Source organism: Geodermatophilus sp. SYSU D00867 (assembly GCF_054050315.1).
The window spans coordinates 1-57,164 of record NZ_JBJGZC010000009.1 but is presented as its reverse complement, the minus strand read 5'-3'; the positions used below and the strand labels follow the sequence as shown (position 1 = coordinate 57,164).

The 57,164-nt window shown below is 77.1% G+C and carries 53 protein-coding genes and 1 pseudogene (1 of these 54 running past the window's edge); 20 read left to right on the top strand and 34 right to left on the bottom strand.

What is annotated here, in order from left to right; all coding sequences use genetic code 11:
• Window positions 1-1,765: the 3' portion of an isoleucine--tRNA ligase gene (ileS, locus tag ACI8AK_RS10255; RefSeq protein WP_387986570.1), read on the top strand. Its footprint begins 1,406 nt before the window's first position; only the last 1,765 of its 3,171 coding nucleotides appear in the window; its start codon lies beyond the left edge, outside the window; the stop codon is at window positions 1,763-1,765.
• 34 nt (window positions 1,766-1,799) lie between these two features.
• Here the strand turns inward: ileS and ACI8AK_RS10250 are convergent, their stop codons facing one another.
• Entirely contained in the window at window positions 1,800-2,567 is a 768-nt protein-coding gene (locus ACI8AK_RS10250) for a hypothetical protein (protein WP_456956143.1), read from the bottom strand.
• 27 nt (window positions 2,568-2,594) lie between these two features.
• Window positions 2,595-3,716 carry an ABC transporter ATP-binding protein gene (locus tag ACI8AK_RS10245; protein WP_456956141.1) on the bottom strand — a complete coding sequence of 374 codons (1,122 nt, stop codon included), beginning with the start codon at window positions 3,714-3,716 and terminating at the stop codon, window positions 2,595-2,597.
• A 323-nt stretch (window positions 3,717-4,039) separates the two neighbouring features.
• Here ACI8AK_RS10245 and ACI8AK_RS10240 point away from each other — a divergent pair, with 323 nt between their 5' ends.
• From ACI8AK_RS10240 to ACI8AK_RS10230, 3 genes are all read left to right on the top strand, one after another.
• The gene (locus ACI8AK_RS10240; protein WP_456956139.1) at window positions 4,040-5,416 is read left to right on the top strand and encodes an ABC transporter substrate-binding protein; all 1,377 of its coding nucleotides are present in this window, start codon (window positions 4,040-4,042) and stop codon (window positions 5,414-5,416) included.
• 122 nt (window positions 5,417-5,538) lie between these two features.
• A complete protein-coding gene (locus ACI8AK_RS10235) occupies window positions 5,539-6,528 on the top strand; it encodes a carbohydrate ABC transporter permease (RefSeq protein WP_387994366.1) in 990 nt (329 codons plus the stop codon).
• The gene (locus ACI8AK_RS10230; RefSeq protein ID WP_387994369.1) at window positions 6,525-7,448 is read left to right on the top strand and encodes a carbohydrate ABC transporter permease; all 924 of its coding nucleotides are present in this window, start codon (window positions 6,525-6,527) and stop codon (window positions 7,446-7,448) included. The genes ACI8AK_RS10235 and ACI8AK_RS10230 overlap by 4 nt, the downstream gene beginning before the upstream one ends.
• Before the next feature lie 159 nt (window positions 7,449-7,607).
• Here the strand turns inward: ACI8AK_RS10230 and ACI8AK_RS10225 are convergent, their stop codons facing one another.
• The 17 genes from ACI8AK_RS10225 to mraZ form a co-directional block, all read right to left on the bottom strand.
• Window positions 7,608-8,333 carry a DivIVA domain-containing protein gene (locus tag ACI8AK_RS10225; RefSeq protein ID WP_456903225.1) on the bottom strand — a complete coding sequence of 242 codons (726 nt, stop codon included), beginning with the start codon at window positions 8,331-8,333 and terminating at the stop codon, window positions 7,608-7,610.
• Window positions 8,334-8,393: 60 nt separating this feature from the next.
• Window positions 8,394-8,690, bottom strand: a complete 297-nt coding sequence (locus ACI8AK_RS10220) for a YggT family protein (RefSeq protein WP_073422422.1) — start codon at window positions 8,688-8,690, stop codon at window positions 8,394-8,396.
• Window positions 8,691-8,757: 67 nt separating this feature from the next.
• Window positions 8,758-9,696, bottom strand: coding sequence for a cell division protein SepF (locus ACI8AK_RS10215; protein ID WP_456956137.1), 939 nt, complete (start codon window positions 9,694-9,696; stop codon window positions 8,758-8,760).
• On the bottom strand, window positions 9,696-10,445 hold the full coding sequence (locus tag ACI8AK_RS10210; protein WP_387994375.1) for a YggS family pyridoxal phosphate-dependent enzyme: 750 nt from the start codon (window positions 10,443-10,445) through the stop codon (window positions 9,696-9,698). The genes ACI8AK_RS10215 and ACI8AK_RS10210 overlap by 1 nt, the downstream gene beginning before the upstream one ends.
• Window positions 10,446-10,474: 29 nt before the next feature.
• Window positions 10,475-11,176: a peptidoglycan editing factor PgeF gene (pgeF, locus tag ACI8AK_RS10205; RefSeq protein ID WP_456956135.1), complete on the bottom strand. Its 702-nt coding sequence runs from the start codon at window positions 11,174-11,176 to the stop codon at window positions 10,475-10,477.
• An 89-nt stretch (window positions 11,177-11,265) separates the two neighbouring features.
• Window positions 11,266-12,546 carry a cell division protein FtsZ gene (gene ftsZ / locus ACI8AK_RS10200; protein WP_456956133.1) on the bottom strand — a complete coding sequence of 427 codons (1,281 nt, stop codon included), beginning with the start codon at window positions 12,544-12,546 and terminating at the stop codon, window positions 11,266-11,268.
• Window positions 12,547-12,911: 365 nt separating this feature from the next.
• Entirely contained in the window at window positions 12,912-13,700 is a 789-nt protein-coding gene (locus ACI8AK_RS10195; protein ID WP_456956131.1) for a cell division protein FtsQ/DivIB, read from the bottom strand.
• Window positions 13,697-15,142 (bottom strand): UDP-N-acetylmuramate--L-alanine ligase, encoded by a 1,446-nt coding sequence (gene murC, locus ACI8AK_RS10190; RefSeq protein ID WP_387994386.1) that lies wholly within the window; start codon window positions 15,140-15,142, stop codon window positions 13,697-13,699. The genes ACI8AK_RS10195 and murC overlap by 4 nt, the downstream gene beginning before the upstream one ends.
• A complete protein-coding gene (murG, locus tag ACI8AK_RS10185; protein ID WP_387994388.1) occupies window positions 15,132-16,232 on the bottom strand; it encodes an undecaprenyldiphospho-muramoylpentapeptide beta-N-acetylglucosaminyltransferase in 1,101 nt (366 codons plus the stop codon). The genes murC and murG overlap by 11 nt, the downstream gene beginning before the upstream one ends.
• A complete protein-coding gene (gene ftsW / locus ACI8AK_RS10180) occupies window positions 16,229-17,731 on the bottom strand; it encodes a peptidoglycan glycosyltransferase FtsW (RefSeq protein WP_456956129.1) in 1,503 nt (500 codons plus the stop codon). Before ftsW ends, murG begins: the two co-directional genes overlap by 4 nt.
• Before the next feature lie 158 nt (window positions 17,732-17,889).
• Complete coding sequence (mraY, locus tag ACI8AK_RS10175) at window positions 17,890-18,969, bottom strand: phospho-N-acetylmuramoyl-pentapeptide-transferase (RefSeq protein WP_387994433.1); 1,080 nt, start codon at window positions 18,967-18,969, stop codon at window positions 17,890-17,892.
• Window positions 18,966-20,375 (bottom strand): UDP-N-acetylmuramoyl-tripeptide--D-alanyl-D-alanine ligase, encoded by a 1,410-nt coding sequence (locus ACI8AK_RS10170; protein WP_387994436.1) that lies wholly within the window; start codon window positions 20,373-20,375, stop codon window positions 18,966-18,968. The genes mraY and ACI8AK_RS10170 overlap by 4 nt, the downstream gene beginning before the upstream one ends.
• Window positions 20,372-21,916 carry a UDP-N-acetylmuramoyl-L-alanyl-D-glutamate--2,6-diaminopimelate ligase gene (locus tag ACI8AK_RS10165; protein ID WP_456956127.1) on the bottom strand — a complete coding sequence of 515 codons (1,545 nt, stop codon included), beginning with the start codon at window positions 21,914-21,916 and terminating at the stop codon, window positions 20,372-20,374. The genes ACI8AK_RS10170 and ACI8AK_RS10165 overlap by 4 nt, the downstream gene beginning before the upstream one ends.
• A 65-nt stretch (window positions 21,917-21,981) precedes the next feature.
• A complete protein-coding gene (locus tag ACI8AK_RS10160; RefSeq protein ID WP_456903214.1) occupies window positions 21,982-23,928 on the bottom strand; it encodes a peptidoglycan D,D-transpeptidase FtsI family protein in 1,947 nt (648 codons plus the stop codon).
• 2 nt (window positions 23,929-23,930) lie between these two features.
• Window positions 23,931-24,515: a hypothetical protein gene (locus tag ACI8AK_RS10155; protein WP_456956125.1), complete on the bottom strand. Its 585-nt coding sequence runs from the start codon at window positions 24,513-24,515 to the stop codon at window positions 23,931-23,933.
• Entirely contained in the window at window positions 24,512-25,474 is a 963-nt protein-coding gene (gene rsmH / locus ACI8AK_RS10150) for a 16S rRNA (cytosine(1402)-N(4))-methyltransferase RsmH (protein ID WP_456956124.1), read from the bottom strand. The genes ACI8AK_RS10155 and rsmH overlap by 4 nt, the downstream gene beginning before the upstream one ends.
• A gap of 389 nt (window positions 25,475-25,863) precedes the next feature.
• Complete coding sequence (gene mraZ / locus ACI8AK_RS10145; protein WP_387994466.1) at window positions 25,864-26,298, bottom strand: division/cell wall cluster transcriptional repressor MraZ; 435 nt, start codon at window positions 26,296-26,298, stop codon at window positions 25,864-25,866.
• Window positions 26,299-26,614: 316 nt separating this feature from the next.
• On the opposite strand from mraZ, the gene ACI8AK_RS10140 reads away from it, so the two are divergent.
• The 3 genes from ACI8AK_RS10140 to ACI8AK_RS10130 are packed head-to-tail and all read left to right on the top strand — an operon-like array spanning window position 26,615 to window position 31,448.
• A complete protein-coding gene (locus ACI8AK_RS10140; RefSeq protein WP_456950358.1) occupies window positions 26,615-27,598 on the top strand; it encodes an AAA family ATPase in 984 nt (327 codons plus the stop codon).
• Window positions 27,599-27,615: 17 nt separating this feature from the next.
• Entirely contained in the window at window positions 27,616-29,019 is a 1,404-nt protein-coding gene (locus ACI8AK_RS10135; protein ID WP_456956122.1) for a DUF58 domain-containing protein, read from the top strand.
• Window positions 29,016-31,448 carry a transglutaminaseTgpA domain-containing protein gene (locus ACI8AK_RS10130; protein WP_456956120.1) on the top strand — a complete coding sequence of 811 codons (2,433 nt, stop codon included), beginning with the start codon at window positions 29,016-29,018 and terminating at the stop codon, window positions 31,446-31,448. Before ACI8AK_RS10135 ends, ACI8AK_RS10130 begins: the two co-directional genes overlap by 4 nt.
• A gap of 30 nt (window positions 31,449-31,478) precedes the next feature.
• Here ACI8AK_RS10130 and ACI8AK_RS10125 read toward each other — a convergent pair whose 3' ends face one another.
• The 3 genes from ACI8AK_RS10125 to dinB form a co-directional block, all read right to left on the bottom strand.
• The gene (locus ACI8AK_RS10125; protein ID WP_387994026.1) at window positions 31,479-31,850 is read right to left on the bottom strand and encodes a cupin domain-containing protein; all 372 of its coding nucleotides are present in this window, start codon (window positions 31,848-31,850) and stop codon (window positions 31,479-31,481) included.
• A 139-nt stretch (window positions 31,851-31,989) separates the two neighbouring features.
• Window positions 31,990-32,418: a DUF3040 domain-containing protein gene (locus ACI8AK_RS10120; protein WP_387994028.1), complete on the bottom strand. Its 429-nt coding sequence runs from the start codon at window positions 32,416-32,418 to the stop codon at window positions 31,990-31,992.
• Between the two features lie 136 nt (window positions 32,419-32,554).
• Entirely contained in the window at window positions 32,555-33,727 is a 1,173-nt protein-coding gene (gene dinB / locus ACI8AK_RS10115; protein ID WP_387994030.1) for a DNA polymerase IV, read from the bottom strand.
• Between the two features lie 230 nt (window positions 33,728-33,957).
• Here dinB and ACI8AK_RS10110 point away from each other — a divergent pair, with 230 nt between their 5' ends.
• From ACI8AK_RS10110 to ACI8AK_RS10100, 3 genes are all read left to right on the top strand, one after another.
• Window positions 33,958-34,263 carry a BatC protein gene (locus tag ACI8AK_RS10110; protein WP_456956119.1) on the top strand — a complete coding sequence of 102 codons (306 nt, stop codon included), beginning with the start codon at window positions 33,958-33,960 and terminating at the stop codon, window positions 34,261-34,263.
• A 287-nt stretch (window positions 34,264-34,550) separates the two neighbouring features.
• Window positions 34,551-35,675: a cupin domain-containing protein gene (locus ACI8AK_RS10105; protein ID WP_387994035.1), complete on the top strand. Its 1,125-nt coding sequence runs from the start codon at window positions 34,551-34,553 to the stop codon at window positions 35,673-35,675.
• A gap of 19 nt (window positions 35,676-35,694) precedes the next feature.
• Window positions 35,695-36,627, top strand: coding sequence for a sucrase ferredoxin (locus ACI8AK_RS10100; RefSeq protein WP_456956117.1), 933 nt, complete (start codon window positions 35,695-35,697; stop codon window positions 36,625-36,627).
• 9 nt (window positions 36,628-36,636) lie between these two features.
• Here the strand turns inward: ACI8AK_RS10100 and ACI8AK_RS10095 are convergent, their stop codons facing one another.
• From ACI8AK_RS10095 to ACI8AK_RS10070, 6 genes are all read right to left on the bottom strand, one after another.
• Window positions 36,637-37,809 carry an alkaline phosphatase family protein gene (locus ACI8AK_RS10095; protein ID WP_387994039.1) on the bottom strand — a complete coding sequence of 391 codons (1,173 nt, stop codon included), beginning with the start codon at window positions 37,807-37,809 and terminating at the stop codon, window positions 36,637-36,639.
• Window positions 37,806-38,558, bottom strand: coding sequence for a class I SAM-dependent methyltransferase (locus tag ACI8AK_RS10090; RefSeq protein WP_456903201.1), 753 nt, complete (start codon window positions 38,556-38,558; stop codon window positions 37,806-37,808). Before ACI8AK_RS10090 ends, ACI8AK_RS10095 begins: the two co-directional genes overlap by 4 nt.
• A gap of 49 nt (window positions 38,559-38,607) precedes the next feature.
• The gene (locus ACI8AK_RS10085) at window positions 38,608-39,090 is read right to left on the bottom strand and encodes a VOC family protein (RefSeq protein WP_387994045.1); all 483 of its coding nucleotides are present in this window, start codon (window positions 39,088-39,090) and stop codon (window positions 38,608-38,610) included.
• A gap of 107 nt (window positions 39,091-39,197) precedes the next feature.
• Window positions 39,198-43,046, bottom strand: coding sequence for a DNA polymerase III subunit alpha (locus tag ACI8AK_RS10080; RefSeq protein WP_456956116.1), 3,849 nt, complete (start codon window positions 43,044-43,046; stop codon window positions 39,198-39,200).
• Window positions 43,043-43,522: an SAV_6107 family HEPN domain-containing protein gene (locus tag ACI8AK_RS10075; protein WP_387994051.1), complete on the bottom strand. Its 480-nt coding sequence runs from the start codon at window positions 43,520-43,522 to the stop codon at window positions 43,043-43,045. Before ACI8AK_RS10075 ends, ACI8AK_RS10080 begins: the two co-directional genes overlap by 4 nt.
• Window positions 43,522-43,848, bottom strand: a complete 327-nt coding sequence (locus ACI8AK_RS10070; RefSeq protein WP_387994054.1) for a DUF6504 family protein — start codon at window positions 43,846-43,848, stop codon at window positions 43,522-43,524. The genes ACI8AK_RS10075 and ACI8AK_RS10070 overlap by 1 nt, the downstream gene beginning before the upstream one ends.
• 229 nt (window positions 43,849-44,077) lie before the next feature.
• Here ACI8AK_RS10070 and ACI8AK_RS10065 point away from each other — a divergent pair, with 229 nt between their 5' ends.
• From ACI8AK_RS10065 to ACI8AK_RS10040, 6 genes are read left to right on the top strand one after another with little or no spacing between them, the layout of a single operon-like run.
• The gene (locus ACI8AK_RS10065) at window positions 44,078-44,611 is read left to right on the top strand and encodes a YbaK/EbsC family protein (protein WP_456903197.1); all 534 of its coding nucleotides are present in this window, start codon (window positions 44,078-44,080) and stop codon (window positions 44,609-44,611) included.
• Between the two features lie 14 nt (window positions 44,612-44,625).
• Entirely contained in the window at window positions 44,626-45,201 is a 576-nt protein-coding gene (locus tag ACI8AK_RS10060) for a GNAT family N-acetyltransferase (protein ID WP_387994060.1), read from the top strand.
• Between the two features lie 2 nt (window positions 45,202-45,203).
• Window positions 45,204-46,838 (top strand): phytoene desaturase family protein, encoded by a 1,635-nt coding sequence (locus ACI8AK_RS10055; protein ID WP_456903195.1) that lies wholly within the window; start codon window positions 45,204-45,206, stop codon window positions 46,836-46,838.
• 20 nt (window positions 46,839-46,858) lie between these two features.
• Window positions 46,859-47,638, top strand: a complete 780-nt coding sequence (locus ACI8AK_RS10050; protein WP_456956114.1) for a carotenoid biosynthesis protein — start codon at window positions 46,859-46,861, stop codon at window positions 47,636-47,638.
• Window positions 47,635-48,735, top strand: a complete 1,101-nt coding sequence (locus ACI8AK_RS10045; RefSeq protein ID WP_456956112.1) for a glycosyltransferase — start codon at window positions 47,635-47,637, stop codon at window positions 48,733-48,735. The genes ACI8AK_RS10050 and ACI8AK_RS10045 overlap by 4 nt, the downstream gene beginning before the upstream one ends.
• An 18-nt stretch (window positions 48,736-48,753) precedes the next feature.
• Window positions 48,754-49,413: a flavin reductase family protein gene (locus ACI8AK_RS10040; protein ID WP_456956111.1), complete on the top strand. Its 660-nt coding sequence runs from the start codon at window positions 48,754-48,756 to the stop codon at window positions 49,411-49,413.
• 24 nt (window positions 49,414-49,437) lie between these two features.
• Here ACI8AK_RS10040 and ACI8AK_RS10035 read toward each other — a convergent pair whose 3' ends face one another.
• A complete protein-coding gene (locus ACI8AK_RS10035; protein WP_456956109.1) occupies window positions 49,438-50,415 on the bottom strand; it encodes a carbohydrate kinase family protein in 978 nt (325 codons plus the stop codon).
• 110 nt (window positions 50,416-50,525) lie between these two features.
• Between ACI8AK_RS10035 and ACI8AK_RS10030 the strand changes: the two genes are divergently transcribed.
• On the top strand, window positions 50,526-50,696 hold the full coding sequence (locus ACI8AK_RS10030) for a hypothetical protein (protein ID WP_387994076.1): 171 nt from the start codon (window positions 50,526-50,528) through the stop codon (window positions 50,694-50,696).
• 135 nt (window positions 50,697-50,831) lie between these two features.
• On the opposite strand, the gene ACI8AK_RS10025 is transcribed toward ACI8AK_RS10030, so the two are convergent.
• On the bottom strand, window positions 50,832-51,242 hold the full coding sequence (locus ACI8AK_RS10025) for a nuclear transport factor 2 family protein (RefSeq protein ID WP_387994079.1): 411 nt from the start codon (window positions 51,240-51,242) through the stop codon (window positions 50,832-50,834).
• Window positions 51,243-51,430: 188 nt separating this feature from the next.
• Window positions 51,431-52,120: a CDP-alcohol phosphatidyltransferase family protein gene (locus tag ACI8AK_RS10020; protein ID WP_456956107.1), complete on the bottom strand. Its 690-nt coding sequence runs from the start codon at window positions 52,118-52,120 to the stop codon at window positions 51,431-51,433.
• 64 nt (window positions 52,121-52,184) lie between these two features.
• On the opposite strand from ACI8AK_RS10020, the gene ACI8AK_RS10015 reads away from it, so the two are divergent.
• Window positions 52,185-52,991, top strand: coding sequence for a lipase family alpha/beta hydrolase (locus tag ACI8AK_RS10015; RefSeq protein WP_456956105.1), 807 nt, complete (start codon window positions 52,185-52,187; stop codon window positions 52,989-52,991).
• Here ACI8AK_RS10015 and ACI8AK_RS10010 read toward each other — a convergent pair.
• From ACI8AK_RS10010 to ACI8AK_RS10000, 3 genes are read right to left on the bottom strand one after another with little or no spacing between them, the layout of a single operon-like run.
• Window positions 52,988-53,800 (bottom strand): ABC transporter permease, encoded by an 813-nt coding sequence (locus ACI8AK_RS10010; RefSeq protein WP_387994087.1) that lies wholly within the window; start codon window positions 53,798-53,800, stop codon window positions 52,988-52,990. The two genes, ACI8AK_RS10015 and ACI8AK_RS10010, sit on opposite strands and share 4 nt — an antisense overlap.
• Before the next feature lie 16 nt (window positions 53,801-53,816).
• Window positions 53,817-54,734, bottom strand: a complete 918-nt coding sequence (locus tag ACI8AK_RS10005) for an ABC transporter ATP-binding protein (protein ID WP_387994090.1) — start codon at window positions 54,732-54,734, stop codon at window positions 53,817-53,819.
• Window positions 54,735-54,744: 10 nt separating this feature from the next.
• A complete protein-coding gene (locus ACI8AK_RS10000) occupies window positions 54,745-55,851 on the bottom strand; it encodes a transcriptional regulator (RefSeq protein WP_456956103.1) in 1,107 nt (368 codons plus the stop codon).
• A gap of 43 nt (window positions 55,852-55,894) precedes the next feature.
• Between ACI8AK_RS10000 and ACI8AK_RS09995 the strand changes: the two genes are divergently transcribed.
• Window positions 55,895-56,539, top strand: coding sequence for a hypothetical protein (locus tag ACI8AK_RS09995; protein ID WP_387994096.1), 645 nt, complete (start codon window positions 55,895-55,897; stop codon window positions 56,537-56,539).
• A 66-nt stretch (window positions 56,540-56,605) separates the two neighbouring features.
• Window positions 56,606-57,164: pseudogene (locus ACI8AK_RS09990) on the top strand (HNH endonuclease); the annotation flags it as partial.

Below are 57,164 nucleotides of genomic sequence, written 5' to 3'. Positions count from 1 at the left end.
GTACTGGGGCACCCCGCTGCCGATCTGGCGCAACGACGCCGACCCGTCCCGCACGGTCGTCGTCGGCTCGCTGGCGGAGCTGTCGGAGCTGGCCGGCCGCGACCTGTCCGACCTGGACCCGCACCGCCCCTTCATCGACGAGGTGACCTTCACCCGCCCCGGCGAGGAGGGGACCTACCGGCGCGTGCCGCAGGTCATCGACGCCTGGTACGACTCCGGCTCCATGCCCTTCGCGCAGTGGGGCGCGCCGCACCGGAACCGGGAGGAGTTCGAGGCGGCCTACCCGGCGCAGTTCATCTGCGAGGCGATCGACCAGACCCGCGGCTGGTTCTACTCGCTGATGGCCGTCGGCACGCTGGTGTTCGGCAGGAACTCCTACGAGAACGTGCTGTGCCTGGGCCACATCCTCGCCGAGGACGGCCGCAAGATGAGCAAGCACCTGGGCAACATCCTCGAGCCGATCCCGCTCATGGACCGGCACGGCGCCGACGCCGTCCGCTGGTTCATGCTGGCCGGCGGCTCGCCGTGGTCGGCGCGGCGGGTCGGGCACGAGACGCTGTCCGAGGTGGTCCGCAAGGTCCTGCTGACCTACTGGAACACCGCCAGCTTCCTCACCCTGTACGCCGAGACCAACGGCTGGGACCCGGCCGCCTCCCCCGCTCCCCCGCGGGCCGAGCGGCCGCTGCTGGACCGCTGGGCGCTCGCCCAGCTGGCCGCGGTCACCGAGGGCGTCACCGACGCGCTGGAGGCCTTCGACACCCAGGGCGCCGGGCGGCTGCTCGCGCAGTTCGTCGACGACCTGTCCAACTGGTACGTCCGCCGCTCGCGGCGCCGGTTCTGGGACGGCGACCCCTCGGCGCTGGGCACCCTGCACGAGGTGCTCGACGGGCTGACCCGGCTGATGGCGCCGTTCACCCCGTTCGTCACCGAGGAGGTCTGGACGCGCGTCGTGCGGCCGGGCCTCGGCGACGACGCCCCGGACTCGGTGCACCTGGCGTCCTGGCCGGCCGTCGACGAGGACGCCCGCGACCCGCAGCTGGTGGCGCAGGTGGACCTGGTGCGCCGGCTGGTGGAGCTGGGCCGGGCGGCGCGGACCTCGGCGAGGGTGCGCACCCGCCAGCCGCTGGCGCGGGCCCTGGTCGCCGCGCCCGGCTGGTCCGCGATGGGCCGCGACCTGGTGGCCGAGGTCGCCGACGAGCTCAACGTGGCCGAGCTCGACGAGCTGGCGGCGGTGGGCGGCGACCTGGTCGACGTCAGCGTCAAGGTCGACTTCCGCGCCGTCGGGCGGCGGCTGGGCAAGCAGGTGCAGGCGGTGGCGAAGGCCGTCGCCGCGGCCGACCCCGCCGCCCTGGTCGCGGCCTACCGGGCCGGGACCGCGTCGGTCGACGTCGACGGCGAGGCGGTGCCGCTGGCCGAGGGCGACCTGGTGGTCACCGAGACCCCGCGCGAGGGCTGGACGGTGGCCAGCGCCGCCGGGCTGACCGTGGCGCTGGACCTCACGCTCACCCCGGAGCTGGAGCGGGCCGGGCTGGTCCGCGAGGCGGTGCGGCTGGTGCAGGAGGCCCGCAAGAACGCGGGCCTGGCGGTCAGCGACCGGATCGAGCTGTGGTGGACCGCCGACGGGCCGATGGCCGAGGCGCTCACCGCGTCCGGCGAGCAGCTGGCCGGCGAGGTGCTCGCCACCGCCGTCCACGCGGGTACCGCGGGCGAGGGTGCCGGCGTCGAGGGGCCGAACGGCTCCCGCTTCTGGCTCGCCCGGGCCTGACCTCGTGGCCGCCTGACGCGGCCGCCCGCCGCGGTCAGCCGCGGCGGGCGGCCCTGCGGGCGCGCTCGACGGTGGCCAGGTGCGCGTCCGGTCCGCAGACCGCGCACGGGGTGAACCCGTCGGTGCGCGCCTCGTTCACCGGCAGCGGGATCGGCTCCCGGCCGGCCAGCCAGGGGCAGTCGGCCAGGTGGTAGCGCGGGTGCTCGTCGACGACGAGCACCTCGTCGGTCAGGTCCACGACCAGGAGCAGGTCGGTGACCTCGACGTCCTCCTCCGGGGTGTCGCCCCCGTTCAGGGACGCGCCCGTGGCGGCGCCGCGGGCGGGCTGCGCGGGGGCCCGGGCGGGCGCCTCGGCGGCGGCGGGCCCGGCGGGTGGCCCGTCCGTCTCGGGGGCCTCGTGCCGCCCGGCGCGGGCCGGCCGCTCCGCCGGGGCGGGCTCCCCGGCCGCGGCCTCCTCGGCGCGGACCGGCGCGGCGGGCGCCTCGCCCGGCCGCGGCGCCTCCGCGGGCCGGTCCGCGGTCCGCCCGGCTGAGCGGGGCGGCTCCGTGCTGGTCCGCTCCGTGCGGGTCCGCTCCGTGCTGGTCCGCTCCGTGCGTGGAGGGGCGTCCGTGCGGCCCGGGGTGCGGCCGGCGTCCGGGACGCGGGTGCCGGCGGGGGCGCGCAGCCGGGCGACCACCAGCAGGACCGCGGCAAGGGCGCAGGCGCCGACGCAGGCCCAGTACCAGGCGGTGACGGCGGTGACGACGCCGAGCACGAACAGCGCGAGGCCCGCGAGGACCAGCAGCGCCGCGGCGACGATCACCGGCGGCTCCCGGGCGCCGGGCGCCGGTCAGTCCCCGGCATGGCCGATCCGCCGTCCGGTCAGGGCGGAGAAGACGTGCGCCTCGCCGGGGCGGATCGCCACGTGCACGACCTCGCCCTTGGCCGGGGGCCGGCGCGCGTCGGCCCGCAGCACCAGGGGTCGCTCGGTGCCCTCCGCGCCCTCGATGCCGCCCGCGGCCCCGAGCCGTCCGTAGGCGAAGGCGTCCGAGCCGAGCTCCTCCACCACCTGGACCTCGACCGGGAACCCCTCCCCGGTCCCGACGAACTGGACGGCCTCGGGCCGGAAGCCGAGCGTGGCGGTCCCCTCGCCGTCCTGGGCGAGGACGTCGAGCACCGAGCGGGAGAGCGGCACCGGGTGGCCGCCGAGGACGGCGCCCCCCTCGCGCAGCGGCACGGTGACGAGGTTCATCGCCGGGGAGCCGATGAAACCGGCGACGAACTCGTTGACCGGCCGGTCGTAGAGCGCGCGCGGGGTGTCCACCTGCTGGAGGACGCCCTCCTTGAGGACCACGACCCGGTCGCCCATGGTCATGGCCTCGACCTGGTCGTGGGTGACGTAGACCGTCGTCGTCCCGAGCCGGCGCTGCAGGGCGGCGATCTCGGTGCGGGTCTGCACGCGGAGCTTGGCGTCGAGGTTGGACAGCGGCTCGTCCATGAGGAAGACCTGCGGGTTGCGCACGATCGCCCGGCCCATGGCCACCCGCTGCCGCTGGCCGCCCGAGAGCGCCTTGGGCTTGCGGTCGAGGTACTGCTCCAGGTCGAGCAGCCGGGCCGCCTCGCGCACCCGGGTCAGCCGGTCCTCCTTGGACATGCCGGCGATCTTGAGCGCGAAGGCCATGTTGTCGGCCACCGTCATGTGCGGGTACAGCGCGTAGTTCTGGAAGACCATCGCGATGTCCCGCTCCTTGGGCGGGAGGTGGGTGACGTCCCGGTCGCCGATGCGGATCGACCCGTCGGTGACGTCCTCGAGGCCGGCCAGCATCCGCAGCGACGTGGACTTGCCGCAGCCCGACGGGCCGACCAGGACGAGGAACTCGCCGTCGGCGATGGACAGGTCGAGCGCGTCGACCGACGGGCGGGTCGCCCCCGGGTACACGAGCGTGGCCCGGTCGTAGGTGATGGCGGCCATGGCGTTCGTTCAGCATCCCTTCTGCGCCGGTGCAGAGCGCGCCCACTGTGACACGCAGCGTTCGCCGGGGACCAGCGCCCCGCCCGGGCGGCACCCGTCCGGGCCGCCGACCGTGACCGGCCCGTGACCTGCGCGGAGCGTGACCGGGGTCTCCTCCCCCGGACGGGGCACGCGTTGCATAACGGTTTCGGCAACGTGACCGGACGGCGTCGGCCGCGAGGTTATGGTCCCCCGGCGTACCAGACGGGCCGGCAGCTGACCGGCCCGTTCGCACGTGACCACACGCCGCGGTCGACGACCGCGGGGACCCTGAAGGGACGTACATGACGATGCGCGCGACAGGCCGGCGCAAGGGTGCGCTGGCCGGCGGCCTGGGCGTGGCACTGGTGCTCGCCGGCTGCGGCGCAAGTGAGACCAGCGGGGGCGGCGGCGGGACGGCGGCGGCCTCCGACCTGACGATCGACTGCGCTCCGTACGAGGAGTTCGGCGACGTCGAGGGCGAGACGGTGAGCGTCTACACGTCGATCGTCGACCCCGAGGACCAGCCCCACATCGACTCCTACGTGCCGTTCGAGGAGTGCACGGGGATCGACGTGCAGTACGAGGGCTCGCGCGAGTTCGAGGCGCAGCTCGTCGTCCGCGTCCAGAGCGGCAACGCCCCCGACATCGCCTTCATCCCGCAGCCGGGTCTGCTGGCGACGCTCGTCGGCACCGGCGCCGTCGTCCCGGCCCCGCAGCAGGTCGAGGCGAACGTCGACGAGTACTGGGACGAGAGCTGGAAGGCCTACGGCACCGTCGACGGCACCTTCTACGCGGCTCCGCTGGGCGCCAACGCCAAGTCCTTCGTCTGGTACTCCCCGTCGGCGTTCGAGGACGCCGGCTACGAGGTCCCGACGACCTGGGACGAGATGGTCGCGCTCTCCGACGAGATCGCCGCCTCCGGCGCCAAGCCCTGGTGCGCCGGCATCGGCTCCGGTGACGCGACCGGCTGGCCGGCCACCGACTGGCTGGAGGACGTCGTCCTGCGCACCGCGGGTCCCGACGTCTACGACCAGTGGGTCGCCCACGAGATCCCGTTCGACGACCCGCAGATCGTCGAGGCGCTGGACACCGTCGGCGGCATCCTGAAGAACCCCGCCTACGTCAACGGCGGCCTCGGCGAGGTGCAGTCCATCGCCTCCACCGAGTTCGGCGACGCGGGCCTGCCCATCCTCGACGGCAGCTGCTGGATGCACCGCCAGGCGTCCTTCTACCAGGCCAACTGGCCCGAGGGCACCGAGGTCGCCGAGGACGGCGACGTCTTCGCCTTCCCGCTGCCGGCCATCGAGGGCGACGGTGCGGCCCCCGTGCTCGGCGGTGGCGAGTTCACCGCGGCGTTCAACGACGACCCGGCGACCCAGGCGTTCCAGACCTACCTGTCCTCGGCGGACTGGGCCAACGTCAAGGCCCAGGTCTCCGGCCCCGGCTGGGTCAGCGCCAACACCGGCCTCGACGTCGAGAACCTCGTCTCGCCGATCGACCAGCTGGCCGCCGAGCAGTTCCAGAACCCGGACGCCGTCTTCCGCTTCGACGGGTCGGACCTGATGCCCGGTGAGATCGGTGCCGGTGCGCTGTGGACCGAGCTGACCAACTGGATCGCGTCCGACAAGCCGACCCAGCAGGTCCTCACCGACGTCGAGAACGCCTGGCCGACGGCCTGATCCCCGCGGTCCCGGCAGCCGCCGGCTGACGGGACCGCCGTACCCATCCCTGGAGACCGGGGGGACCGCAGCCACGGCTGCGGTCCCCCCGGCCTTCCGTTGCCGGAGAGAGGTCGTCAGCCGTGCAGTGGTTCCTCGACGCGAGCACCACGGGGCACAAGATCGCCCTGATGGTGGTCGCCATCCTCCTGTTCGCCGCCGTGATGGCGGCGATCCTGTTCGCCGTCGACCGGCCCCGGCGGGTGCCGAACTGGGTCGTCGCGGCCGGCTTCGTCGGCCCGACGCTCCTGCTGCTCGCGGTGGGCCTGGTCTACCCCGCCCTCGACACCATCCGCGGGTCGTTCTACGACCGGGACGGCTCGGAGTTCGTCGGGCTGGACAACTACGTCACGGTCTTCACCGAGGACAACTTCCAGACCGTGCTGCTCAACACGCTCCTGTGGGTCGTCCTCGTCCCGCTGGTGACCACCGGCCTCGGGCTGGTCTACGCCTACCTGGTCGACCGCACGCGGTTCGAGGGCCTGGCCAAGGCGCTGGTGTTCCTCCCGATGGCGATCTCGATGGTGGGCGCCGGCGTCATCTGGAAGTTCGTCTACGAGTACCGCCCCGACCAGCCCGGCGTGAACCAGATCGGCCTGCTCAACCAGCTGCTGGTCATGGTCGGCATCGAGCCGCGGCAGTTCCTGCTCGACGCGCCGTCGAACACCTTCTACCTGATCGTCGTGATGATCTGGATCCAGGCCGGCTTCGCCATGACCGTGCTGTCGGCGGCCATCAAGGCCATCCCCGACGACATCGTCGAGGCCGCGCGCCTCGACGGCGTCAGCGGCTTCCAGATGTTCCGCTACGTCACCGTGCCCAGCATCCGGCCCGCCCTGGTGGTGGTGCTGACGACGGTCGCGATCGTGACGCTGAAGGTCTTCGACGTGGTGCGGACGATGACCGGTGGCCAGTTCGGCACCAGCGTCGTGGCCAACGAGTTCTACACGCAGGCCTTCCGCCAGTTCAACGTCGGTCTGGGCGCGGCCCTCGCCGTCCTGCTGTTCGTGCTGGTCGTCCCGATCATCGCCTACAACGTCCGACAGCTGCGTCTCGCCGAGGAGATCCGATGACCACGACCACCCCGGTCATGGCGCCCGTCCCCGCCGACGAGCGCCGGCTCACCCGGGCCGAGCGCCGCGCGGTCGCCGCCCGGACGAAGCTCAGCTCGCCCGCGGCGTCGGTCATCGCGCTGGTCATCGCGGTGCTGTGGACGGTGCCGACCCTCGGCCTGCTCATCACCTCCTTCCGGCCGGAGCTCGACATCCGCCGCTCCGGCTGGTGGACGGTGTTCACCGACCCGACGTTCACCGTCGACAACTACAACGAGGTCCTCTACGGCGGCGGGACGAACTTCGCCTCGCTGTTCGTGAACTCGCTGGTGATCACGCTGCCGGCGGTCGTCATCCCGATCTCGCTGGCGCTGCTGGCGGCCTACGCGTTCGCGTGGATCCCGTTCCGGGGACGCAACATCCTGTTCGTCGCCGTGTTCGCCCTGCAGGTCGTGCCGATCCAGGTGACGCTCATCCCGCTGCTGAGCCTCTACGTGGACACCGGGCTGGCCGGTTCCTTCTGGACCATCTGGCTGTCGCACTCGATCTTCGCGCTGCCGCTGGCGGTCTTCCTGCTGCACAACTTCATGAAGGAGATCCCGCCCTCCCTGGTGGAGGCCGCCCGGATGGACGGCGCCGGCCACGTGAAGATCTTCTTCCAGGTGCTGCTGCCGCTGCTGACGCCGGCCATCGCGGCGTTCGCCGTCTTCCAGTTCCTCTGGGTGTGGAACGACCTGCTCGTCGCGCTGACCTTCGCCGGTGGCGCGCCCGACGTCGTGCCGCTGACCGTGCGGGTCGCCGAGCTCGCCGGAACCCGCGGCTCGGACTGGTACCTGCTCGCGGCGGGGGCGTTCGTCTCCATCGTGCTGCCGCTGGCGGTGTTCCTGGGCCTCCAGCGCTACTTCGTGCGGGGCCTGCTGGCCGGGAGCGTCAAGGGCTGACGGAGGTCCCCGCGCCGGCAGCGGGGTGCAGGCGGGCGGAGGGCCCCGGACGCGACGTCCGGGGCCCTCCGCGTCCCCGGCGCCGTCGCCCGCGCGGACCGGCCCCGGGACGCCACAGGGCCCCCGGACCGGTGGTCCGGGGGCCCTGTGCGGGTGCTGTCAGGCGGGCGCGTGCTGCGTCTGCCGGCTGGCCGACGACGGCTCGGCGGAGCCGCGGGCGTCGAGGTCGCGCAGGTGCGACTCGAGGTAGGACCGGAACCGGGTGCGGTACTCGCGCTCGAAGGTCCGCAGCTCCTCGATCTTGCGCTCGAGGTTCTGCCGCTTCTCCTCGAGGGGGCCCATGACCTCGCGGTGCCGGCGCTCGGCGTCCTGGTCGAGGGCGGCGGCCTTGGCGCGCGCCTCGCGCTCCATCGTGTCGGCGCGGGTGCGGGCGTCGTTGACCATCGACTCGGCGCGCTGCCGCGCCTCGTTGACCATCTGCTCGCTCTTGGCGCGGGCCTCGGCGACCATCCGGTCGCTCTGGGTCTTGGCGCCGGCGACCATCTGGTCGGCCTGGGCCTTGGCCTCGTTGACGTAGCGGTCGGCGGTCTCCGACGCCAGCGCCAGCATCCGGGACGCGCGCGTGGTGTCGTCCTCGCGCGCCGCCGGCGGCGGGACCGGGGCGGGAGCCGGGGCCGGCTCCGGGGCGACCGGCTGGGCGGCGACCCGGCCGGTGCCCGAGCCCGCGCGCAGCTCGTTGTTCTCCTCGATGAGGCGGGCGAGCTCGGCCTCCACCACGTCGAGGAACGCGTCGACCTCGTCCTCGTCGTAGCCACGCTTACCGATCGGCGGCTTCTTGAAGACGACGTTGTGCACGTCGGCTGGCGTGAGTGGCAAGGGGCTCACCTCGGGTCGGACGGCGGATACGGGTTCTGTCGGATCACGCGCGGGGCGCGCGCACGTCGGTCACGCGGTGAGGGCGAGACCGGACGTGATGCTCCGCAGGATGTAGACGGCGATCAATAACACCATGAACGCGAGGTCCAGGCGGATGGACCCCAGGTTCAGGGGCGGGATCACCTTCCGGATCGCCTTGAGCGGCGGGTCGGTGGTCGCGTACACGACCTCCAGGCCCGCGGCGACGAAGCCGGACGGGCGCCAGCTGCGCGCCAGCACCATCACCCAGTCCACGACGAAACGCGCGAACAGCAGGATCAGGAAGACGAGCAGGATCGACGACACGATCTGCCAGAAGAGAGCCACTGTCCTCGCTCGTCCCGGGGCACCTGCGGTGCCGTCTCTGCCTGCCCTCCGCGCCCCGGCCGACGGCTCAGGACTCGGGGAAGGACCCGCTCTCGCGGATCTTGGCCTTGTCCTCGGCCGTCACGTCGACGTCCCGCGGGCTGAGCAGGAACACCTTGGCCGTGACGGGCTCGATGCTACCGCGCAGTCCGAAGACGAGCCCTGCAGCGAAGTCCACCAGTCGCCGCGCGTCGGCGTGGTCGAGCTCGGTCAGGTTCATGATGACCGGGCTGCCCTCGCGGAACGCCTCGCCGATCGCGCGGGCCTCGTTGTAGGTCTTCGGGTGCAGCGCGGTGATCCGGTAGGGCTGCGCCACGGGCGCCGGCTCCGGCGCGGCGACCGGCTCGCGGGCGGCCAGGCCGGCGGCCGCGCCCCCGGTGCCGCCGCTCACCGAGCCCAGCCGGGACGGGCCCGAGGCCGCGGCCGGGGTCGCGGCGGGGGCCGACGGCGGCTGCTGCGCCAGGCCGAGACGGGTCGCGCCCGCGCGGCGGAGGGGAGCGGGCTCGGACGCGGCCGGCGCGGCGACGCGCGGGCCGGGGCGGTCCTCGTCGGCACGGTCGCCGGGGTGGTGGTCGTCGAAGCGGTCGCCGTCGAGCCGGTCGCCGGCGGGACGGCGGCCCTCGTCGGCGCGGTCACCGGGGTAGGAGTCGTCGAACCGGTCGTAGCGGCGCTCGTCGTAGCGGCCCGAGTCGTACCGGCCCGCGTCCAGCCGCGGGGCCTCCAGGCGCCCGGAGTCGTAGCGGGCGCCGTCGTAGCGCCCCTCGTCGTACCGGCCGTCGTCGTAGCGGCCCTCGTCGTAGCGGCCCTCGTCGTAGCGGCCCTCGTCATAGCGGCCCTCGTCGTAGCGGCCGTCGTCGTACCGGTCGTGGTGGTCGGGCTGGCGGGCGTCGTAGCGCCCGTAGGCGCGGGCGTCGTCGTCCTCGACGAGTCCGAGGTAGATGCCCATCTTCCGCATGGCACCGGCCATCAGACGACCTCCTCCGGCGTCCCGGGTGGGACCCCTGTGACTGGTGTGACTGCGGGCGAGGGTATGGGCCGGGGACCGAAGAGCGCGGTTCCGACACGCACGAGCGTGGCGCCGGCCGCGATCGCCTCCTCGAGGTCGCCGCTCATGCCGGCGGACAGCTCCGCGGCGCCGGGGTGGTCGGCGCGCACGCGGTCGGCGAGGGCGGCCAGCCGGGCGAAGGCGGGGCCGGGTTCCTCGTCCCGCGGGGCGACGGCCATGAGGCCGCGCAGCCGCAGGCCGGGCAGGCCGGCGACGGCGTCGGCGAGGGCCGGCACGTCGTCCGGGGCGGCGCCGCCGCGCTCGGCGATCTCCCCGGGCGCCCCGCCGAGGTCGACCTGCACGAAGACCTCCACCGGCCGGCCGGCCTCCTCCCCCGCGCGGGCGAGGGCCCGGGCCAGCGGCAGCCGGTCGACGGAGTGGACGACGGCGCCGGTGCGGGCGACGACTGCGGCCTTGTTGCGCTGCAGCTGGCCGACGAAGTGCCACTCGAGCGGCAGGTCGGCGAGGTCGGCCGCCTTCGCGGTGAGCTCTTGGGCGCGGTTCTCGCCGAACGCCGCCTGGCCGAGCGCGGCGAGCTCGCGGACGTCGCCGGCCGTCCGCGTCTTGCTCACGGCCACCAGCGCCACCGAGGCGGGGTCGCGCCCGGCGGCGCGGGCGGCGGCGGCGATGCGCTCGCGGACGGCGCGCAGACGGTCGGCCGGGGTGGTCACGGGACGATCATCCCGCGCGGCCGCGACCGTCAGCCGAGCCAGGTGACGCCGGCCTGGCGGCCGGTGACGCCGTCGCGGCGGTGGCTGTACAGCCGCCGGTCCTCGACGGTGCAGCGCGGGTCGTGCACCACCTGGGCCAGTCCCGCGCGGCCGAGCAGCTCGGCGAGCCCGGCGCGCAGGTCGAGCCCCGGCGTGCCCCTGCGGGTGCGCACGGCGGCCGCGGGCGCCACCCGGGCCACCTGCGCCTGCATCTCCCGGGGGACCTCGTAGCAGGCGCCGCAGACGGCCGGGCCGAGCAGCGCGGTGGTGTCGGCCGGGCGGCTGCCCAGCCGGGCCATGGCCGCCAGGGTGGCCGGGACGACGCCCTGCCGGACCCCCTCCCGGCCGGCGTGGACGGCGGCGACGACGCCGGCGACCGGGTCGGCCAGCAGCACCGGCACGCAGTCGGCGACCAGCACGCACAGCACCAGGCCGGGGGTGCGGGTCACCAGGGCGTCGGTCGCCGGCAGCGGCCGGTCGGCCGGGCCGTCGACGATCGCGACGCCGGTGCCGTGGACCTGGTCCATCCACACCAGCCGGTCGCCGGGCACGCCCAGCTCGCGGGCGAGCCGCTCCCGGTTGGCGGCGACGTCGGCCGGGTCGTCGCCGACGTGGCCGCCGAGGTTGAACGAGTCGTAGGGCGCGTGCGAGCGGCCGCCCCGCCGGTCGGTGACGACCCGGCGGGGTCGCACCGCCGGCGGACGAAGGACCCCCTCGCCCCCCACCGCTCGCACGCTCCCGGCGGGCCCCTGCGAGGGGGCCGAGGAGTTGGACTCCTCCCTCACTGACGCAGGAACTCCGGGATGTCGAGCTCCTCCTCGAAGTCCTCGTTGCCCAGCGGCCGGCGGCCCGCGGCGGCAGCCGCGGCGTTCTGCACCGGCGGCAGCGGCGGGACGGTGATCCCCCCGCCGGCCGGCGGGGCCGGACGGACCGGGGCCGGGCTGACGGGCACCGGGGCGACCGCGGGCGCCGACGGGACCAGGCGCTCCCCCGTCGCCCGCGGCGCGGCCGACGCCACCGGCGGCGGGCTGCCGCCGAATCGGCTCGGCGCCGGCGGGGCGGCCGGGGCGGGGGCCGGCGTGGCCGCGACGGCGGCGTCCTTGCGGGCGGAGGGCCGGCCGCCGTCGAAGCCCGCGGCGATGACGGTCACGCGGACCTCGTCGCCCAGGGCGTCGTCGATGACCGCACCGAAGATGATGTTGGCGTCGGCGTGGGCGGCGTCGGAGACCAGCGAGGCGGCCTCGTTGATCTCGAACAGGCCGAGGTCGGAGCCGCCGGAGATCGAGAGCAGGACGCCGTGGGCGCCCTCCATCGAGGCCTCCAGCAGCGGGCTGGCGATGGCCTGCTCCGCGGCGAGCAGCGCGCGGTTGTCCCCGCGGGCGCTGCCGATGCCCATGAGCGCCGACCCGGCGCCGGACATGACCGACTTGACGTCGGCGAAGTCGAGGTTGATCAGGCCGGGGGTGGTGATCAGGTCGGTGATGCCCTGGACACCGGAGAGGAGCACCTGGTCGGCGGTGCGGAAGGCGTCCATCACGCTGACGTTGCGGTCGCCGAGCTGCAGCAGCCGGTCGTTGGGGATGACGATGAGCGTGTCGCACTCGTTGCGCAGCTCCTCGATCCCCGACTCGGCCTGGACCGCGCGGCGCTTGCCCTCGAAGGAGAACGGCCGGGTGACCACGCCGATGGTGAGCGCGCCGAGCTTGCGGGCGATCGAGGCGACCACCGGCGCACCGCCGGTGCCGGTGCCGCCGCCCTCGCCGGCGGTCACGAAGACCATGTCGGCGCCCTTGAGCACCTCCTCGATCTCCTCGCGGTGGTCCTCGGCGGCCTGGCGGCCGACGTCGGGCTGCGCGCCGGCGCCGAGGCCGCGGGTGAGCTCGCGGCCGACGTCGAGCTTGACGTCGGCGTCGCTCATCAACAGCGCCTGGGCGTCGGTGTTGATGGCGATGAACTCCACCCCCTTCAGACCGACCTCGATCATCCGGTTGACCGCGTTCACACCGCCGCCGCCGATGCCGACGACCTTGATGACCGCGAGGTAGTTGTGCGGAGGTGTCATGTGGGGCTCCCGACCTCGACCCTCATCCTCAAGTACAGACTTAGTGTTATGTCAACTGGGTCGACGCGGACGAAGTTAGGTGGGCCGCGTCGGGCGCTACAAGCACCCTCCCCGGCCCGGCGTGTCGCCAGGTCGACACCCCACCGTCACCTGGCGACCCGGGTGTCACAACTGCACCACGGTCGGTGACGACCCGCCTGTCGCAGGCCTCATCCCGAGGTCGAGACCCGGGACGGCGGCGGCACGGAGGTGAATCTGACCCGTGCAGCGTGTCGGGCGTGTCGCGAGGACCGGCGTGTCGGCGGCGCGCCGCTCCGGCTGCCGTCCGCGAACGGCCGCACACGGAGCGCGAGCGGTCCGCCGGCTCAGCGCAGGACGACGGCGCGCGGCGAGCTGACGTCGATCGTCGTCGCCGGCTCGATCACCCCGGACGCGACCTGGTCCAGCAGCGCGACCAGCGCCGCGGCCTTCGTGTCGGCGCCGTCCGCGCCGCCCCAGACGACGGTGGTGCCGTCGGCGAGGGCGAGCGTCACGTCCTCGCCGGTGGTGGCCTGCACGCCGGTGACCCGCCCGCGGACGTCGGCCGGCAGCGACACGAGCGCGCCGAGCGCGGCGCGGGTGGCCGGGTCGTCCGGGCCGGGCGTGGCGACGTCGAGCGGGACGACGCCGTCGGGCACCTCGCCGGTGACGGTGTCGAACGGCACACCGTCGCGGTCGACCAGGGAGCGCGTGCCGGCCTGCTCGACGACGGCGACCGGCCGCCGCTCGACCACGGTCACCACGACGCTGCGCGGCCAGCCGCGGGTGACCGTGACGTCGGCCACCTGCGGCAGCCGGGCCACCCGCGCGGCGGCGGCGTCGGTGTCGACCCGCAGCAGCGGCGTGCCCTCCTGGACGCCCGCGGCGGTGCGCACCTGCTCGGCGGTGAGCGTGGTGGCGCCGTCGACGCGGACGGTCCGCACGGCCAGCAGCGGGCTGGCCCACACGGCCCAGCCCGCCGCGACGGCGAGCACGAGCGCGACCGCGGCTCCCACGACGCGACGGCGGCGCCGGTCGGCCGGGCTGTCCCGCCGGCGTCGGCGGCGGGCCGGCCGGGCGACCTCGGCCGGGACCCCGCGCTCCCGGTCGGCGGTCGTCAGGCCGGTGCGGCTCACCGCGCCGCACCCTCCGCGCCGGCGGCCCCGCCACCGAGGGCGGTGAGCACCTCGGGGCCGAGCATCGAGACGTTGCCGGCGCCCATGGTGATGACCACGTCGCCGGGGCGGGCGCGGTCGGCGAGCGCCGGGGCGGCCGCCGACCAGGACGGCTCGAAGGCCACCCGGTCGGGCGGCAGCGGCACGGCGTCGGCGACCAGCGCGCCGGTGACGCCGGGCACCGGGTCCTCCCGGGCGCCGTAGACGTCCATCACCACCACCTCGTCGGCCAGGCCCAGGGCCTCGCCGAAGGCGCCGGCGAACTCGCGGGTGCGGCTGTACAGGTGCGGCTGGAAGGCCACGACCACCCTCCCCTCCCCCGCCACCGCGCGGGCGGCGTGCAGCTGGGCGGTCACCTCGGTCGGGTGGTGGGCGTAGTCGTCGTAGACCCGGACGCCCGCGGCGACGCCCTTGAGCTCGAAGCGGCGGTGCACCCCGCCGAAGCGCTCGAGCCCGGTGACCAGTCCGTCGGCGGGCAGGCCGAGCTCGAGGCCGGCCAGCAGCGCGGCGGCGCTGTTGCGGGCCATGTGCTCGCCGGGCACCCGGATCCGGACCCGGCCGAGCACCGCGCCGTCGAGGACCGCGGTCCAGCTCGTGGCGTCGGGGCCGACGTCGAGGTCGACGATCCGCAGGTCGGCGTCCTCGGTGGTGCCGTAGGTGCGCACCCGGGCCGGCGTCGGGACGCCGCGCAGCCGGGCCGAGCCGGGGTCGTCGGCGCACAGGACGACGAACCCGGCGGGGTCCACCGTGCCGAGGAACCGGTCGAAGGCCGCCTCGACCGCGGCGAGGTCGCCGTAGTTGTCCAGGTGGTCGGCCTCGACGTTGGTGACGATCGCGCCGTGCGGGGCCAGCAGCAGGAACGAACGGTCGCTCTCGTCGGCCTCGGCGACGAAGACGTCGCCCTCCCCCGCGTGCGCGTTGCTGCCCGACTCGTTGAGCGTGCCGCCGATGGCGAACGACGCGTCGACGCCGCAGGCCTGCACGGCGACGGTGAGCATCGAGGTGGTCGAGGTCTTGCCGTGGGTGCCGGCGACGGCGACGCTGCGCCGCCCGGCCATCACCGCGGCCAGCGCCACCGCGCGCGGCAGCACCGGCAGCCCGCGGGCGCGTGCGGCGGCCAGCTCCGGGTTGTCCTCCCGGATCGCGGAGGAGACGACGACGCTGTCGGCGTCGCCGAGGTGCGCGGCGTCGTGCCCGACCTCCACCCGGGCGCCGAGGGCCCGCAGCGCCAGCAGGGTCGGGGTGTCGCGCCGGTCGCTGCCGGAGACGGGCACCCCGCGGGCCAGCAGGATGCGGGCGATGCCGCTCATGCCGGCGCCGCCGATGCCGATGAAGTGCACCGCGCCGAGCTGCTCCAGCGAGGGCACCGGCCCGGTCCACGCGGCGGTCGCGTCAGCGGTCACCGGTCGCCACCTCCAGGACGATGTCGGCCAGCCGCTCGTCCGCGTCGGGGACCCCGGCCGCGGCGGCGTGCGCGGCGTACCCCGACAGCGCCGCGGGGTCGGTGAGCAGGGGCAGCAGGGTCGCCTCGATCCAGGCGGGCGAGAGGTCGGCGTCGTCGACCAGGAGCCCGCCGCCGGCCTCGACCACCGGCAGGGCGTTGCGCCGCTGCTCGCCGTTGCCGATGGGCAGCGGCACGAACGCCGCGGGCAGCCCGACCGCGGACAGCTCGGCCACGGTGACCGCGCCCGAGCGGCACAGCGCCAGGTCCGCGGCGGCGTAGGCGAGGTCCATCCGCTCCAGGTAGTCGACGACGACGTAGGGCGCGGCGCCGGCCGGCCGCGGCGGCACCTCGACGTCGGTGTTCTTCGGGCCGCGGGCGTGCAGCACCTGCACCCCGGCGGCGGTGAGCGCGTCGGCCGCGGCGACCGCCGCCCGGTTGAGCGAGGCCGCGCCCTGCGAGCCGCCGAACACCAGCAGCGTGGGCCGGTCGGCGTCCAGGCCGAAGGCGGCGCGCGCCTCGGCGCGGCGGGCGGCGCGGTCCAGGCCGCTGATCGCCGTCCGCAGCGGCATGCCGACGTGCTCGCCGCGGTGCAGCGGCGTGCCGGGCACGGTCACCGCCACCCGGGCGGCGATCCGCGCGCCGATCCGGTTGGCCAGCCCGGGCAGCGCGTTCTGCTCGTGCACGACCACCGGCACACCCGCGCGTCGCGCGGCCAGGTAGGCCGGCAGCGCGACGTACCCGCCGAACCCGACGACGACGTCGGCGGCGAGCTCGTCGAGCAGCGCACGGGTGTCGCGGACCGAGCGGCGCACCCGGCCGGGCACGCGCAGCAGGTCCAGGGTGGGCTTGCGCGGCAGCGGGACCGGCGGGATCAGCCGCAGGTCGTAGCCGCGCGCGGGCACCAGCCGGGTCTCCATGCCGCGGGCCGTGCCCAGGCAGGTGACCCGCAGGCCGGGGTCCCGCCGCCGCAGGGCGTCGGCCAGGGCCAGCATCGGCTCGATGTGCCCGCCGGTGCCGCCGCCGGCGAGGACGACCGACGGCGCGCTCACCGGGACCGTCCCGGGCGGTCGGCGGGGCGCACCGGGCGGTCGGCCGGGCGCACGGGGCCGCGGTCGGCGGGCCGGGCGGGCACCCGGTCGCGGTCGGGGCGGCGCGCCGGCGGGGGCGGCACCCGGCGCTCGGCCGGGCGGTCCTCGGCGGGCCGGCGCACGGGGTGGGCCTCCACCGGGCGGCGGGGCACCGGGCGGGGCGCGCGCTCGGGCCGGGACCGGGGCGGCCGGACCGGGTCGACGGCGTGGGCGGGGACGGGCAGCAGCCAGCGGGCGAGGCGGCCGCGGGGGGTGCGGCGCAGGTGCTCGATGGCGTCGGGCTCGGATCGGGCGAAGCGGATGAGGAGTCCCACGATGAAGAGGGTGAGCACCAGCGAGGTGCCACCGGCGGAGACCAGCGGCAGCGTGACCCCGGTGACCGGGAGCAGGCCCACCACGTAGCCCATGTTCAGGGCCGCCTGGCCGACCAGCCAGACGGTGATCGCCACGCTGGCCAGCGACACGAAGCGGTCGGTGGCGCGGCGGGCGATGCGGAAGCCGGCGTAGGCCAGCACCGCGTAGAGGGTGATCACGACCAGGCAGCCGAGGAAGCCGAGCTCCTCGCCGATGATCGCGAAGATGTAGTCCGACTCGGCCTCGGGCAGCAGGTTCCACTTCATGGCGCTGTTGCCCAGGCCCACCCCCCACAGGCCGCCGTTGGCCAGCGCGTAGAAGCCGCGGATGGCCTGGAAGCCGGTGTCGGTGGGGTCGTCGAAGGGGTGGAGGAACGCGGTGATCCGCTCCATCCGGTACGGCTCGGCCAGGACCATCAGCACCACGCCGGTGACCACGGTCGCGCCGCCCACCGCCCACAGCCGCCAGGGCATGCCCCCGGCGTAGAGCAGGCCCGAGACCACGAGCAGCAGGCTGATCACGGCGCCGAAGTCCGGCTCGAGCATGAGGAGCAGGGACAGCAGGCCGAAGACCGGCAGCAGCGGGAGCAGCAGCGTCTTCACCGTGAGGTGCCGCCCGTGCACGGCCAGCACGTGCGCCCCCCACAGGGAGACGACGAGCTTGGACAGCTCGGAGGGCTGGAAGTCGGTGAACCCGAGGCTGATCCACGCCCGCGAGCCGTTGTACTCCACGCCGATGCCGGGGACCAGCACGGCCACCAGCAGCACGACGACGACCAGGAGCGCGACCGGCGACCAGCGCCGCACCAGCCCGGCCGGCAGCCGCACCGCGACGCCGAGGGCGACCAGGCCGAGCGCGGCGAACAGCAGCTGGTCCACGCCCGGGCGCCAGGCCGGCTGGTCGGCCAGCGCGGCCTCGATCGCGGAGGCGGAGAAGACCATGACCAGCCCGATGGCCAGCAGCAGCCCGGCCGCGCCGATCACCAGGTGGCAGCTGGTCATCGGCCCGTCGAGCCAGGCCGGCCCGCGCAGGCGCCGGCGCGCCGCGGCCGCGGGCACCCGGCGGGCCGTGCGCCGGGGGCGGGTGGACTCGCTCCGGCCGTCCATCCCGCCATCGTCGCCGCTGCGCCCGCGCAGCAGGAGCACCGACGGCGCGTGTCGCGTCCGGTCGCCGCGGACCGGGCCCCGCGGTGAGGTGCCGGAGCGGCCCCCTCGCAGGGGCCCGCGCCGGGCGTGCGAGGCGTGGGGGGCGAGGGGGTCCTTTCTCACAGCCCGGTGACGGAGAGCCAGTCGGCGTAGAACAGGCCGAGCCCGAAGGCCACGGCCATCCCGGTCACCAGCCAGAACCGCACGATGACGGTGTTCTCCGCCCACCCGGCGAGCTCGAAGTGGTGGTGCAGCGGGGCCATCCGGAACACCCGGCGCCGGGTGGCGCGGAAGAAGGCCACCTGGATGACCACCGACAGCGTCACCGCGACGAACAGGCCGCCGAGGACGATGAGCAGCAGCTCGGTGCGGGTGACCACGGCCAGGCCCGCGAGCAGGCCGCCGAGGGCCAGCGACCCGGTGTCGCCCATGAAGATCCGCGCCGGGCTGGTGTTCCACCACAGGAAGCCCAGGCACGCGCCGAGCCCGGCGGCGGCGACCAGCGTGACGTCGAGCGGGTCGCGCACCTGGTAGCAGCCGTCGACCAGCTCGCCGGAGCAGTCGTGGGTGAACTGCCAGAACGAGATGATCGTGTAGGCGCCGCAGACCATCGCCGAGCAGCCGGCCGCCAGCCCGTCCAGGCCGTCGGTCAGGTTCACCGCGTTGGAGAACCCGGCGATGAACAGGTAGGCGAGGACCACGAAGCCGACCGAGCCGAGGAACAGCGGGTCGATGTCGCGGACGAAGGAGACGAACTCCGACGCCGGGGTGACCCCGGCCTCGTCCGGGAAGTTGATCGCGAGCACCGCGAACGCGACGCCGACCACCAGCTGCCCGACCAGCTTCGAGGTCTTGTTGAGCCCGAGGCTGCGCCGGAAGCGGATCTTCAGGTAGTCGTCGAGGAACCCGACGGTGCCCAGGCCCACCATGAGGAACAGCACCAGCAGGCCGCTGGCGGTCACCCCGCGGTTGGGCTGCCCGATGAGGAACAGGTGGGAGATCAGGTAGCCGCCGACCGTCGCCCCGACGATGACGGTGCCGCCCATGGTGGGCGTGCCCTTCTTCGACAGGTGGCTCTCGGGGCCGTCGTCGCGGATCTCCTGCCCGAACCCGCGCCGGCGGAAGGCCCGCACCGCCAGCGGGGTGCACAGGATCGAGATGAACAGCCCGAAGGCCGCGGCGATGAGGACGGACTTCACGCGCCTGCCCCGGCGGTCAGCAGGCCGTCGGCCAGGACCTCCAGCCCGTGGGCCCGGCTGGCCTTCACCAGCACGACGTCACCGGGCACCAGCACCTCCGAGAGCAGGTCGAGAGCGGCCGCTCGGTCGGGCACGGACGCGACCTGCGGCCCGTGGCCCTCCCCGTGGCGGGCACCGGCGGCCGTGGCACCCGACACCATCCCTACCGCATCGGGTCCGACGGCGACGAGCAGGTCGACCCCGGCGCCGACCGCGTCGCGGCCCAGCCGCTCGTGCTCGGCGTCGGCGTCGGGGCCGAGCTCGGCCATCCCGCCGAGGACGGCGACCCGCCGGGTCGCGGGCAGCCCGGCGAGGGCGGCCAGCGCGGCGCGCATGGACTCGGGGTTGGCGTTGTAGGCGTCGTTGACGACGGTCACGCCGTCGGCGCGGCGGGTGACCTCCATGCGCCAGCGGCTGCGCGGCTCGGCGGCCGACAGCGCCTGCGCCACGGCGGCGGGGGTCATGCCGGCGGTGAGCGCGGCGGCCGCCGCCGACAGCGCGTTGGCCACCTGGTGCTCGCCGACCACCTGCAGCGCGACCGGGTGCTCCTCCCCGCCGGCGACGAGGGTGAAGCGGGCGCGGGCGGCGTCGTCCAGGGTGACGCCGGTGGCGCGGACGTCGGCGCCGTCGGACCGGCCGGTGGTGACCACCCGGGCGCGGGTGCGCGGCGCCATGCCGGCCACCCGCGGGTCGTCGGCGTTGAGGACGGCGGTGCCGGTCTCCGGCAGCGCCTCCACCAGCTCGCCCTTGGCCTGCGCGATGACGTCGGCCGAGCCGAACTCGCCGAGGTGGGCGGAGCCGACGTTGAGCACCACGCCGACGTCGGGCCGGGCGACCGCGCACAGCCGGGCGATGTGCCCGACGCCGCGCGCGCCCATCTCCAGCACCAGGTGGCGGGTGCCCTCGTCGGCGGACAGCACGGTCAGCGGCAGGCCGATGTCGTTGTTGAACGAGCCGGGCGGGCTGACCGTCGGGCCGGCGGCGGCGAGCACCTGGCCGAGCAGGTCCTTGGTGGAGGTCTTGCCCGAGGAGCCGGTGATGCCGATCGTCAGCAACCCGCCCGCGGCCAGCCGGGCGTGCACCGCGGCGGCCAGCCGGCCCAGGGCGTCCACCGTGTCGTCGACGACGAGCGCCGGCAGCGGACCGCCGGGGCGGGTGGTGAGCGCGGCGACGGCGCCGGACGTGGCCGCGGCGTCGAGGAACTCGTGCCCGTCGACCCGCTCGCCGGCGACCGCGACGAACAGGTCGCCGGCGGCGACGGTGCGGGAGTCGAGGGTGACGCCGGTGACGGTCGCCGCCGGGTCGGCGGCGGGCGTCAGCGCGGCGCCGACGGCCTCCGCGACCTCGGCGAGGGTCAGGGCGATCACCGGCGGGCCGCCCCGGCGGCCGCCGCGGTGAGGACCTCGCGCAGCACCGCGCGGTCGTCGAACGGCGTCACGGTGCCGGCGACCTCCTGCCCCGTCTCGTGTCCCTTGCCGGCGACCAGGACGGTGTCCCCGGGCCGGGCCAGCTCCACCGCGCGGGCGATGGCCGCCCGGCGGTCGCCGATCTCCTCCACGCTGCCGCGCCGCTCCGCCGGCACGCCCGCGAGGACGGCGGCGCGGATGGCGGCCGGGTCCTCCGAGCGCGGGTTGTCGTCGGTGACGACGAGGTGGTCGCTGCCGAGCGCCGCGGCGGCGCCCATCGCGGGGCGCTTGCCGGGGTCGCGGTCGCCGCCACAGCCGAGCACGGTCACCAGCCTGCCGGTCGTGGCGCCGCGCAGCGCGGCGAGCGCCGAGGCGACGGCGTCGGGGGTGTGCGCGTAGTCGACCACCGCGGTGAAGGGCTGGCCGGCGTCGACCGGCTCCATCCGCCCGGGCACGACGGCGGTGGCGATCCCCTCCAGCGCCGCGGCCACCGGCACGCCGACGGCGTCGAGCAGCGCGACGGCGAGCGCGGCGTTGGTGACGTTGAACCGGCCGGGCAGCCGCACGCGGGCGGGCCACGTGCCGCCGGGGCCGGTCAGGGTGAACACCGAGCCGCCGTCGGAGGCCGGCGCGACGTCGGCGGCGGTCCAGTCGGCCGGGTTCCCCTCGGCGGACACGGTGACCGCGCGCCCGCCGAGCATCCCGGCCAGGCGGCGGCCGTGCCCGTCGTCGACCACGACGACCTCGCGGGCGGCGCGGCCGTCGAACAGCAGCGCCTTGGCCCGGAAGTAGTCCTCGAGGTCGCGGTGGAAGTCGAGGTGGTCCTGGCTGAGGTTGGTGAACCCGGCCGCGGCGAACGGGACGCCACCGACCCGGCCCTGCACCAGCGCGTGGCTGGAGACCTCCATGACCACGGTGTCGACGCCGGACTCGGCCATGGTGGCGAGCAGCGCGTGCAGCACGGGCGCCTCGGGCGTGGTGCGGACGCTGGGGAAGGCGGTCTCGGCGCCGCGGGCGCGGGTGCGGGTCTGCACGGTGCCGATCAGCCCGGTGCCGTGCCCGGCGGCGGCCAGGCCGGCCTCGACCAGGTACGCCGTCGTCGTCTTGCCGTTGGTGCCGGTGATGCCGACGACCGGCAGCCGGCGGGCGGGCTCGCCGTAGACGCGCGCGGCGACGTCGCCGAGCAGCGCGCGCGGCGCGTCGACGACGCACACCGGCAGGCCCGTGGCCACCGCCTGGTCGCGGCCGGCGGGGTCGGTGAGGACGGCGACCGCGCCGCGGCCGGCGGCGTCGGCCGCGAAGCGCGCGCCGTGCGTGCGGGCGCCGGGCAGGGCCGCGTAGAGGTCGCCCGGCCGCACCTCGGGGGTGGCCAGGGTCACGCCGCGCACCGGCGTGGCGGGGTCGCCCTGCACGGGGTCGCCGACGAGGTCGCGCAGCGCGCTGAGGGCGAGCGGGCGGGTCCCCGCAGGCCGGGGCACCGACCCGGTTCCGGTCGGGCTCACGTCTGGCCAATCTACCGTCGGCACCGGCCCGTCCCGCGCACCCGCACGGCCTCGGCGGTGCGCGACTAGTCCCCCGCGGGACCGCCGGTCGCGGCCTCGGCGAGGTCCTCGCCGGTGAGCGCGAAGTCCGGCCGCGGCGTCCCCGACGGCACCACGCCGCGCTCGGTGAGCACGTAGCGCATGACGTCGGCGAAGACGGGTGCCGCGACCTGGCCGCCCTCGGCGGAGCTGCTGGGCCGCTCGAGGTCGACGGCGACGACGTACTGCGGGTCGTCGGCGGGGGCGAACCCGACGAACGTCGTCACGTAGCCGCCGCCCGCGTAGCAGCCGCACTCGGGGTTGGCCCGCTGCGCCGTCCCGGTCTTGCCGGCCACCCGGTAGCCCTCCACCTCGCCCAGCGGCGCGGTGCCGCCCGGGCCGACGACGGCCTCGAGCATGTGGGCGAGGTCGTCGGCGGTGTCCTCGCTGACCACGCGGGTGGGCTCGGGCGCGTCCGGCGTCGACGTCGTCCCGTCGGGGGCGGTCACCGAGGCGACCACCCGCGGGGGGACGCGGACGCCGCCGTTGGCGATCGTCTGGAAGACCGAGGCCATCTGCAGCGTCGTCACCGACACGCCCTGGCCGATGGCGATGTTCGCGGCCCGGCTGGCCTCCCACTCGTCGGAGGCGGCGAGGAGGCCGCCGCTCTCGCCGGGCAGCTCCACGCCGGTCTCCTCCCCCACCCCGAAGGCGCGCAGGTAGCGCTCGAGCGTGGCGTCGCCGACCTCGCGGGCCAGCATGATCGTGCCCACGTTGCTGGACTTGGCGAGGATGCCGGTGACCGTCCAGTCGACCGGGGCGTGGTCGTGGGCGTCGGTGACGACGGCGTCGCCGGCCTGGATGTGGCCGTTGACGTTCAGCACCCGGTCCGGGGTGGCCTTCCCCTCCTCGACGGCGGCGGCCAGGGTCACCGCCTTCATCACCGAGCCGGGCTCGAAGATGCTGGTCACCGCCGGGTTGCCCAGCAGCTCGGGGTCGGTGCTGCCGGCCTGGGAGGGGTCGTAGCCGGGGCAGGAGCCCATCGCGACCACCTGGCCGGTGTGCGCGTCGAGCACCACGGCCGAGGCCCGGGTGGTGGCGCCGTCGGAGCAGGCCTCCGCCAGCCGCTGCTCGGTCGTGAACTGGACGTCCTGGTCGAGGGTCAGCTCGACGGTGCTGCCGTCGGTGGCCGGCGTGGACTCGTCGATGCCCGAGGGGATCGGGTGGCCGCCGCTGCCGACCTCCACCCGCCGCATGCCGTCGGTGCCGCCGAGCTCGTCCTGGAACCGCTGCTCGATCCCGGCCAGCCCGTCGCCGTCGCGGCCGACGAAGCCGACGACCTGCCCGCCCACGGCCCCGGTCGGGTAGAGCCGCACCGGGTCGTCCTCGAACACGATGCCGGCGAGACCCAGGGCGTCGATGGCGTCGACGGTCTCCGGCGAGACCTGGCGGGCGAGGACGACGTAGCGGCCGTCGCGGCCGAGCAGCTCGGTGAGCTCGGGCACCGGCACGTCGAGCAGGGCGGTGAGCGCGAGCGCGGTGCGCTCGGGGTCCTCGACGACGGTGGGGTCGGCGACGACCCGGGAGGCGTCGACGGTGTAGGCGAACGGGTGGCCGTCGCGGTCGACGATCGCCCCACGGAGGGCGGAGATCGGGTACTCGGCGAGCCGGTCCTGCTCGGCGGCGTTGGCGTAGTCGGCGCCGTCCACGCCCTGCAGCAGCACCAGCTTGCCGGTGACGAGCAGCAGCGGGACGACGACGAGCACCAGCCCCCACCGGAGCCGCTTGGCGCCCATCCGCAGCGGCCGGCCCACCCGGCGGCTGCCCGGGGCGCGCCGCGGCACGAAGGCGCCCGAGCGGGGCAGCGGCTCGCGTGCGCCGCGGGGCCCGCCGGCGCGCGGGACGGGTCGGGGCACCGCGCCCCGGCCGCCGCGGGCGGCGGTGCGCGGGGCGGCGCGGCGGGCGGGCTCGGGACCGCGGGCGGGCGGGAGCACGCTCAACCCTCGTCCCCGGCCGCGGCGGGGTCCGGGGCCGGCTCCGGGGTCCCGCGCAGGGTGGCGCTGCCGTCGGCGCCGATCACCAGGTGCCCGGCCGCGCCGGCCGGGACCAGGCCCGCGGCGACGGCGGCCGCGGCCAGCTGCACCGGCGTGCTGCCGGAGACGACCTGCTGCTCCAGCTCCTGCACCTCCTCGGCCTTCTCGGCGTTGGCGTTGCGCAGCTCGGTGGCCCGCAGCGAGTTGACCGCGATGGAGGTGTTGAGCACCAGCAGGCCGATGGTGGTGAGCACCAGCAGCGCGACGACCAGCAGCGCGAACGGCGCCCGGCGCCGGGCCGCCGCGGAGCGGGTGCGCGCCGCGCCGCCGGGCAGCAGCCGCAGCTCGGGAGGCGTGGTGCGGGGCGTGGTGCGGGCCGTGGTGCGGGCCGCCGTCCGGGAGGTCCCCACCCGGGGCGCGGGGCCGGTGGTGCGGGTGCGGGCCGGCCGCGAGGGCAGCGCCCGCAGCGGGCGGGAGGGCAGGGTCCGGGCGACCCGCTCCCCCGGTGCCGACGGCTCGGCGCGCGGCGCGCGCGCGGCGGTGCTCACGCCGGCCGCCGGATGCGCTCGGCGGCGCGGACGCGGGCCGACGCCGCGCGCGGGTTGGCGGCGACCTCGTGGTCGGTGGGGCCCTCGCCGCCGCGGGTGAGCAGCCGCAGCACGGGGCCGTACTCGGGCAGCCGGACGGGCAGCTCCGGCGGCGTGCGGTCGGTGGCACCGGCGGCGAGGGTCTGCTTCACGATGCGGTCCTCGAGCGAGTGGAAGGTGATGACGGCGATCCGGCCGCCCACGGCGAGGGCGTCCAGCGCCGCGGGCAGGGCCCGCTGCAGCGCACCGAGCTCGTCGTTGACCTCGATCCGCAGCGCCTGGAAGGTCCGCTTCGCCGGGTTGCCGCCGGTGCGGCGGGTGGCGGCGGGGATGGAGTCGCGCACCAGGTGGGCCAGCCGCTCGGTGCGGGTGAACGGCTCGCGCGCCCGCTCGCGCACGATCGCCGCGGCGATCCGGGAGGCGAAGCGCTCCTCCCCGTACACCCGCAGCACGCGGGTGAGCTCGGCCGCGGAGTAGGTGTTGACGACGTCGGCGGCGGTGCGCGGCGCGCCCGGGTCCATCCGCATGTCCAGCGGCCCGTCGGCGGCGTAGCTGAACCCGCGGTCGGCGCGGTCGAGCTGCAGCGAGGAGACGCCGAGGTCGAACAGCACCGCCTGCACCTCGGCCAGGCCCAGGCGCCCGAGCACCTCGGGCAGCTCGTCGAAGACGGCGGGCACGAGGGTGACGCGGTCGGTGTGGCCGGCGGCGGCGATGCGGGCGGCGGCCTCGGCGCGGGCGTGCGGGTCGCGGTCCAGCCCGACCAGGCGCAGCCCGGGGTGGGCGTCGAGCAGGGCCAGCGAGTGCCCGGCCAGCCCCAGGGTGGCGTCGACCAGCACGGCCCCGTCGGCGGCGCAGGCCGGACCGAGCAGGTCGGTGACGCGGTCGAGGAGGACGGGGACGTGCACGGCCGGTGCGCTCACGTCGTCCTCCTCGCGGGTCGGGCCCGGCGGGGCGGGCAGGGCAGGTGTCTCATGGTGGCGCGGACGGCGCTCCGGCTGGGGGAGCCGGCCAGGCGTGCCGCGCGGGGAACGGCGCCGCGGGCCCGGGGAGGGAGCCCGCGGGGTGGCCCGGGAAAGGGAGACCCCCGCCCCCGCGGTGCCGCCTGGCGCCGGGGAAGAGCGTCAGGAGGCGGCCGCGGGAGCGGGGGTCGCCGGATGCCGGTGGCCGGTCCGACCGGCGGCGGGGAGCGCCGCCTGCGCACGGGGTCCGAGCCGCGGGGAAGACGGTTCGGGCCGCACCCGGTCGAGCCGCGGGGAAGTCGGCTCGCGGACGGGCGCGCGCGGGGGTCGGGGCGACCGGCGGGACGGGGTCAGGACAGCGTGGGCATCCCCTCGCTCTCCATGGCGGCGAAGGCCGCCTCCTGCTCCTCCACGTAGGCGTCCCACGTGGCCTGGTCCCAGATCTCGAAGCGGGTGTCGACACCCACGACGACCACGTCGCGGTCGAGGCCGGCGTACTGGCGCAGGTTGGCCGGGATGGTGATGCGGCCGGCCTTGTCGGGCTCGACCTCGACCATCGACCCGAAGCTCATGCGGGCGCGCATCCGGGCCTCGGCGGTGTCGGCGGGGGCCATGCTGGCGGCGGCGCGGCTCTGCTCGGCGACCCGGGCCATGGTCAGGCCGTAGACGCAGCGCTCCTGGCCCTTCTTGATCACCATGCCGTCGGCCACCTGGTCGCGGAACCGGACGGGGAGCGCGAGCCGGCCCTTCTCGTCGAGGCGCAGGGCGAAGCTGCCGACGAACACCGGATCACCTCCCCCATGTGGTCCTCCTCGTGTCCTCCGCGGACCCGGGACGGGCCCTGGCTCCCCACCGCGCCACACACTAACCCACTACGCCCCACCAGACACCACTCGACACCATGTCGTGACCCACCCGCTCCACCCGTTGGCGTGCAGGTCAGGGGCACGGGGACGGCGGGGGGCGGCCGGGTGGGGCGCGGTGGGGGGACGGCCCACCGGGAGGGGTCGCGGGGGCCGTCGTGGTGGGGACCCGGGAGGGGCCCGGTGGGGCGGTGCGCGGACACGTTGCGGACCGCTCCGGGCACGTACCGTGGGCCGGGTGACCGACACCATGCGTGCGGCGGGCGGGACGGCGGGGCTGCCGGTGGACGTCGCCGCGGAGGGCGCGCGGATCGCGGCCAACGTGTCCCGCGTCGTCCAGGGCAAGCCCGACGTCGTCCGCCTCGCCCTCGTGGTGCTACTCGCCGAGGGCCACCTTCTGGTGGAGGACGTTCCCGGGACCGGCAAGACGACGTTGGCCAAGGCGCTGGCCGGCTCGATCGACGCCAGCGTGCGGCGCATCCAGTTCACCCCCGACCTGCTGCCGAGCGACGTCACCGGCGTGGCCGTCTACGACCAGGAGACCCGGGCCTTCGAGTTCAAGCCCGGCGCGGTCTTCGCCAACGTCGTCGTCGCCGACGAGATCAACCGGGCCTCGCCCAAGACGCAGTCGGCGCTGCTGGAGTGCATGGAGGAGCGGCAGGTCACCGTCGACGGCGTCAGCTACGAGCTGGCCCGGCCGTTCCTGGTGATGGCCACCCAGAACCCGGTGGAGATGGAAGGCACCTACCCCCTCCCCGAGGCCCAGCGCGACCGGTTCACCGCGCGGGTCTCGATGGGCTACCCCGACCGCGAGGCCGAGGTCGCCATGCTCGACGACCGCGGCACCGCCGACCCGCTCGCCTCCCTGGCGCCGGTGGCCGACGCCGGCACGGTGCGCGCGCTGGTGACGGCGGTGCAGTCGCTGCACGTCTCCGACGCGATCCGCCGCTACGTCGTCGCGCTGGTCGAGGCCACCCGCCGCTCCCCCGAGCTGCGGCTGGGCGCCTCCCCGCGGGCCGGGCTGCAGCTGCTGCGCACCGCCCGCGCGTCGGCGGCGCTGTCCGGCCGCGACCACGTGCTCCCCGACGACGTGCAGGCGATGGCCGTCCCGGTGCTCGCCCACCGGCTGCTGCTCACCGCCGACGCCGCGGCCGCGCGCCGCACCGCCGAGCAGGTGGTCACTGCCCTGCTGTCCACCGTGCCCGTCCTCCGCGGGCGCTGACCGCCGTGGGTGGGCCGTTGCGCACGGCGCTGACCTCGCTCACCCTCCGCGGCCGCTGCCTGGTCGCCGCGGGGGCCACCTTGCTCGGGCTCGGCGCGCTGCTCGGCGAGCGGCCGCTGGTGCAGATCGCCGTCTTCGTGCTCGCGCTGCCGCTGGTGTCGGCGGTCGCCGTCGCCCGGCAGCGGTTCCGCGTCGGCGTCCGGCGCACCGTGTCGCCGTCTCGGGTGCCGCGCGGCCAGGACGCCGAGGTGCTGCTCGAGGTGACCAACGCCGACCGGCGGACGGGACGGCTGTGGCTGCTGTCCGAGCACCTGCCGCCCGAGCTCGGCCGCTCCCCCTCGTTCGTCGTCGAGCGGCTGCCCGCCGCCGCGACCGCGGGCATGCGGTACCGGGTGGCCGGCGCCCGCCGCGGCCGGTTCCGGCTCGGCCCGATGCGGCTGCGCCTGGTCGACCCCTTCGGGCTGGTGCAGCGCACCACCAGCGGCACCGACGGGGCGCCGCTGGTGGTCGTGCCGCGGGTCCGGCCGCTGGGGCCCGGCGGCCCGGGCGGCGGGCACGGAGGCGGCGGCGAGGGCGCCCGCCGCTCGATCGCGGTGCACGGCGAGGACGACGTGAGCACCCGCGCGTACCGGCACGGCGACGACCTGCGGAAGGTGCACTGGCGGGCCACCGCCCGCACCGGCGAGCTCATGGTCCGACTGGAGGAGCGGCCCTGGCGCGCCCAGGCGGCGCTGCTGCTCGACACCCGCACCCGCGCCCACCTGCTCACCCGCGCCGCCGGCCCGGGACCGGTCGCCGGCGGCGCCGTCCCCGGCCCGCCCGGTGACCCGACGCCGCCGCAGGACAGCCTCGAGTGGCTGGTGGAGGCCGCGGCGAGCATCGGCACCGCGCTGGCGCGGCGGGGGGCGGCGCTGCGCGTGGTCACCACCGCCGGCGAGCTCACCCCCACCGCGCCGGACGGCGGCCGCGCCGCCCCCGCCGCGCGGGCGGCCCTGGGACCGGGCGAGCTGCTGGACCGGCTGGCCACTCTCGGCCCCGGCCGCGGCACCGGCCTGGGACCGGCCGCGGAGCTGCTGCACCGCGTGGCGGGCGAGGGCCCGGTCGTCGCGCTGCTCGGCGCGGTCGGCCCCGACGACCTCACCGAGCTCGTCGCCGCGCGCTCGGGCCCGTCCGCCGACGTCGCGGTCCTGCTCGACGTGGCCAGCTGGGCCGATCCCGGCGCCCGCAGCAAGCGCGGGCTGTCGGCCACGGCGCGCGCGGCGCTGACCGCCCAGCTGGAGCAGTCCGCGACGCTGCTGCGCGGCGCGGGCTGGCAGGTCGTCGTCGCCGACTCCTCGCGCACCGTCGAGGCCGTGTGGGCCGACCTCGCCCCGGCCTCCGCCGGGGTCCGGGGCGGCGGCGTCCTGGGGGTGCCGGCGTGACCACGCTCGCCCCACCGCCGCCCCCGGTCCGGTCCGGCGGGCCGGTCCCGCCGCCGGTCCCCGCACCCCCGCCGGCGCCCGTGCCGCCGGGCACGCTGTCCCGCGAGGGCGGCACGACGCTGGCCGCCGCGGTCGCCACCGCGCTGGGCAGCTGCGCCCTGGCGCCGGTCTTCACCCGCCCGGCCTGGGCGCCGCCGGCGCTGGCGGCGATCGCGGTGGTCGCCCTCACCGGGCTGGCGCTGCGCGCGGCCGGGCCGGCGCTGTGGGCATGGGCGTCCGGCGGCCGGGCGCTGCCCGCCCGCGCCGGCGCCGCCGGCGTCCCGCTGGTGCCGCTGGGCCAGCTGGCCGCCCTGCTCTGCCTGATGACGGCGCTGTTCGCCCCCGGCGACGCGATCGGCGGCTGGCTGCCCACCCCCGGCTCCCTCGGCGACCTCGCCGCGGTGCTCACCGACGGCTCGGCCGAGATCCGCGAGCAGTCCACACCGGCGCTGCCGCTGACCGGCCTGCTCGCGCTCACCGTGCTGCTGGTCGGGATCGTCGCCGTCGTCGTCGACCTGATCGCCGTCGGCGGCCGGCAGCCGGCCCTCGCCGGGCTGGGGCTGCTGGTCCTGTTCTGCGTGCCGGTCAGCACGGTCACCGGCAGCATCGGGCTGACGGCGGTCGCGGCCCCGGCGGCGGGGCTGGCGCTGCTGCTCTGGGCCGACCAGGCGCGGCGGCTGGCCGCGCGGGCCGGGCGGCGGGGCGGCGCCGGCGGGCTCGCCGCGACCGGCACCGCCGCGCTGGCCCTGGCCGCCGCCCTGGTGGGCGGCAGCGTGGTGCCGACCCTGCCCGAGGGCCGGGTGGTCGCCGGCTTCGGTCCCGGGGGCGGCGGCGGGTCGACCGGCACCGCACTCGACGCGGCCGCGGCGCTGCAGGGCCAGCTCACGCTGCCCCAGCCGATCGACCTGCTGCGGTTCGACGCCTCGGTCCTCGACCCCGGCTACCTGCGCGTGGTGACCCTCGACGTCTACAGCGCCGAGGACGGCTGGACGGTGGGCAACCTCGACGGCGAGACGTCGGTGGGGCAGCCCGACGACCTCGCGCCGCTGCCCGGGCGCCGCGACGGCCGGCGGGTCGAGGCCACGATCACCGCGGTCGGCCACGACGACCGGTTCCTGCCGGTGCTCACCTCCCCCCTGACGGTGGAGATCGCCGACCCCGGGGCCTGGCGGTTCGACCCCACCACCGGCACCGTCTTCGGCCGCGACGTCACCACCGCGGCCCAGAGCTACCGGGTCACCGCCGTCGAGGCCCGCCCCACCGAGGACGACCTGCGCGCCGCCGGCGAGGTGCCGCCCGGCTCGCCGGTGCGCGAGCGCGACACCGCGCTGCCGCCGCTGGACCCCGCCGTCACCGACCTGGTCGCGAGCCTCACCGCGGGCGCGGCCACCCCCTACGACGCGGTGCGCGCCATCCAGGGCCACTTCTCCCGCGCGAACGGCTTCGTCTACAGCCTCGCGACCCGGCCGGGCACCAGCGGCGACGACCTCGTCGACTTCCTGCAGCTCAAGCAGGGCTACTGCGAGCAGTACGCCGGGGCGATGGCCGCCATGGTGCGGGCCGCGGGCATCCCCGCCCGGGTCGCGCTGGGCTACACGCCCGGCCGGGTGCAGCCCGGTGGCGGGCGGCTGGTCACCAGCGACGACGCGCACGCCTGGGTCGAGGTGTACTTCGACGACCTCGGCTGGGTGCCGTTCGACCCCACCCCGATCGACAGCGAGCGCGCCGTCGACCTGCCGTGGGCGCCGCGGCCGGCCGACCAGGAGGTGCTCGAGCGCCCGCAGGACGTCCCGACCGCGCCGACCGCGCCGCAGAGCGCCCCGACGCCGCAGCAGGACCGCGTGGACGGCGCCACCCCGCAGGGCACGACGGCCGCGCAGACGTCGTCGGCGCGGCCGGTGCTGGTCGCCGCCGGCGTGCTGCTGGGGCTGGCCGCGCTGCTGGCCGCTCCGGCCGGCGCCCGCGCGCTGCAGCGGCGCCGCCGGGTGGCCGGCGGGAGCCCGGCCGCGCTGTGGGACGAGCTCGCCGCGACCGCGCGGGACCTCGGCCTGCCCTGGGACCCCGCGCAGACCCCGCGGCAGCAGGCGGCGGCGCTGACCCGCACCCTCGACGGCGTCGCGGTCGCCGGGGGCGCGCACCGGGCCGGCGTCCCCGACGCGGCCGACGCGGTCGGGCGGCTGGCCCGGGCGGAGGAGGCGGCCAGCTACGGCCGCCCCGGCGCGCCCGCCGACCCGTCCCTGGGCGCCGCGCTGACCCGGGCGCGGCGGGGGCTGACCGCGGCGGCGGCGCCGTGGGCCCGGCTGCGGGCGCTGCTGTGGCCCGCGTCGCTGGGCGACGCGCTCGCGGCCGCGGTCACCGCGAGGCTCCCCCGCCGGAACCCCGCCGCCTGAGCCGGCCCCGCCGGTCCCGGGCCGGCGGGGCTACGGCCGGGCCGCCCAGACCGAGGCGCCGTGCCAGTCGATGGCCACGACCGGCTCGTCCCCCACCACCCAGGCGTCGTGCCCCGGCGGCAGCGACGTGACCTCACCGGGACCGGACTCGATCTCGGTGCCGTCGGCCATCACGACGTGGATGCGGCCGGAGACCTGGTACTGCTGGTGCGGGGCCTGGCACAGGTCCGTGCCGGCCACCGGCCGGACGTGCTCGGACCACCGCCAGCCGGGCTGGACGGTGATGCGGCCGACCTCGGCGCCGCCGGCCAGGTGCAGCAGCTCCAGCCGCCAGTTCTCACCGTGCCGGACCTCGTCGGGACGGTCGAAGGACAGGTGCTCCAGGGGCTGTGTCTGCGTCATCGGGACTCCCCCTCCCGATCGGCTCGTGGGGCAGGCCCCATCGTCCTCGTCCCCCCGGGACGGGTCGACTCCCTCGGCCACGGGAACGGCGACGGCCGCCGTCCCGGGTGGGACGGCGGCCGTCGCGGGGTCTCGCGGGCTACTGGTCGTAGCGGCGGCGGAAGCGCTCCTCGAGCCGGTTCTTCAGCGGCTGCTTGCGGGGCCTGCCGCCCCGGCCACGGCCGCCCTGCGCGCCGCGGGCACCGGCCGGGCCGGTCTCGACGGCGCCGGTGGCCGAGCGGTAGTTGAGGACGCCGAGCGCGGCGCCGCCGAACATCACGAGGAACCCGAGGACGCCCAGCGGCACGGACGGGACGACGGCACCACCGACGAGGACGGCCAGGCCCACCACGACCAGCAGCGCACCGAGCTGCAGCTTCCGCCGCGCCCTGAGCCTGCGGTCGCCGGTGCGGACGGAGGAGGCGAACTTGGGATCGTCGTCGACGAGGGCGCGCTCGATCTGCTCCAGCAGTCGCTGCTCGTGCTCGGAGAGCGGCACCGAGACCTCCAGGTGGGCGGAGCCAGACACCGCCGGGCCCGTACCCGGTGGTGACACCGAGGATACGAGCCGTTGGCGGGGTGCGAAAGGCGAGTCCGCGGCGACCCGCCGTACCGCCGTCGTGACCACCCCTCCGGGGGGTCCCGGGCGGTCCCCCGGGCCCGTCTCAGCGCACCCGGCGGTCGCGGTCGCGGTGCAGCAGGGTGGCCGGCCGCACCGCGCCGGCGCCGAACCGGCGGGCGGCCCGGTCGGCGGCCAGCTCGGCGTCGCGGCGGCCGTGCTCGCGGGCGCCGAGCTCCAGCTGGCGGGGCGCCTGGCCGGCCGGGACCAGCCGCTCGGCCCGCACGCCGACCAGCCGGATCCGCGCCCGGTCCAGCCCGAGGGCGTCGAACAGGGCGCGCGCGGTCTCGTACACGTCCTGCCCGACGTCGGTGGGGACGCCGAGGGTGCGGCTGCGGGTGAGGGTGGTGAAGTCGGCGAAGCGGACCTTGATGCTCACCGTGCGGGTCAGCCAGCCGCCCGCGCGCAGCCGGGCCGCCGTCCGCTCGGACAGCCGCAGCAGCTCCCGGTGGACGACCGCGGGGTCGTCGACGTCGGTGGGGAAGGTCTCCTCGTGCCCGGTCGACCGCTCCGGCTCGTCGGGCACCACCCGGCGGGGGTCGCGGCCCCAGGCGAGCTCGTGCAGGTGGCCGCCGGCGGCGGGGCCCAGCGCCCGCTGCAGGGTGCGCGCCGGGACGTGCGCGAGGTCGCCGACGGTGCGCAGCCCCAGCCGCAGCAGCACCTGCTCGGTCTTCGCGCCCACGCCCCACAGGGCGCCGACCGGCAGCGGGTGCAGGAAGTCGATGACCTCGGCCGGGCGGACGACGAGCAGCCCGTCGGGCTTGGCGCGGGTGGAGGCGAGCTTGGCCACGAACTTGGTGCCGGCCACGCCGACGGAGCAGGTGATGCCCTGCTCGTCGAAGACGCGGGCGCGCAGGTAGTCCCCGATCTCGGCGGCGTCGCCCAGCCGGCGCCCGGCCCCGCCGACGTCGAGGAAGGCCTCGTCCAGGCTCAGCGGCTCCACCAGCGGGGTCACCGACCGGAACAGCGCCATGACCGCGCGGGACACCTCGGCGTACAGCGCCGTGTCCCCCGGCAGCACGGTCGCCGTCGGGCACAGGCGCAGCGCCCGCGCCGTCGGCATGGCGGCGTGCACGCCGTACGCGCGGGCCTCGTAGGTGGCCGAGGTGACCACCCCGCGGTTGCCCGCGCCGCCGACGATGACCGGCGTGCCGGCGAGCTCGGGGTGGCGGCGCACCTCGACGCTGGCGAAGAACGCGTCCATGTCGACGTGCAGCACCGTGCACCCCTCGGCACGCCCCCCCGACGACCCCACGCGACCTCCCCGTTCGAACACGTGTTCGGAGACTAGCGGCCCTCCCCGGGAGGCGGCGCGCCGTCCCCGGCGTGTCCGGGCGCGTCGGGAAGACGCTGGTCGGCGCATGTGTGACCGGCCCACGGGCGAGGTAGGTGGGACACCACCGACCGCCGTCCGGCGGACGGTCCCGACCCGGATCCCGGAGGAGCCCGATGGCGCTCGACGACGACGACATGACCAGCACGGAGGGTCCGGCCGACAGCGGAGCCGGCGAGGGCACGCCCGGCCAGCACGACGGCGGCGCCGACGGCGGTGCCGACAGCGGCGCGGGCCACGGCCCGGCCGACGGTGGCGCGGCCGGCGGCGGTGCCGACGGCGGTGCTGACGGCGGCGCGGACGGCGGTGCGGACGGTGGCGCCGACGGCGGTGCCGACGGCGGTGCCGACGGCGGTGCGGACGGCGGTGCGGACGGTGGCGCCGATGGCGGTGCCGACGGTGGCGCGGACGGTTCGGCCTGAGCCAGGACCCGACCGCCGCGGGGCCGGGCGGGGCTGACGCCCGCCCGGCCCTGCGCCGGTGCACGCACCTCGACCCCGCGGTCTTCGCCGAGCAGTACTGGTCCCGCCGCCCGCTGCTCGCCCGCGCCGAGGACACCGGGGAGTCGTTCACCGACCTGCTGACGCTGACCGACGTCGACGAGCTGCTGTCGCGGCGCGGCCTGCGCACGCCGTTCCTGCGCATCGCCAAGGACGGCGCCGTCGTCGACGCCCAGCGGTTCACCACCTCCGGTGGCGCCGGCGCCGAGGTGGCCGACCAGGTCTCCTCCGACGCCGTCCTGCGGCTGTTCGCCGACGGCAGCACCGTGGTCCTGCAGGGCCTGCACCGGCTGTGGCCGCCGCTGATCGAGTTCGCCGACCAGCTCGCCGCCGACCTGGGGCACCCCACGCAGGTCAACGCGTACGTCACGCCGCCGTCCTCGCGCGGGTTCAGCCCGCACTACGACGTCCACGACGTCTTCGTGCTGCAGGTGGCCGGCGAGAAGCACTGGACCGTCCACGAGCCGGTGCTCGAGGAGCCGCTGCGCACCCAGCCGTGGACCGACCGCCGGGCCGCCGTCGCCGCGGCCGCCGGGCGCGAGCCGGTGGTCGACGCCGTGCTGCGCCCGGGCGACACCCTCTACCTGCCGCGCGGCTACCTGCACTCGGCGGTAGCGCTCGGGCAGACCAGCGCGCACCTGACCATCGGCGTGCACACGGTGACCCGCTGGGCCGCGGCCGAGTCCGCGCTGGACCTGGTGCGGGTGCTGGCCGCCGAGGACCGGGAGCTGCGCCGCGCCCTGCCGCTGGGCCTGGACCTGTCCGGCCCGGCGTCGGTCCGCGACGACGTCGCCACCGTCGTGACCGCGCTGCAGGAGTGGCTGGGCCGGGTGGACCCCGGCGAGGTCGCCGAGCGGCTGCGCTCGCGGACCTGGTCGCAGGTCCGCCCCGAGCCGGTGGCGCCGCTGGCCCAGGCCACCGCGGCGGCCGCGCTCACCCCGGACACCGTGCTGCGGCTGCGCCGCCGGCTGCGCTGCGCGCTGCGGGAGGCCCCGGCCACCGCCGAGGGCGAGCGGGTGGCGCTGCTGGCCGGCCGCCGCCGGCTGGAGTTCCCCGCCTCGACCCGCGCCGCGCTGGAGGGGCTGCTGGCCGCCGGCGAGCTCAAGGTCGCCGACCTGGCCGGCCTCGACGCCGACGACCGCCTCGTCCTCGCCCGCCGGCTGGTCACCGAGTCGATCGCGCTCGTCGCCGACGCGGCGGTGCAGGGCGCGCACGGGTTCGACGGCGTCCCGGCCACCGCCCCCGAGCCGGGCCCGCACGGACCGGGCGCCCCGGCGCCCGACGCCGGCGGGGACGATGGGGAGCGTGCCGACGCCCTCGGGACCGGGTCGTGACCCCGTCACCTGCCCCCGGGTGACCGCTCCCGTCCCCGCGCGCGCCGGCCGGCTCGACGCCACCCGCTGCTCGGTCACGGCCCTGGTCCGGGGGGACTCCCCCGTGGCCACGGCCGGGCCGGCGCAGCGCTGGCTGCTCGTCGAGCAGCCGGGCCCGTGGGGCCGCGACGCGCTGACCGGCTCCCGCATCGACCCGGCGGTGACCGCCCGGCTGGCCGCGCGCGCCCGCGCCGAGGGCGTGCGGGTGCTGCTCGTCCGCCGGCCCGGCGACCGGGCCGCGGACTCCGGGCGCCGCTGGGCCTACGCCGACGGCCGCCCGGGCCGCGAGGGCCTGTGGTGGTCCACCCGCACCGACGACGCCGACCTGGTCGAGGCGCCCTGGGACGGCTCGGTGGGCGAGCGCGCCGACCGGCCGGTGTACCTGGTGTGCACGCACGGGCAGCACGACGCCTGCTGCGCGCTGCGCGGCCGGCCGCTGGCCGCGGCGATGCCCGCGCCCGCCGACGTCTGGGAGTGCAGCCACCTCGGCGGCTGCCGGTTCGCCTCCAACGTGCTGGTGCTGCCGCACGGGTTCGCCTACGGGCAGGTGCCCGGCGACGGCGCCGACCTGGTCGCGGCGCACGCGCGCGGCGAGGTGGCGCTGCCGTGGCTGCGCGGGCGGGCCGGGTTGCCGCTGCCCGCGCAGGCCGCCCAGCAGGCCGCCCGCGAGCGGCTGGGTCTGCTCGGCGTCGACGACCTGCCGGTGCGCGGCTCCCGGCGCCTGGCCGCCACCGCGGCGGAGGACGCCGACGGCGTCGAGCGGTTCGAGGTGGTGCTCGGCGGCGCGGACGGCGACGTCGTGGTGCGGGTGGAGAGCCGGCCGGCGGACGAGGCGGCGCAGCTGACCTGCCGGGCGGTGCACGCGGCGCACCCGCGCACGTGGACGGCGCTGTCGGTGTCCCCGGTCCGCTGAGCCCGGCCGCTAGGCCAGCGCCCGGCCGCGGGCGAGCAGCAGCGGGATCGCGACCTCGGCGTCGGTGAGCGACCCGTGGTAGGCGGCCAGCCGGCTCGGTCCCGGCTCGGTGGCCGAGGCGGTGACCGCCCACGGGCCGCGGGCGAGCGCGACGACGTCGCCGATGCGGGCGGCCATCCCCTCGCCGACGGCGCCGAACACCCCGCTGGCGACCGCCTCCTCCCGCCCGGCCACCCACGCCCGGTCACCGAGCACGCCGCGCCAGGCGTCGAGGACGTCGGCGGCGGCGCCCGGGACGGTGTGCGCGTAGCGGGCGCGGGGCTCGCCGGCCAGCAGCGCGACGCCGTCGAGCAGGGCGGGCTCGTCGTCGACGTCGAGGCGGGTGCCGGCAGGGACGTCGAGCATGCCGTGGTCGGCGGTGACCAGCAGGGCGGCGTCGTCGGGCAGGCCGGCGACCACCTGCTCGACCACCCGGTCGACCAGCGTGAGCTGCACCCGCCAGCTGGCGGAGTCGACCCCGCGCACGTGGCCGGTGAGGTCGAGCTCGGGGGTGTAGCCGTAGACCAGCCCGGTGGGGGTGGCGGCCAGCGACTGCAGCAGCACGGCGGCGAGGTCACCGGCGCCGACCGTGCCCGCGTAGGCCGCGCCCCGGTACACGGCGGTGGTGAGGCCGGAGCCGGCGTAGGCGTAGGGGGCGACGGCGGTGACCGGCAGGCCGGCGGCCGCGGCCTGCTCGAAGACCGTGGGGCGGGGCTGCCAGTCGCGGGGGTCGGGGTCGTCGGCCCACTGCACGTGGTTGAGCAGCCGGTCCTCGCCGGGGACGGCGGTGACGAAGCCGAGGACGCCGTGCCCGCCCGGGGGGACGCCGGTGCCGAGCGTGGCGAGGCTGACCGGGGTGGTGCTCGGGCAGGGGGCGGCGAGGTCGCCGGCGGGCGTGGCCAGCGCGGCGAGGGCCGGGGCGAGGTGCGCGTGCGCGCGCAGCAGGTGCGCGCCGAGGCCGTCGACGAGCAGGACCGCGACCCGGCGGGCGCCGGCCAGGGCCGCGGTGAGGCCGAGCGGGTCGGCGGGCAGGCCGCCGCGGTCGACGCCGACCCCCAGGGCGGCGGCCGCGCCGGGCAGGACGTCGGCGAGGCTGGCCGCGCCGTAGGCGGGGCGGACGAGGTCCGGCGGCAGCGCCGTCACGGGCGCGTGGCCAGGACGTGCAGGCCGGCGGCGACGTCGCGGTAGGGCGAGGTGCCGGCCAGCGCGAGCTCGAGGCGGCGGACGGCCTCGGGGTCGGCGCCGGAGCTCGCGTCGAGCAGGTCGGCGACGACGGCGACGCCGCGCCACTCCTCCGGCTCGAGCCCGGCGTTGCGCAGCAGCGCGAGCAGGTCCTCGGCGGCGAACCGGCGGCGCGCGGGGCGGGTGCGGCCGGGCGCGGGGTCGCGGTCCTCGAGCAGGGCCAGCGCCTCCTTGGGGTGGCCGCCCAGCGCCCGGGCGAGGACGGCGCCGGCCCGGTTGGCGGTCGCCACGCTCACCCGGCCGCCGGGGCGCAGCGCGCGGGTGATCTCGCCGAGGGTGGTGGCGGGGTCGTCGACCACCTCGAGCACCGCGTGGCACAGCGCGAGGTCGTAGCCGCCGCCGTCGGGACCGTCACTGCCGAGGGGCAGCTCGTGCAGCAGGTCGCCGTCGCCCTGCAGGCCGCGGACCCGGTCGCCCACCCCGGCGGTCTGCGCCCGGCGCTCGAGGGTGGCCAGCGCGTCGGCGCTGGGGTCGACGACGGTGACCTCGTGGCCGCGGCGGGCCAGCGGGACGGCGAAGACGCCGCTGCCGCCGCCGACGTCGAGGACCCGCAGCGGGGTCCCCGCGCCGGCCAGCGGGTCGAGCGCGGCCCAGACCGCGGCGGTCCGGACGGGCAGCTGCTCGCCGGTGGACGGTGCGGGGGCGGTCACCCGTCCGACCCTAGTGGCGGGGGTCTCCCCGCACCGGCCCGCGGCCGGTTCAGGCGGAGACCGAGTCGGCGGCGCGCTCCAGGTCGGCGATGACGATCTTCCGCATCGTGAACATCTGCTCGACGGCGCGGCGCCGCCGGTCGGGGTCGGGGTCGGCCTGCAGCTCCAGCAGCCGGACGGGCACGACCTGCCAGGAGACGCCGAAGCGGTCCTTCAGCCAGCCGCAGGGGGCCTCCTGGCCGCCGTCGGTGAGCCGGTCCCAGTAGTGGTCGACCTCGGCCTGGTCGGCGCACAGGACCTGGAAGGAGATGGCCTCGCTGAACCGCCAGTCCTGCGGGCCGCCGTTGAGGCCGACGTACTCGGTGTCGCCGAGCCGCCAGCTGACCGTGAGGACCTGCCCCTCCCGCGCGGGGTCCTCGGCGCCGTAGCGGACGGTGCCGAGGACCTCGGCGTCCGGCCAGATCGACGTGTAGAAGCGCGCGGCCTCCTCGGCCTCGGTGTCGAACCACAGGCACGGGATCTGCTTCGGCACGGCTGTCCTCCTCCACGGTGCCGGCCGGGACGCCGGCGCTCGGGAGGGCAGACGCCGCGGACGCCCGGGACTCATCGGTGCGCCGGCCGGTGCGGGGCGGGCGGGCGTCAGTGGCCGGAGCTGCCCGGGCTGGAGTGCCAGAGCTTGCGCGGCGCGGCCGCTGCGGCGCTCCGTCCTGCCGCGGCGCTCCGTCCTGCCGCGGCGCTCCGTCCTGCCGCGGCGCTCCGTCCTGCCGCGGCGCTCCGTCCTGCCGCGGCGCTCCGGGCGGCGGTCGCGGCGTCGTCCCCGGCGGGCTTGACGTCCGCGTACGGCGACATGCGGAAGCCGGTCGGGTGCACGAGCACCGGCTTGACCACCACCGGCCGCGAGCCGTGCGAGGCCGCCGCCCCGGCGATGGCCTGGTCGGTGTACTCCCCCGGCGCGGCCATGTGCTCGGCCACCGCGGCGAGGCCGCCGGTCTCCCAGGCCTCGTACAGCGCGGGCAGCTCCCAGGCGCCGGTGGCCCGGATCGACACCCCGCGCGGGCCGGTGCGCCGCAGCACCCCGCGGATCACCAGCAGCCACGAGTGGAACACCGTCGCCGCGTAGGGGCCCTGCACGTCCTCGAAGAAGGTCGAGTCGGTGCAGCCGGTGCCGTCGTCGAGGGTCACGAACACCACCCGGCGTCCCGACCGGATCGGCGGGGTCTGGGTGGCCACCTTGACCCCGGCCACCAGCACCTCGGCGCTGCTGCGGGCACCGAGCAGCTCCCCCGCCGGCACCGCGCCGATCGCCGAGAGGAACGGCCGGTAGAAGTCGACGACGTGGCGGCTGGCGTCCAGCCCGAGCACCTCCAGCTCGGCACGGACCAGCTCGGCGTCGGTGAACTCCGGCAGCCCGGACCCCCCGCCCCACTCCGGCCCGGTCTCCTCGGGACCGCCTCCTCCCGGGGGTCCCGCGTCCCCGGGGTCGAGGCCGAGCAGGTCGAGGCTGAGCTGCCCCACCGACCCGGCCTTCGCCCCGCTGCGGCTCCACCGGTCCAGCTCGCTGATCTGCAGCAGCAGGTCGCGGCGGGTCACCGACCGGCGCGAGCGGGTGGGCCGGCCGGCCTCGCGGTCGCGCACGCCGAACCCGTAGAGCGAGTCGAACCCGCCGGCGAGCACCAGCCGCTCGACCACCGGCCGGGACACCGCGGCCCGCGACCAGAAGTCGGTCAGCGACCGGTAGGGCTGCCCGGCCACGATCCGCTCCACCTCGTCCTCGCCGATGCCCTTGACGTCGGTGAGCGACAGCCGGATCCCGTAGCCCGACGGGTCGGGCATCGCCGCCGGCATCCACTCCGGCCGCCGCCAGTCCTCCCGCCGGTCCGCGGGGGCGAGCCGCTCCACCCGGTAGGTGCCGGTCGAGGCGTTGACGTCCAGGCCCAGCACCCGGATCCCGAAGTTGCGGGCGTCGTCGAGGATCAGCCGCTTCGGGTACATGCCCGGGTCATGGGTGAGCACCCCCGCGAGGAAGGCCGCCGGGTGGTGGGTCTTCAGCCACGCCGACTGGTAGGTGGGCAGCGCGAACGCCGCCGCGTGCGCCTTGCAGAACCCGAACGAGCCGAAGGCGACGAGCACCTCCCACACCCTCTCGACGACGTCGACCGGGTAGCGCCGCAGCGCCTCGGGCACGAACCAGGCCCGCACCTCCGGGTGCAGCTCCCGGTCGCCCAGCGCGCGGCGCGCCTCGTCGGCCTGGGCGAGGTCGCAGCCGGTCATCTGCGCCACGATCTGCAGCACCTGCTCGTGGAAGACGACGACCCCGGCGGTCTCCCGCAGGAACGGCGCGAGGTCCTCGTGCGGGTAGACCGGGTCCTGCCAGCCGTTCCGGGCCAGCAGGAACGGCGTCACCATGTCGCTCTTCACCGGCCCGGGCCGGAACAGCGAGATGTCGATGACGATGTCCTCGAACGTCTCCGGCCCGAACTTGCCGACCAGCTCCCGCTGCCCCGGCGACTCGATCTGGAACATGCCGAGCGTCCGGGTGCTGCGGATGAGCTCGAACGTCGTCGGGTCGTCGCGCGGGACGGCGTCGACGTCGACGGTCTCACCGTCGACCCGGGCCACCTCGTCGAGGGCGTGCGCGATCGCCGACTGCATCCGGATGCCGAGCAGGTCGAGCTTGAGCAGCCCGAGCTCCTCGACGTCGTCCTTGTCGAACTGGCTCATCGGGTAACCGAGGTAGCTGCTCTCCACCGGCGTCCGGTCGAGCAGCGTGGCGTCGGACAGCAGCACGCCGCACGGGTGCAGCGCGATGTGCCGGGGCAGGCCGTCGAGCCGGGCGACCAGGTCGAACAGCAGATCGAGGTCGCCGGTGCCGCCGCCCCGCCGCGAGCCCATCCGGCTGGCCCGCAGCTCCGGCAGGTCGCGCAGCGCGGCGTGCACCTGGTTGGCCCGGACATGCGGGAACGCCTTGGCGACGGCGTCGATCTCGGCCGGCGGCAGGCCGAGCGCGGCGCCGACGTCGCGGATGGCGTGCCGCACCCGGTAGGTGTCCATCATCGAGATGCAGCTGACCCGGTGGGCGCCGAAGCGGTCGAGGACCGCGTCGTAGACCTCCATCCGCCGGGCGGACTCCACGTCGATGTCGATGTCGGGCAGCTGGTGGCGCAGCGGGGAGAGGAACCGCTCCATCAGCAGGCCGTAGCGGATCGGGTCGACGTCGGAGATGCCGAGCAGGTAGGTGACCAGGCTGCCCGCGCCCGACCCCCGCGCCGCGGCCCGGACCCGCAGGCCCCTGATCAGGTCGACGACGTCGGCGACGGTGAGGAAGTAGGAGGGGTAGCCGAGGGAGTCGATGACGGCGAGCTCGTCCTCGAGCCGCCGGGTCACCTTCTCCGTGCGGGCCATCCCGCGCCGGCCGAGCCCGGCCTCGCAGCGGGCGCGCAGCACCTCGGACGGGTCCGTCCCGCGCTCGCCGGGCGCGGTGACGACGTCGAGCTCGGGATAGCGCACGGTGCCGATGCCGAGGTCCTCGCGGACGTCGACGGCGCACTGCTCGGCCAGCCGGGCGGTGCGCTCGGTCAGCCGCAGCGCGGCGTCGCGGTCGGGGCCGGCGAGGTCGGCGGCGACCTCGGCCATCTCCTTGCCCGACTTGAGGTAGCCCTCGGCGGTGCGCCGGTCGACGTGCCGGGTGTCGAGGGCGACCAGCCGCCGGGAGGCGTCGAGGACGTCGGCGGTGGGCGCGTCGAGGGCGTCGACGTAGCGGACGGCGTTGGTGAGCACCGCCGGCACGCCCTCCTCCTCGGCGAAGCGCAGCAGCCGCTGGGCGCGGGAGCGGTCGCCCCGGCCGCGGTGGTGCACCACCTCCAGCACCAGCGAGCCCGGGCCGAACACCGACCGCCAGGCGTCCAGCCGCGCGGAGGCGACGTCGGCCCGCCCGGCCGCGAGCGCCCGGCCCACCGGCGAGTCCGGTCCCAGCACCGCGACCAGCCCGGGCGCGTGCTCGGCGGCCAGCGCGAGCGAGGCCACCGGCTCGCCGCGGGTGCCGCGCAGGTGCGTGGCACTGGTCAGCCGGCACAGCGAGCGCCAGCCGGCGCCGTCGCGGGCGAGGAAGGTGACCCGCGGCAGCCGCGGGTCGACGCCGGCGCCGCCCCGCACGGGGCTGCGCCGCGCCGGCGCCGGCCGCGCGGGGGCGTGCCCGGTGCGGCGCAGGGAGAACTCGTCCTCGCCCAGCACGTGCGCCCGTGCCGGCGGCACGGTCGTGTCCACCGCCGGCGCGACCGCGAGGTCGACGCCGAACACCGGCCGCAGCCCGGCCGACCGGCAGGCCAGCGCGAACTTGACCGCGCCGTACAGACCGTCGCGGTCGGTCAGCGCCAGCGCCGTCATGCCGTGCTCGGCGGCGCGCGCGACCAGGTCGGCCGGGTGGTTGGCCCCGTACCGCAGGGAGTAGCCGGAGGCGACGTGCAGGTGGACGAAGGGGTCCCCGCTCACCGCCCGCGGGCGGGACGGTGCGCGGTGCCGCCGACCACGCGCGGCCGGGGCGCCGGCTCGGGCGTGGTGGCCAGCAGCTCCTCGACCACGGCGAGGAAGGTCCCGGCGTCGCGGACCAGGTCGTCGGCCTCGCGCTCGGTGACCGCGCGGGACAGCCCGGCCTCGGCGGCGGCGCGCTTGGCCGCGCCGGCGGCGAAGAAGGTGGCCCACTCCCCCAGCTCGGGGGCGACCTGCTCGAGCAGCACCCAGGCGCTGCGCGGCCGGCGGCGGCCGCTCTCCGGCCGGGTGCGGGCGGCCAGCACCCCCGCGGCGGCCCGCAGCGCCGCCAGGTGCGCGGTGGCGTAGCGCCGGCACGCGTCGGGGGCGTGCCGGGCCTCGGCCAGGGCCCGGGTGGCCTGGTCCAGCAGTTGGCCCGCGGCCGCCGGGAGCGGCGGGGGCAGGGGCAGCTGCTCGGCCACGGCGCGCGCGGCGCCCATCAGTCGTGCACCCGCACGAGCGACCAGCGGTTGTCCGCGGCGTCCCAGCACAGGTCGTAGACACCGGCGAAGCTCATCCGCGAGCGGCCGGCCCGCAGCGCCTCCACCCGGAACACCTCGCGGGGGGCGACCAGGTCGGCCGAGGCGCCGCCGGAGGTGCCGGCGGCCCGCTGCCACCACGGCGCGGTCTCGACCCACGAGTCGAGCAGCTCGCCGACGACGTAGCGGCCCTGCCCGCGCCAGAACTGCGCCGGCCCGAGCGGACCGCGCTCGACCTGCACCTCCTCGCCGGCCCGCTCGCCGACGTCACCCAGCACCCGGCTCATGCCCGTCTCCCCACCCCGTGCCGTCCGACGGTCCGCCCACCGCCCGGGCGGGGAAGGTCCCGGGGCGGTGGCCGACCTGTTCGAACGTGTGTTCGAACACGTCGAGTAGACCCGACCGCGCCGGTCCCGTCAAGCCGGACGCGCCACCGCGTCCTCCCCGGGAGGAGCCCCTCCCGACCGCGTGCCGGACGGTACGGCGGGGGTCCGACAGCGGTGGCAGGATCAGCGCATGAGCCGACCCGCCCACCCCCGGGTGGCCGCGATCGCCGACCTGCTCGCCGGGGCCGGCGCCACCGGGCGGGTCCACGAGCTCGCCGACGGCGCGCACACCGCCGCCGCGGCCGCCGCCCAGCTCGGCGTCCCGGTCGGGGCCATCGCCAACAGCCTGGTGTTCGACGTCGGCGGGCAGCCGCTGCTCGTGCTGACCAGCGGCGCGCACCGGGTCGACGTCGCGAAGGTGGCCGCCCTGCTCGGCGTGCCCCGCGTGGAGCGCGCCTCGGCCGCCTTCGTCCGCGAGCACACCGGCCAGCCGATCGGCGGGGTCGCCCCCATCGGCCACCCCGGGCCGATCGGCACGCTCGTCGACGTCGAGCTGGCCCGGTACGACCGCGTCTGGGCCGCCGCCGGCCACCCGTCGGCCGTCTTCCCCACCAGCTACGACGAGCTGCTGCGACTGACCGCCGGCACCCCCGCCGAGGTCGGGAGCGGCCCGACCGCCGACGGTCCGGCCGCCGCTCCCCACCCCGCTGCGGTGGGCCCGTGAACGAGGAGAACCCCGTGACCGGCACGACGCCCGCGACGCGGGTGACCGAACTGCCCGCAGGCTGGCTGCGCGAGCACATGCACGAGGCGCTGGCCATCTACGGCGAGGCGATGGGCTACGACGCCTCGGTGGTCGCCGGCCGCTACGGCTACGCCGTCCAGCACACCGAGCGCCCCGGCTTCCGCGCGGTCGGCGCCTTCGCCGCCACCCCGGACGGCGAGCAGCTGGTCGGCTTCGGCTACGGCTACCTCGTCGCCCCCGGCCAGTGGTGGCACGACCAGGTGCGCGCGGCGCTGGACCGGCGGACCGCCAAGCGCTGGCTGCCCGGCGCGTTCGAGGTGTGCGAGCTGCACGTGCACCCCGAGGCGCAGAGCCGCGGGCTGGGCCGGCGCCTGCTGCACGCGCTGGTGGAGGGCGTGGACGCGCCGGCCGCGCTGCTGTCCACCCCCGACGCCGACACCAAGGCGTTCCGGCTGTACCACGCCGACGGCTTCGTCGACCTCGCCCGCGGCCACCACTTCCCCGGGGACGCCCGGCCCTTCGCCATCCTCGGCGCCCGGCTGCCGCTGCGGCCGGTCCCCGGCACCTGAGCGTGCGGGAGCCGGACCGGGCCGTCGACGCCGTCGTCGTCGGCGCCGGCCACAACGGGCTGGTCGCCGCCTGCTACCTGGCGCGCGCCGGGCTGGCCGTCGAGGTGGTCGAGCGCGACGACGTCCTCGGCGGCGCGGTGTCCACCGTGGAGCGCTGGCCCGGGGTCCGGGTCGACCGCGGCTCCAGCGCGCACGTGATCGTCCGGCACAGCGGGGTCGTCGAGGAGCTCGACCTGGCCGCCCACGGCCTGCGCTACGTGGACTGCGACCCGTGGGGCTTCGCGCCCGCCCCGGCGCCCGGCGACCCCGGCCCGGACGGCCGCCCGCTGGTGTTCTCCGTCGACCTCGACGCCACCTGCGCCTCGATCGCCGCCGCCTGCGGGCCCGACGACGCCGACGCCTACCGCCGGTTCGTCGGCGTCTGGGGCCCGCGCAGCCGGGCCGTCGTCGACTCCTTCGGCCGCCGGCCCACCCCGCTGGGCCTGGCCCGCGCGTTCTGGCCGCTGGGCGCGCCGACCGGCGGCGCCCCGCGCACCCCCGGCGGCGACCTCGCCGCCGACTTCCTCGGCTCCGGTGACGCGCTGCTGGACCGCTGGTTCACCAGCGAGCGGCTCAAGGCGGCGCTGGCCTGGTTCGGCGCGCAGTCCGGCCCGCCGACGAGCGAGCCCGGCACCGCGGCGATGGTCGCCTGGGTGGCACTGCTGCACGACACCCCGCCGGGCCACCCGGTGGGCGGCTCCGGCGGGCTCACCCAGGCGCTCCGGCGCCGGCTGGAGGCCGACGGCGGCCGGGTCGTCCTCGGCGACGGCGCCGCGCGGCTGCTGACCGACGGCGGCCGCGTCACCGGCGTCGAGACGGAGTCGGGACGGCGGGTGTCCGCGCCGGTCGTCGTCGCCGCCTGCCACGTCCTGGCCACCCGCGACCTCGCCGGCGAGGCCGCCCCGCCCGCCCTCGCGGACGCCGCCCCGCCGGTGGGCAACGGCTTCGGCCTCGTGCTGCGCTGCCTCACCGACGCGCTGCCGGCCTACCCCGGCGTGGACCCGGCCGTGTCGGCGCAGGGCCTGCAGCTGCTGTGCACCGACCGCGCGCAGCTGGCCGCCGCGCACGGCGACTGGCTGGGCGGCCGGCTGCCGCGCGAGCCGGTGCCGCTGGCGATGTCCTTCTCCGCCGGCGACGACACCCTCGCCCCGCCCGGGCGGCACGTGGTCACCGTGTGGGGCCAGTGGTACCCCTACGCCCTCGCTGACGGCGGCGACTGGGACGCCCTCGCCGACGCCGAGGCGCAGCGGCTGGTGGCCGCCGTCGACCGGTACGCCCCCGGCTTCGCCGCCTCGGTGCAGGACGTGTACGTCCAGACGCCGGTGCTGCTGGAACGCGAGCTGTCGCTGCCGCGTGGCAACGTCATGCACGTGGAGATGGGCCTGGCCAGCATGTTCTCGCTGCGCCCGACGCCGGCACTGGCCGGCTACCGGGTGCCGGGGCTGGCCGGGCTGTACCTGGCCGGCGCCTCCACCCACCCCGGCGGCGGGGTCTCGGGCAACTCGGGCCGGACGGCGGCGCGGGTGGTGCTCGCCGACCGGCGGCCGCTCGCCCGCGCCCGCGCGGCGGCGGGGCGGCTCGCGCGGGCGGCCCGGTGAGCGCAGCAGCGGGTCCCGGTGTGGCGGCTCTCCGGCGGGCACCCGCGCCCGCCCGCCTGCCGCTGGCCCTCGCCGTGCTGCTGGTGCTGGCCGCGGTCGCCTACCCGCTCACCGACGGCGCGGCCCGCGACGCGGTGTCCTGGACGATCGTGCTGCTCGGCTCGGCGGTGTCGGTGACCTCGGCCGCCGCCGCGCACGGCGCGCGCACCGGCGCCGCGGTGCTCGGGCTGGTGGCGGTCACCGCGGTCGCGTTCGAGTCGGTCGGGCTGGCCACCGGCGTCCCCTACGGCGCCTACTCCTACAGCGACGCCCTCGGCCCGACGCTGCTCGGCGTGCCGTTCCTCGTGCCGCTGGCCTGGCTGATGATGGCCTGGCCGAGCCGGGTCCTCGCCGGGCTGCTCACCCGCCGGGTGCGGCCGGGCCGCCGGCGGGTCGCGCGGGTCGCCGTCGCCGCAGCGGTGTTCGCCGGCTGGGACGTCGTCCTCGACCCGCAGCTGGTGCAGGCCGGCTACTGGACCTGGGCGCACCCCACCCCGGGGCTGCCCGGCATCGACACCGTGCCGCTGACCAACCTCGCCGGCTGGCTGCTCGCCGGGCTGGTGCTCATGACGCTGCTCGAGCTCGCCGTCCCCCCGACCGTCCGCGTCGACGCCGCGCCGCTGCTGGTGATCGCCTGGATGGTGGCCGGCGGGGCGCTCGCGCACGCCGTCTGGCTGGACCTGCCCGGCTCCGCGGCGTGGGGCGCGGCGCTGACCGCCGTCGTCGCCGCCGTCCTCGTGGTGCAGGCCCGCCGCCGGTGAGCGGCGCGGTCGTCCGGGTCCTGTCCGGCCTGGCGGTCGCCGGCGCCGCGCACGCCGCGGTCAACGCCGTCCTGCTGCGCCGCCCGCCGGCCGACCCGCCGGAGGCGACCCGGCCGGTCACCGTCGTCGTCCCGGTCCGGGACGAGGAGGCGCAGGTCGGCGACTGCCTGGCCGCGGTGCTGGCCTCGGCCGGCGTCCCGGACCTGCGGGTGGTCGTCGTCGACGACGGCTCCACCGACGGCACCGCGGCCGTGGTCCGCGGCACCGGTGACCCGCGGGTGCAGCTGGTGCCCGCCGGGGACCCGCCGGAGGGCTGGCTGGGCAAGCCGCACGCCTGCTGGGTCGGCGCGCGGACGGGGACCGACGACGGCGTGCTGGTCTTCCTCGACGCCGACGTCCGGGTGGCGCCCGGCGCGCTGGCCGCCGCCGCGTGGCTGCTCGAGGCGCACGACCTGGACCTGGTCTCCCCGTGGCCCCGGCCGGTGGCCGGCACCCTCGCCGAGCGGCTGGTGCAGCCGCTGTCGCCGTGGCTGTGGATGACGACGCTGCCGCTGCGGGTGGCCGAGCGCTCGCCGCGGCCGTCGCTGACCGCGGCCAACGGCCAGTTCCTCGCGCTGACCCGGCGCGGCTACCTGCGCGCCCGCGGGCACGCGGCGGTGCGCGCGGAGGTGGTGGAGGACGTCGCGCTGGCGCGGGCGGTCAAGCGGTCCGGCGGGCGGGCGGTGCCGGCGGCGGGCGCGACGCTGGCCGAGTGCCGGATGTACGACGGCTGGGCGGCGATGCGCGCGGGCTACGGCAAGTCGCTGTGGGCGTCGGTCGGCGGGTCGCCGGCGGCGTCGGTGGCCGCGGCGGCCGTGCTGACCGCCGTCGGCGTCGTCCCGCCGCTGGCGGCGCTGCGCGGGTCGCGGGCGGGCCTGGCCGGCTGGCTGGCCGGGGTGGCCGGGCGGGCGGTGAGCGCGGCGGCGACCGGCGGGCGGGTGTGGCCCGACGCCCTGGCGCACCCGCTGTCGCTGCTGGCCCTGGACGTGCTGCTGGCCGGGTCGGTGGCCGGGCACCGGCGGGGCACGCTCACCTGGCGCGGACGCGCGCTGCCCTGACCCGGGCCAGGATGGGGCGTGACCTCGCCCTCGAGCAGCCCGGCCCGCACCGCCTTCGACCCCGGGGACATGCGCCCCACGGACTTCTACCGGGTGATGAACTCGGTGGTGGTCCCGCGGCCGATCGCGTGGGTGTGCAGCCGCTCGGCCGAGGGGGTGCACAACCTGGCGCCCCACTCCTTCTACACGGTGGCGTGCGTGCGGCCGCCGGTCGTGCAGTTCACCTCGGTGGGCCGCAAGGACTCGCTGAACAACGTCGAGGCCACCGGCGACTTCACGGTCAACCTGGTCCCCGAGGAGCTGTTCGAGCAGGCCAACGCCACCGGCACCGACTTCCCGCCCGACCAGAGCGAGGCCGAGGCCGCCGGCGTCCGGCTGGAGCCGAGCGACCGGGTGGGCGCGCTGCGGGTGGCGCAGTCGCCGGTGAGCATCGAGTGCACGCTGCACTCGACGGTGCGCCTCGGCGACAGCACCGTCGTCTTCGGCCGGGTCGAGTGGATCAGCGTGTGGGCCGACGCCGTCCGCGACGGCCGCCCGCGGATCGAGGCGCTGCGGCCGCTGGCCCGGCTCGGCGGCAACGAGTGGTGCACGGTCGGCGAGGTGCGCGCGATCCCGCGCATCCCCTACACCCGGTGGGCCGAGGACCCCTCGATCGGCGAGCAGGTCCGCGGCAGGTGACCGCCCGCTCCCCGGGCGAGGAGGTCAGGCCGGCAGGTGCTCGGCGACCTCGGCCGCGGCGTCGTCGCCGAAGGCCGCGGCGAACCGCCGGAGGAACGGCTCGCGGCGCAGCTCGTACTCCTGGGTGCCGACGACCTCGACGGCCTCGGTGGCCACCGCCGAGCCCAGCTGGGTGGCCCGCTCCAGGCTCAGTCCCCAGGTGCGGCCGGCGATGAACCCGGCGCGCAGCGCGTCGCCGCCGCCGGTGGGCTCGACCGGCTTGGTCTCGGGGACGGCGATGACCTCGATCGGGGCGGCGTCCTGCTGCCGGACGAGCACGCCCTTGGCGGCGCGGGTGGTGACCCAGGTGCCGACCCGGGCGAGGACCTCGCCGGCGTCCCAGCCGGTCTTCTGGGTGAGCAGCGCCGACTCGTACTCGTTGGTGAACAGCAGGTCCGCGCCGTCGACCAGCTCGCGGACCATCTCGCCGTCGGCCCACGCCAGCTGCTGGCTGGGGTCGGCGGCGAAGGGGTAGCCGCGGTCCCGGCACTCCTGGGTGTGCCGCACCATCGCCTTCGGGTCGTTGGGGCCGATGACGACGAGGTCGGGGTGGCCGACGCGGTCGCAGACCGGCCCGAGCTCGATCTCGCCGGCCTCGCTCATCGCACCCGAGTAGAAGGACGCGATCTGGTTGTTGACAGCGTCGGTGGTGCACACGAACCGGGCGGTGTGCTTGAGCTCGGACCAGCGCACGGCGTGGGTGTCGACGCCGTGGCGGGTGAGCCAGGCGTCGTAGTCGGCGAAGTCGCTGCCCACCGAGCCGACCAGCACCGGCGAGAGGCCGAGCAGGCCCAGGCCGTAGGCCATGTTGGCGCCGGCGCCGCCGCGGTGCTGGATGAGGTCGTCGACGAGGAAGGACAGGGAGACGTTCTCCATCTGCCCCTCGACGAACTGCTCGGTGAACCGGCCGGGGAAGGTCATCAGGTGGTCGGTGGCGATGGAGCCGGTGACGACGACGGGCACGGGGGCTCCTCGGGACGGGCGGGCGGGACGGCGAGCACGGCAACCCTAGAAGGCGGTCCCGGTCACGTGCGCCCCGGCGTGCGCCGTGACGGAACGGGTAGGGCCGTCCCATGAGCGACCGGCACACCCTCGCGACCATGGAGAAGCTCGACCTCGGCCACGGCAAGGGAAGCCTCGGCGACCACGTCGCCGTCTGCGCCTGCGGCTGGCGCAGCGACCCCGAGCCGGACAAGCAGGCGGCGCTGGACCGCCTCACCGAGCACGCCGAGGCGAACGACTAGGGCGCGTCCTGCGGACCGCGACCCCGCCGTCTCGGCCCGGAGGCGGCGGGGTGGGACGTCCGGGCGACGTCGTCGGCAGCCGTGTCGCCCGACCGTCCCCGTGCCCGGCCGGGGACGGCCACCCCGGAGGTGGCCTCAGCCGTCCCCAGGCCCCTCGCCCGTCATCGTGCGCACGGCCGCGTCGATGCCCTCCTCCTCCCCCGACACGGGCTCCATGTAGAGCCGCCCCCACGCGACGCGGCCGTCACGGACACCGAGGACGACCACCCCCGCCACGTCCAGGTCGCCGGCGCCCGCGCGCGTGCCGGTCCACCGCCACTCCGACCACTCACGGTCCCCGTCCTGACAGTGGCCGAGCAGCGTCGCTGAGAAGTCCGGCACTCCGGCGAACACGGCCGACCAGTTGGCCCGCACCTGCTCACGACCGGCGAAACCACGGCCGGGATGTGCTGGCTGCTCACTCCTGTAGTCCTCGTGGAAGCAGTCGAGGAACGCCTCGAGGTCATGGGCGTTCATCGCATCCCTCAGCCGGATGGCCAGCAGCATCCCGTTCTCCCCTCGTGTTCGGACGGTCGCGGAGGGCTTGTCCCCGGTCCTCGACGGGGTCGACCGTCACCGACGCGGACGGGCTCGGCCCGCCACGAGCCGCGTGAGGGTCCAGCCACAGTTGTCCCGTACCGGGCCGCTTGGGGACACGGCCAGGAGTCCCGGCGCACGAGATCCCCGGCCGGGCTCTAGTCCCCCAACGCCCGGCGCAGCGAGATCCCGAGCTGCGCCGTGCCGACCAGCCCGAGCACGGCCCCGACGGCGGCCCCGGCGGTGACCACGACCGCGGGGCCGTCGTCGACGCCGGCGAGCGCGTCGAGGCCGGTGGCCGCGACGATCCCGGCCCCGCCGACGGTGAACCCGGCCATCACCACCCGCGTGGGCCGCTCCCACACCGAGATCGCCCCCGTCTCGGCCACCCCGGCCTGCCCGGCCCGGGCGCGCAGGTAGTCCGGCAGCCAGCACAGCGCCCCGAAGACGGCGGCCAGCCAGCCCGGCGCCCCGGCCGCCCACAGCGCGAGCGCGTACGCGGCCTCGGTGAGCCGGTCGACGGCGGAGTCGAGGACGTAGCCGCGCCGCGACGCCCGCCCGCCCGCCAGCGCGAGCGCGCCGTCGAGGGAGTCGAGCAGGCCCGACAGGCCGATCAGCAGGCCACCGGCCACGAGCCACGCGCCGCCGGCCAGCGCCGGGCCGACGGCGGCCAGTGCGACGAGCAGGCCGAGCGCAGTGGCGGCCAGCGGCGGCAGCCAGGACAGCGCGCGGGCCAGCGCGTAGGCCAGCGACAGCCAGCCGTGCACCAGCCGGCTCGCGGCCGGGTCGGTGCCGCCGTGCCACCGCGACCACTCGGCGAGGTACTCGTCGCGGCTCAGCACGGGCACCCTCTCACCGGCGCAGTCTCTCCCAGTGCGGGCCGACGCCGGCGGGACCGGGGACAGTGGACGGGTGCTCGCCGGCCTGTCCCCCGCCCGCCGCCGCCTGGTCCTCGCCGTGCTGGCCCTCCTCCTCGTCGCCGCCGTGGCCGCGACCGTCCTGCTCCTCACCCGGGCGGACGGACCGGGCCCGGCCGCGCCGGTGTCGCAGGAGGAGCCCGGCCCGGTGCTGCTGGTCCCCGGCTACGGCGGCGCCACGGGCTCGCTCACGTCGCTGGCGGACCGGCTGACCGCCGCGGGCCGCGACGCCACGGTGGTCGCGCTGCCCGGCAACGGCACCGGCGACCTCACCGCCGCGGCCGGCGCGCTGGACGACGCCGCCGACGCCGCGCTCGAGCGCACGGACGCCGGGAGCGTCGACGTCGTCGGCTACTCCGCCGGCGGCGTCGTCGCCCGGCTCTGGGCCGCCGGCGACGGCGCGGAGGTGGCCCGCCGGGTGGTGACCCTCGGCTCGCCGCACCACGGGACCACGCTGGCCGACCTCGCCGCCGGCGTCGCGCCCGGCCAGTGCCCCGAGGCGTGCCGGCAGCTGGCCACCGACAGCGAGCTGCTCGCCGGCCTCAACGCCGACGACGAGACGCCCACCGGACCGACGTGGGTGTCGGTGTGGACGACGCAGGACGCGACGGTGACCCCGCCGGACTCCGCCCACCTCGACGGCGCGCTGAACCTGACCGTGCAGTCGGTGTGCGCGCAGGCGGAGGTCGGCCACGGCGACCTGCCGCGCGACCCGCTGGTGCAGGCCATCGTGCTGGCCGAGCTGGCACCGGGCGACCCCGTGCCGCTGGGCCCCGCCGACTGCGCCCGCCTCGGCGGCTAGCTGGTCACGTCCTTGGTGGTGAAGTTCGCCCACGCCGCGGTCAGCAGCACGCCGACGTACACGCCCTGCAGCGCCAGCCCGCGGACGACGTCGCGCCACAGGACCGGGTCGCGGAACAGGTCGACGAACGCCAGCCAGTAGCGCGTGGGCAGGTACGGCGCGATCGGCGAGGCGGCGTCGAGGGTGAACAGCAGCGACGAGGTCACCAGCACCGCCAGCGCGCCGAGCGCGGCGGCCAGCGGCGAGTCGGTGAGCGTGGAGAAGAACAGCCCGAAGGCCGCGACGCCGAGCATGGAGACCGCGACGTAGCCGATCGCCATCAGCGTCCGGCCGGCCAGCTCCTCCGGCGTCAGCGAGGTCCCCGACACCGACGTCCCGGCCGCGACCGGCTGGGCGTCGAACAGCAGCGTGCCCACCAGGTAGCCGACGGCGGCGACCACCACGACGGTCACGACGACGAACGCCAGCACCGCGACCAGCTTGGCCACCAGCAGCCGGGTGCGGCCGGCCGGGCGGGCGAGCAGGTAGCGCAGCGTCCCGGCCTGCGCCTCCCCGGCGACGGCGTCGCCGCTGACCACCGCGACCGCGATCGGCAGGAACAGCGGCAGCACGATCGCCAGCGCGGCCAGGGGGAACAGCTGCCCGTTGGTGAGGACGGCGGACAGGAACGGCGGGCCCTCGCCCGGCCGCGGCGCGAGGTCGGTGACCTGCAGCAGCACCGCCACCAGCACCGGCAGCGCGTTGAGGACGGCGATCGTCGTCCAGGTGCGCGGCCGGCCGAAGGTCTTGCGCAGCTCGACGCCGATCACGCCCGCTCCCTGCCGATCACGCCCGCTCCACCCGGTCGGCGCTGGTGCCCGCGGCGGCGAGCACGACCTCCTCGAGCGTGGGCCGCTGCAGCGCGAGCCCCGCCACCGGGACGCCGGCGCCGACGAGCAGCGCGTTGACCTCCGCCGGGTCCGCGCCGCGCACGACGACCCGGCCGCCGTCGGTGCCGAGCACGCGCCCGTCGAGCACCGCACGCACCCGCTCGGGCGCCGGCGTGTCGACGACGGTGGCGCCGGTGGGCGCGGTCAGGTGGGCGATCTCGTCCTGCAGCACCAGCCGCCCGCGGTCGAGGACGCCGACCCGGCTGCACAGCTGCTCGACCTCGGCCAGCAGGTGGCTGGAGAGGAACACCGTCGTCCCGCCGCGGTGCAGCTCGAGCAGCAGCTCGCGGATCTCGTGGATGCCCTGCGGGTCCAGGCCGTTGGTCGGCTCGTCGAGGACCAGCAGCTCCGGCCGGCGCAGCAGCGCGCCGGCCAGGCCCAGGCGCTGGCGCATGCCGAGGGAGTAGGCGCCGACCTTCCGCCGGCCCACCCCGCCCAGGCCGACCTGGTCGAGCACCTCGGCGATCCGCCGCCGCCGCGTGCGGCGGGAGCCACCCGGGCCGGCGGCGTCGAGCAGCGCCAGGTTGGCCGCGCCCGACAGGTGCCGGTGGTGCGCCGGGCCCTCGATCAGCGCGCCCACGCGGGGCAGCACCCGGCGCCCGGCCCGCGGCATCCGCTCGCCCAGCAGCTCGACCTCGCCGCGGGTGGGCAGCACCAGCCCCAGCAGCATGCGCACCGTGGTCGTCTTGCCCGAGCCGTTGGCGCCGAGGAAGCCGTAGACGTCGCCGGCGCGGACGTCGAGGTCGATGCCGTCGACCGCGCGCACCCGGCCGTACTGCTTGACCAGCCCCCGGGTGACGACCACCGACGTCACGACAGCATTCTCACGACGGCACCCCGGGGAGCCCGGCCGCGGCGTCGGCGAGCGCGTCGAGGGTGACGGTCCCGGTCAGCAGGTAGGTGCCGGAGCCGGGGGTGTCGAGCAGCATCAGGCCGAGCGGGCCGACGGCGACCCGGGTGCCGCGCTCGTCGCGCACGGCGTCGGGGGCGGCGGCCAGCGCGGAGCGGACGGCCGCCGCCAGCCGGCCGGGGACCGGCGCCACGGCCAGCAGCGTCACGCCGCTGCCGTACACGCCGATCACCTCCGGCGCCCCGGCCAGCTCCCGCCGCGGCAGGCCGGCCAGCTCGCGCGGCAGCGGGACGAGCCGCAGCCGGCGGTCGGCCTCGCGCAGCAGGCCCTCGGTGTCCTGGCCGGCCCGGGCGCGGACGTCGGCCGGCGGGACGAACGCGACGACGCCGGTCGGCGGCACGGTCAGGTCGAGGTCGAGGAAGCGGGTGTCGAGCGCGGGGACCGACGCGCCGTCGGCGACGACCTCCACGGCCAGCGGCAGGCCGGTCCCCGCGTCGGCCCACACGTCGACGCGCGCCACCGAGGCGGCCGGCGCCGCGGGCACCAGCCGCAGGCCGAGCGCGTCGCGGCCGGCGACGCGCCGGGCGCCGATCCGGGACAGCTCGTCGTCGGCGGCCTCCGACAGCAGCCGCCGGCCCAGGGTCGCCGGCACCAGGTCCGGCGGGGTGGGCAGGGTGAGCGGGGCCGGGGCGGTGCGGGTGGCGGTCGCGGACTCGTACTCCCACGTCCACGTGCCGCCCACGTCGACGTGCACGCCGGTCTCCCCCGTCGCCGACACGACGTCGACGCGGTGCTCCTCGGGGCCGCGCCACCAGACGCGCATCGCGGTGCGGTCGCTGAGCAGGTCGGCGACGGCGGGCAGCTGGTCGCCCACGGGCAGCGCGAGCCCGCCTGCCGAGACGGCGTAGCCGGAGAAGCCGACGGCGTCGCTGGCGAGGACGGCTTCCCGCAGGTCGGCGGCGGGGACGTCGGCGTCGTCGGCCGGCAGTGCGCCCACGAGCGCGGGCAGTGACGCGAGGACGGCGACCAGCCCGACCACGACCGTCCAGCGGCGGGCCCGCCCGTACCCGCGTGCGGCCATGACGGCCACGGTACGAGCGCCGCGCCACGGGTAGCCCATGGGCATGGCACCCCCGTTGAGCGACGCCGTCGTCGTCGACGTCCTGCGCCGGCTGGACCGGCTCACCGCCCCTCTCGTGCGGCGGCTGGCCCGCCCACCGGAGCTCCCGACCACCCAGCGCGACGCCTGGTGGGCCGAGCAGGCCGCCCAGGTGGGCGCGGTCGCGAGCAGCCTGCCGCGGGTGGCCGGCCGGCTGGCCGACCTCCTGCCGCTGCAGAACACCGTCGGGACGGCGGTCCAGTCGCTCGTGGTGCTCGGCGTGGCCAACGAGCACGGCGTCACCGACCCCGCGGAGCGGGTCTCCCTGCTGTCGGAGGTCCTGCTCGACCGCGACCTCCCGCCCGGCCGGGTCCGCCCGCTGCTGGAACGGGTGCGCGGCGCCTACACCGAGACCGCGATCGGCGCGAAGGAGGAGCGGGCCGGCCTGCGGGGCGTCGTGCGCACCATCTGGCGGGCCTCCCGGCTGCTCGGCCGCATCGACGAGGCGCTCGACGCCCGGCCCAAGGGGCGCATCGGCGCGCGGGCACTGGCCCAGCTGCCGGTGGTCGGCGTCCTCGGCGGGTACGCCGCCGAGCGGGAGGCGCTGCGCCGCGCCGCCCGGATGACCGCCGAGCTGCTGGAGCCCGGCCGCCGCGTCAGCGTGCGGTGATCTTCTTCGGCCGCATGCCCCTCTGAGCTGCGGGAACTGTCGTACCCCGGCCGTAGCGTGCGGGGTGTGGAGGAGGTCGCGGAGTACCGGTCACCGGTCGAGCAGGCGTTGCTCGACGCGGCGATCGAGCTGCCCGCGCCCTTCCGCCGGCTGCCGGTGGCGCTGCTGTCGCGGGAGCAGAAGGCCGCCGAGCTGCAACGGGTGGCCGCGCTCAAGGCGATGACCGCCGCCTACGAGGCCGAACTCGTCCTGGGCCTGGCCGACGACTCCCCCGCCGACGCCGATCCCGCGCCGGGCGCCCCCGGCGCCCGGACGGGCTCCTGGGCGCCGGATGCCGAGCTGCCCGGGGTGGCGGAGTTCTTCCCCGCCGAGCTGGCACTCGTGCTCAACATCGGCCGGGGCACCGCCTCCCACCTGGCCCACCGGGCGTGGACGTACCGCTCGCACCTGCCCGGCACCTGGGCGGCGCTGGCCGCCGGGCGGCTGGACGAGGCCCGTGCCAGGGCGCTGGTCGACGTGCTGGAGCACACCGACGCGGCCACCGCCCGGACGATCGAGGCCCGGCTGCTGCCGGAGGCCATGTCCCTGACGGTGCGCAAGCTCAAGGACCGCGCGCTGGCGGTGC

Bases quoted from the DNA above. Each gene is read 5' to 3' on its own strand.
- ACI8AK_RS10245 (WP_456956141.1), bottom strand. From the start codon at position 3,716: ATGGCCGCCATCACCTACGACCGGGCCACGCTCGTGTACCCGGGGGCG.
- ACI8AK_RS10240 (WP_456956139.1), top strand. From the start codon at position 4,040: ATGACGATGCGCGCGACAGGCCGGCGCAAGGGTGCGCTGGCCGGCGGC.
- ACI8AK_RS10230 (WP_387994369.1), top strand. From the start codon at position 6,525: ATGACCACGACCACCCCGGTCATGGCGCCCGTCCCCGCCGACGAGCGC.
- ACI8AK_RS10215 (WP_456956137.1), bottom strand. From the start codon at position 9,696: ATGGCCGGTGCCATGCGGAAGATGGGCATCTACCTCGGACTCGTCGAG.
- ftsZ (WP_456956133.1), bottom strand. From the start codon at position 12,546: ATGACACCTCCGCACAACTACCTCGCGGTCATCAAGGTCGTCGGCATC.
- ftsW (WP_456956129.1), bottom strand. From the start codon at position 17,731: ATGGACGGCCGGAGCGAGTCCACCCGCCCCCGGCGCACGGCCCGCCGG.
- ACI8AK_RS10125 (WP_387994026.1), bottom strand. From the start codon at position 31,850: ATGACGCAGACACAGCCCCTGGAGCACCTGTCCTTCGACCGTCCCGAC.
- ACI8AK_RS10110 (WP_456956119.1), top strand. From the start codon at position 33,958: ATGGCGCTCGACGACGACGACATGACCAGCACGGAGGGTCCGGCCGAC.
- ACI8AK_RS10075 (WP_387994051.1), bottom strand. From the start codon at position 43,522: ATGGGCGCCGCGCGCGCCGTGGCCGAGCAGCTGCCCCTGCCCCCGCCG.
- ACI8AK_RS10070 (WP_387994054.1), bottom strand. From the start codon at position 43,848: ATGAGCCGGGTGCTGGGTGACGTCGGCGAGCGGGCCGGCGAGGAGGTG.
- ACI8AK_RS10065 (WP_456903197.1), top strand. From the start codon at position 44,078: ATGAGCCGACCCGCCCACCCCCGGGTGGCCGCGATCGCCGACCTGCTC.
- ACI8AK_RS10030 (WP_387994076.1), top strand. From the start codon at position 50,526: ATGAGCGACCGGCACACCCTCGCGACCATGGAGAAGCTCGACCTCGGC.
- ACI8AK_RS10025 (WP_387994079.1), bottom strand. From the start codon at position 51,242: ATGCTGCTGGCCATCCGGCTGAGGGATGCGATGAACGCCCATGACCTC.
- ACI8AK_RS10000 (WP_456956103.1), bottom strand. From the start codon at position 55,851: ATGGCCGCACGCGGGTACGGGCGGGCCCGCCGCTGGACGGTCGTGGTC.
- ACI8AK_RS09995 (WP_387994096.1), top strand. From the start codon at position 55,895: ATGGCACCCCCGTTGAGCGACGCCGTCGTCGTCGACGTCCTGCGCCGG.